General features: G+C 70.2%; 42 protein-coding genes and 3 pseudogenes (1 of these 45 running past the window's edge). 27 read left to right on the top strand and 18 right to left on the bottom strand.

The window, feature by feature from the left end; translation table 11 throughout:
- On the bottom strand, positions 1-566 hold the 5' end (the start) of the coding sequence (gene casA / locus ACW14Y_RS40980) for a type I-E CRISPR-associated protein Cse1/CasA (protein WP_456988522.1). The gene continues 1,138 nt to the left of window position 1, outside the view; 566 of the gene's 1,704 nt are visible here — the first part of the coding sequence; it begins with the start codon at positions 564-566; its stop codon lies beyond the left edge, outside the window.
- Positions 563-877 (bottom strand): hypothetical protein, encoded by a 315-nt coding sequence (locus ACW14Y_RS40975; RefSeq protein ID WP_380308467.1) that lies wholly within the window; start codon positions 875-877, stop codon positions 563-565. Before ACW14Y_RS40975 ends, casA begins: the two co-directional genes overlap by 4 nt.
- Positions 878-999: 122 nt before the next feature.
- On the opposite strand from ACW14Y_RS40975, the pseudogene ACW14Y_RS40970 reads away from it, so the two are divergent.
- Positions 1,000-1,701 (top strand): annotated as a pseudogene (locus ACW14Y_RS40970) (transposase); the annotation flags it as partial.
- A gap of 307 nt (positions 1,702-2,008) precedes the next feature.
- Here the strand turns inward: ACW14Y_RS40970 and ACW14Y_RS40965 are convergent.
- The 4 genes from ACW14Y_RS40965 to ACW14Y_RS40950 form a co-directional block, all read right to left on the bottom strand.
- Entirely contained in the window at positions 2,009-2,437 is a 429-nt protein-coding gene (locus tag ACW14Y_RS40965) for a DUF4240 domain-containing protein (protein ID WP_380308465.1), read from the bottom strand.
- A gap of 303 nt (positions 2,438-2,740) precedes the next feature.
- Positions 2,741-2,884 carry a hypothetical protein gene (locus ACW14Y_RS40960; protein ID WP_380308463.1) on the bottom strand — a complete coding sequence of 48 codons (144 nt, stop codon included), beginning with the start codon at positions 2,882-2,884 and terminating at the stop codon, positions 2,741-2,743.
- 262 nt (positions 2,885-3,146) lie between these two features.
- Positions 3,147-3,539: a hypothetical protein gene (locus tag ACW14Y_RS40955; protein WP_380308461.1), complete on the bottom strand. Its 393-nt coding sequence runs from the start codon at positions 3,537-3,539 to the stop codon at positions 3,147-3,149.
- A gap of 330 nt (positions 3,540-3,869) precedes the next feature.
- On the bottom strand, positions 3,870-4,571 hold the full coding sequence (locus ACW14Y_RS40950; protein ID WP_456988519.1) for a hypothetical protein: 702 nt from the start codon (positions 4,569-4,571) through the stop codon (positions 3,870-3,872).
- Positions 4,572-4,868: 297 nt separating this feature from the next.
- Here ACW14Y_RS40950 and ACW14Y_RS40945 point away from each other — a divergent pair, with 297 nt between their 5' ends.
- The 7 genes from ACW14Y_RS40945 to ACW14Y_RS40915 all read left to right on the top strand — a co-directional run bounded on the left by ACW14Y_RS40945 (position 4,869) and on the right by ACW14Y_RS40915 (position 8,722).
- On the top strand, positions 4,869-5,036 hold the full coding sequence (locus tag ACW14Y_RS40945; protein WP_380308457.1) for a hypothetical protein: 168 nt from the start codon (positions 4,869-4,871) through the stop codon (positions 5,034-5,036).
- Between the two features lie 93 nt (positions 5,037-5,129).
- Positions 5,130-6,004 (top strand): IS5 family transposase gene (locus ACW14Y_RS40940; RefSeq protein ID WP_456988517.1). Its coding sequence is split into 2 segments (ribosomal slippage): positions 5,130-5,474 and positions 5,477-6,004, totalling 873 coding nucleotides; the frame shifts between segments, so codons are not numbered across the junction.
- A 26-nt stretch (positions 6,005-6,030) separates the two neighbouring features.
- Positions 6,031-6,312 (top strand): hypothetical protein, encoded by a 282-nt coding sequence (locus tag ACW14Y_RS40935; RefSeq protein WP_456988515.1) that lies wholly within the window; start codon positions 6,031-6,033, stop codon positions 6,310-6,312.
- A 126-nt stretch (positions 6,313-6,438) separates the two neighbouring features.
- The gene (locus tag ACW14Y_RS40930) at positions 6,439-7,362 is read left to right on the top strand and encodes a hypothetical protein (RefSeq protein WP_380308452.1); all 924 of its coding nucleotides are present in this window, start codon (positions 6,439-6,441) and stop codon (positions 7,360-7,362) included.
- 101 nt (positions 7,363-7,463) lie between these two features.
- The gene (locus tag ACW14Y_RS40925; protein ID WP_380308450.1) at positions 7,464-7,805 is read left to right on the top strand and encodes a hypothetical protein; all 342 of its coding nucleotides are present in this window, start codon (positions 7,464-7,466) and stop codon (positions 7,803-7,805) included.
- Between the two features lie 68 nt (positions 7,806-7,873).
- The gene (locus ACW14Y_RS40920) at positions 7,874-8,107 is read left to right on the top strand and encodes an SOS response-associated peptidase family protein (RefSeq protein ID WP_380308448.1); all 234 of its coding nucleotides are present in this window, start codon (positions 7,874-7,876) and stop codon (positions 8,105-8,107) included.
- A 183-nt stretch (positions 8,108-8,290) separates the two neighbouring features.
- Entirely contained in the window at positions 8,291-8,722 is a 432-nt protein-coding gene (locus tag ACW14Y_RS40915; RefSeq protein WP_380308446.1) for a hypothetical protein, read from the top strand.
- 21 nt (positions 8,723-8,743) lie between these two features.
- On the opposite strand, the pseudogene ACW14Y_RS40910 reads toward ACW14Y_RS40915, so the two are convergent.
- A pseudogene (locus tag ACW14Y_RS40910) lies at positions 8,744-9,052 on the bottom strand (IS630 family transposase); the annotation flags it as partial.
- 539 nt (positions 9,053-9,591) lie between these two features.
- Here ACW14Y_RS40910 and ACW14Y_RS40905 point away from each other — a divergent pair.
- From ACW14Y_RS40905 to ACW14Y_RS40890, 4 genes are all read left to right on the top strand, one after another.
- Positions 9,592-10,122 carry a hypothetical protein gene (locus tag ACW14Y_RS40905; protein WP_456988512.1) on the top strand — a complete coding sequence of 177 codons (531 nt, stop codon included), beginning with the start codon at positions 9,592-9,594 and terminating at the stop codon, positions 10,120-10,122.
- Between the two features lie 332 nt (positions 10,123-10,454).
- Positions 10,455-11,000 (top strand): hypothetical protein, encoded by a 546-nt coding sequence (locus tag ACW14Y_RS40900; RefSeq protein WP_380308442.1) that lies wholly within the window; start codon positions 10,455-10,457, stop codon positions 10,998-11,000.
- 698 nt (positions 11,001-11,698) lie between these two features.
- Positions 11,699-12,088, top strand: a complete 390-nt coding sequence (locus tag ACW14Y_RS40895; protein WP_456988510.1) for a hypothetical protein — start codon at positions 11,699-11,701, stop codon at positions 12,086-12,088.
- Positions 12,089-13,035: 947 nt separating this feature from the next.
- Positions 13,036-13,758: a prephenate dehydrogenase gene (locus ACW14Y_RS40890; RefSeq protein WP_456988508.1), complete on the top strand. Its 723-nt coding sequence runs from the start codon at positions 13,036-13,038 to the stop codon at positions 13,756-13,758.
- 660 nt (positions 13,759-14,418) lie between these two features.
- On the opposite strand, the gene ACW14Y_RS40885 is transcribed toward ACW14Y_RS40890, so the two are convergent.
- On the bottom strand, positions 14,419-14,859 hold the full coding sequence (locus tag ACW14Y_RS40885) for a hypothetical protein (protein WP_456988506.1): 441 nt from the start codon (positions 14,857-14,859) through the stop codon (positions 14,419-14,421).
- 450 nt (positions 14,860-15,309) lie between these two features.
- On the opposite strand from ACW14Y_RS40885, the gene ACW14Y_RS40880 reads away from it, so the two are divergent.
- Entirely contained in the window at positions 15,310-17,640 is a 2,331-nt protein-coding gene (locus tag ACW14Y_RS40880; RefSeq protein WP_456988784.1) for a hypothetical protein, read from the top strand.
- A 153-nt stretch (positions 17,641-17,793) separates the two neighbouring features.
- Here the strand turns inward: ACW14Y_RS40880 and ACW14Y_RS40875 are convergent.
- From ACW14Y_RS40875 to ACW14Y_RS40830, 10 genes and pseudogenes are all read right to left on the bottom strand, one after another.
- Positions 17,794-18,454 (bottom strand): annotated as a pseudogene (locus tag ACW14Y_RS40875) (bifunctional DNA primase/polymerase); the annotation flags it as partial.
- The gene (locus tag ACW14Y_RS40870; RefSeq protein ID WP_456988504.1) at positions 18,451-19,731 is read right to left on the bottom strand and encodes a MarR family transcriptional regulator; all 1,281 of its coding nucleotides are present in this window, start codon (positions 19,729-19,731) and stop codon (positions 18,451-18,453) included. The pseudogene ACW14Y_RS40875 and the gene ACW14Y_RS40870, both read right to left, overlap by 4 nt.
- Before the next feature lie 101 nt (positions 19,732-19,832).
- The gene (locus ACW14Y_RS40865; RefSeq protein WP_456988502.1) at positions 19,833-22,247 is read right to left on the bottom strand and encodes a hypothetical protein; all 2,415 of its coding nucleotides are present in this window, start codon (positions 22,245-22,247) and stop codon (positions 19,833-19,835) included.
- Between the two features lie 405 nt (positions 22,248-22,652).
- On the bottom strand, positions 22,653-23,126 hold the full coding sequence (locus ACW14Y_RS40860; protein WP_380304650.1) for a hypothetical protein: 474 nt from the start codon (positions 23,124-23,126) through the stop codon (positions 22,653-22,655).
- Positions 23,127-23,843: 717 nt separating this feature from the next.
- Positions 23,844-25,241 (bottom strand): hypothetical protein, encoded by a 1,398-nt coding sequence (locus tag ACW14Y_RS40855; RefSeq protein ID WP_456988500.1) that lies wholly within the window; start codon positions 25,239-25,241, stop codon positions 23,844-23,846.
- Between the two features lie 58 nt (positions 25,242-25,299).
- Entirely contained in the window at positions 25,300-26,247 is a 948-nt protein-coding gene (locus ACW14Y_RS40850) for a ParA family protein (RefSeq protein ID WP_380304646.1), read from the bottom strand.
- A gap of 2,674 nt (positions 26,248-28,921) precedes the next feature.
- A complete protein-coding gene (locus ACW14Y_RS40845; protein ID WP_456988497.1) occupies positions 28,922-32,548 on the bottom strand; it encodes a hypothetical protein in 3,627 nt (1,208 codons plus the stop codon).
- A 263-nt stretch (positions 32,549-32,811) separates the two neighbouring features.
- The gene (locus ACW14Y_RS40840) at positions 32,812-33,681 is read right to left on the bottom strand and encodes an IS5 family transposase (RefSeq protein WP_456988495.1); all 870 of its coding nucleotides are present in this window, start codon (positions 33,679-33,681) and stop codon (positions 32,812-32,814) included.
- 782 nt (positions 33,682-34,463) lie between these two features.
- Positions 34,464-35,669, bottom strand: a complete 1,206-nt coding sequence (locus ACW14Y_RS40835) for a hypothetical protein (RefSeq protein WP_456988493.1) — start codon at positions 35,667-35,669, stop codon at positions 34,464-34,466.
- Between the two features lie 20 nt (positions 35,670-35,689).
- Positions 35,690-38,482: a protein kinase domain-containing protein gene (locus ACW14Y_RS40830; RefSeq protein WP_456988491.1), complete on the bottom strand. Its 2,793-nt coding sequence runs from the start codon at positions 38,480-38,482 to the stop codon at positions 35,690-35,692.
- Positions 38,483-38,862: 380 nt separating this feature from the next.
- Here ACW14Y_RS40830 and ACW14Y_RS40825 point away from each other — a divergent pair, with 380 nt between their 5' ends.
- The 14 genes from ACW14Y_RS40825 to ACW14Y_RS40760 form a co-directional block, all read left to right on the top strand.
- The gene (locus tag ACW14Y_RS40825) at positions 38,863-39,609 is read left to right on the top strand and encodes a hypothetical protein (protein ID WP_456988489.1); all 747 of its coding nucleotides are present in this window, start codon (positions 38,863-38,865) and stop codon (positions 39,607-39,609) included.
- A 1,817-nt stretch (positions 39,610-41,426) separates the two neighbouring features.
- Positions 41,427-41,963, top strand: a complete 537-nt coding sequence (locus ACW14Y_RS40820) for an RICIN domain-containing protein (RefSeq protein WP_456988487.1) — start codon at positions 41,427-41,429, stop codon at positions 41,961-41,963.
- Entirely contained in the window at positions 41,881-42,540 is a 660-nt protein-coding gene (locus ACW14Y_RS40815; protein ID WP_456988485.1) for a cupin domain-containing protein, read from the top strand. The genes ACW14Y_RS40820 and ACW14Y_RS40815 overlap by 83 nt, the downstream gene beginning before the upstream one ends.
- A 1,398-nt stretch (positions 42,541-43,938) precedes the next feature.
- Entirely contained in the window at positions 43,939-45,144 is a 1,206-nt protein-coding gene (locus tag ACW14Y_RS40810; protein ID WP_456988483.1) for a hypothetical protein, read from the top strand.
- A gap of 47 nt (positions 45,145-45,191) precedes the next feature.
- A complete protein-coding gene (locus ACW14Y_RS40805; RefSeq protein WP_456988480.1) occupies positions 45,192-45,386 on the top strand; it encodes a hypothetical protein in 195 nt (64 codons plus the stop codon).
- A 941-nt stretch (positions 45,387-46,327) separates the two neighbouring features.
- Positions 46,328-47,023, top strand: coding sequence for a hypothetical protein (locus tag ACW14Y_RS40800; RefSeq protein WP_456988478.1), 696 nt, complete (start codon positions 46,328-46,330; stop codon positions 47,021-47,023).
- Positions 47,024-47,137: 114 nt separating this feature from the next.
- Positions 47,138-48,559 (top strand): hypothetical protein, encoded by a 1,422-nt coding sequence (locus ACW14Y_RS40795; protein WP_456988476.1) that lies wholly within the window; start codon positions 47,138-47,140, stop codon positions 48,557-48,559.
- Positions 48,556-49,575: a PD-(D/E)XK nuclease family protein gene (locus ACW14Y_RS40790; protein WP_456988474.1), complete on the top strand. Its 1,020-nt coding sequence runs from the start codon at positions 48,556-48,558 to the stop codon at positions 49,573-49,575. The genes ACW14Y_RS40795 and ACW14Y_RS40790 overlap by 4 nt, the downstream gene beginning before the upstream one ends.
- 623 nt (positions 49,576-50,198) lie before the next feature.
- The gene (locus tag ACW14Y_RS40785; protein WP_456988472.1) at positions 50,199-51,299 is read left to right on the top strand and encodes a hypothetical protein; all 1,101 of its coding nucleotides are present in this window, start codon (positions 50,199-50,201) and stop codon (positions 51,297-51,299) included.
- A 392-nt stretch (positions 51,300-51,691) separates the two neighbouring features.
- The gene (locus tag ACW14Y_RS40780; RefSeq protein WP_456988470.1) at positions 51,692-52,492 is read left to right on the top strand and encodes a hypothetical protein; all 801 of its coding nucleotides are present in this window, start codon (positions 51,692-51,694) and stop codon (positions 52,490-52,492) included.
- A gap of 1,588 nt (positions 52,493-54,080) precedes the next feature.
- Positions 54,081-54,776, top strand: coding sequence for a hypothetical protein (locus tag ACW14Y_RS40775; protein WP_456988468.1), 696 nt, complete (start codon positions 54,081-54,083; stop codon positions 54,774-54,776).
- A 189-nt stretch (positions 54,777-54,965) separates the two neighbouring features.
- Complete coding sequence (locus ACW14Y_RS40770) at positions 54,966-55,475, top strand: GGDEF domain-containing protein (protein WP_456988466.1); 510 nt, start codon at positions 54,966-54,968, stop codon at positions 55,473-55,475.
- Between the two features lie 242 nt (positions 55,476-55,717).
- Positions 55,718-56,089: a hypothetical protein gene (locus tag ACW14Y_RS40765; protein WP_456988464.1), complete on the top strand. Its 372-nt coding sequence runs from the start codon at positions 55,718-55,720 to the stop codon at positions 56,087-56,089.
- A 544-nt stretch (positions 56,090-56,633) separates the two neighbouring features.
- Positions 56,634-57,671: hypothetical protein (locus tag ACW14Y_RS40760; RefSeq protein WP_456988462.1), on the top strand; the 1,038-nt coding region annotated here is incomplete at its 3' end.

Below are 57,671 nucleotides of genomic sequence, written 5' to 3'. Positions count from 1 at the left end.
AGCGGACCCCGCTGGGCCCCGTAGACCTTGCCGCCCCGGACGTCGGGATCACCGGGGACGGCCGCCTTGATGCCCGCGGTGTCGAAGCCCTGCCGCAGCAGCAGGGCCCGGGCGGCGGCCCCCGGCCGCCACGCCGGATGCTCCTCCTCCCCCCGGGCCAGACGCGGTTCGAAGAACGCGCCGCCGCCCGTCGTGAGGCTGACGATGTTGAGCGCACCGGCCCCGCGGGGGGTGGAGACCAGCGCGGCGCACTGCAGGAACGGGTGCGTCGGGCTGTACAGGTCGAACCGGTCCCGCCACCGGTCCAGGTAGGCGGCGATGCGGTCGGCGTCGAGCCGGGGCGCGGCCCAGGCGGCATCCCACTCGGCGTCGCTCACCGGCCCGGCCGCAGCCCCGTAGACCGCGACCAGCAGCCGCAGGACGGCCACGTCCTCGGGAACGGCCGCCGGGAAGAAGAGTTCGTGGGCCCGCTCCAGCGCCTCCCGGATCCCGACCTCGGCGTACTCGCCGTCCGGGCCCCACGTGCCGATCCACGGCTCCGTCAACAGGTCGTAGGAGTGCGTCACCGGTCGTCGCCGTCATCGTCGAGGCCGGCGGCGACCTCCGCCACCGTCTCCTTCAGCTCGGCCAGCAGGTCCTCCAGGAGATCGCGGTCCGTCTCGTCCAGGTCCTCCCGGCCCACCCTCCCGCTCTCGTCCTCGTCACTCATGCCGAGGAACTCCAGCACGTCGGCCCGGCTGATGATCAGGTGCCCCGGCCGGACATAGGCCCCGGGCCCCACCTCCAGCCGCCGGCTCTCCGGATCGAGGCCGAGCACCGGGAAGTCGGCACCGCTGTCCAACAGCCGGTACAGATCGCCGAGGGTCACGTCGGGCAAGTCGCGGACCATGTCTGCCTCCGGAAATATAAATTGACAGTGCGTCAGGTTATGACTCCACGGTAGCGCTAATGTAACTAATTCGGCAACCTTATTGAGAATTAGTCTCATTCACGTATCCCGGTCCGCGCCCCTCCAGGACGGCGCGCAAGCGGGGGACTGTCCTGGCCCTGCTGGAGCGGTTCGGCTCACCGGCACAGATACGCAAGGCGGGCCGCCGGCGGCTGGTCACGCTGCTGCGGCCGAAGGCGCCGAAGATGGCCGAGCGGCTGGTCGAGGAGATCCTCGCCGCGCTGGACGAGCAGACCGTGACCGTTCCGGGGACCGAGGCGGCCGCGCCGATCCTCCCGAGCCTGGCCGGATCCCCTGGCTGCCGTCCTCGACCAGCGCAAGCTGCCGGCCGGGCGGATCGAGGAACTCCTGGAGGACCGACCTCTTTCGAAGGTCCTGACCTCGATGCCGGGAGTCGGCATCAGGACCGGAGCCCGGATCCTGATCAAGTTCGGCGACGGCAGCACGTTCCCGACCGCCGTCCACCTCGCCGCCTACGCCGGCCTCGCCCCGGCGACCCGGAGCTCGGAGTCCTCCATCCGCGGCGAACAGCCCTCCAGGAGAGGAACAAGCAGCTCACACGAGCCTTCTTCCTCTCCACGTTCGCGGCCCTGGGCGACCCGGCATCGCGGACCTACTACGACAAGAAGATCGCCCAGGGCAAGCACCACACCCAGGCCCTGCTCTGTCTCGCCGGACGCCGGGCCGATGGCCTCTTCGCCATGCTCCGCGACGGAACCCTCTACGAACCCCCGCCCGCCGCAGCCGGCTGACCCTCAGCGGCCTCGCCGCACACGGGGCAGTCCCGCTCGTCGACCGAGTCCATCGCGACCGGATGACCGCAGAAGTCGCACGGCCGCACGCTCTCGCCCGCCGACTCTCGAACTGGCACGTCATCACTCATGACAGCCACACTGCCACGCGACCACCTTGACCAAAGACATAGAGGCACCCCCGCACACACTGAACAGCCCGAACCTTGGGGCCAGAGCAGCAGCCAGACATGGCCAACGACGGCGAATCGCGGCAATCTCACCCCGACCGGTGAAAATCTGGGGAGCATTCATCTCTGGTCGGGGCTCAGCCTGCCCAGCCCTCGGCATTCGAGTACGACTCGAAGGCGTGGCGCGTATCGCGGCCAGGCTCCTCGCCGGTGGTGCGTTCGTATGCACGGTCCGGCGCGTAGAGCAGACTCTCTGCCCAGGTGCCGTCGATGACGAATGGGCGAAGACGGAGGCATCCTGCAGGACCCTGCCGAATACCGGTCGGCCTGCGGCGACGACCGCGGCGTGCGTGTAGAGGAAGGCGTCCCCCTGACAGGCCTTGTCCGTACTCCTTCCGGTCCAGTTGGTAGAGCGCCCAGGACAGTTGCTCTGCGAAGCCCGTGACCAGCGCCAACGAGGACCGGGCGAGGCGCTCGGTGATGTCGGCGGCGAGCAGTTCGGCCTCAGGGTCAGGTCCTGCGGGCCTGCAGTCTTCGATGAGCTGCCAGAAGGTGTCTTCGTTCACGCTGCGAGCATGACGCGGACGACAGACACTCCGACGACCGAGCTGCCTGGTGCCGCCGTGGGACTGATGAAGATCACCGACAGAGTCAAGCCAAGCGGGGTCGGCCTCCGGATGGTGCTCGCCCTCCAGGGGCGGAGAGACACGGGACGGTGTCGGTCGGTCCGCGGGCCGAATCCAACCTTGCCCACGCTGCCCTGCGACGGCGCCGTCCGGGAGTGGTCCGGACGAAGGTGTTTGTCGGGCGGGCCCAGTGTGGCACGACCAACCGGCACTTCCGGTCCCACCGGGCCGGCCATCTCCCGATCAGGGATGGCCGGCCCCGACGGGGAGAGTGTTCCAACCGGTGTCACGGGCCAACAGGCCCCAGGAGGAGTCGATCAGGCCCCAGATCGTGTCCTCGGGCGCCACGCCCCAAACCGAGTCACGGCGGGCGGATCGATCGGTCATGGCGGTCTCCTCGGACAGGTGATCGGGGCGGCCACTGTAACGGCGTCGACCTGCATTGTCACCGGCCAGGGCCGAAGACGCCCGCCCGGGTGCTGGCCCCAGTGACCGTCGTACCTCCAGCATAGGTCCGACCGGGCACCGTCGAACCTCTTTCCGGTCGCAGTGCGCCACCGATGAGGAGCAATCCGGTGGCCGTCCACTGACCCATTCCGCCCCGTCGGAATCGGGGCGGAAGGGGCTGGTGGACGGCCGCTGGTGCCCTTCAGCGCGACGTGGCAGGCGCCGTGTCGCCGATGGGCCACCGGGGTCCGTCGGCATCCGGGGTGTTCAGCCACACCCACTGGCGGTCGGGGGTGACGGTGCCGCCGTAGTCGTACGGCTCGGGCCGGTCGAGTTCCTCCCACACGGTCCAGGCGAGCGTCAGCTCGTCGCCGATGCGCCTCTCGCTACCCTGGTGCAGCACGGTCGTGCCGTCCCCGACCGCGGAGAACGTCGCCCACGACGTCCGGCCGTCGTGGATCCAGGCGTTGATGCCGTCGTCGTCGCGACCGGTGGTGACCATCGCGTCCGGCACCGCGACCCGCAGGGCGAACCGCAGGTCCCAGTCTCCTTCGAGCGGCGCGAGGTCGCGGTCGATCCGCCGCTCCCCGCCCATCCGGCCGCCGGGGAGACCGGACCTGTGCGGTCGGCCATGAACTGCGCCAGCCCCTGGATCCAGCCGGACGCCGAGTTCCCGTCGTCGGTACAACGGGCCGGTGCGCGGGGCGTAGCGGCCTGACCGGGGTCGGGTGGTGCGCGCGGGGCCGCTCGCCATGCACCACCCAGCCGCACGGGAAGGCATCGTCGCCCCGCCGGGCCGGCCCGGAGGCCCCGGTCCGGGGCGGCACACTGAACCCGGGGGGTGCCGGACCTCCTGGTGGTCTGTTCACCAAGGCGGCTAAGTAGTCGCTCGACGGTCCCACTGGCGACCCGGAGGAGCCATGCCTCAGCTGTGCAGGAGGTTGAGTTGCTCGGTGACCCGCTTCCACCCCAAAGCGTCCGCTTGGGCGCGAACTCGCAGATCAGCCGCCAAACGAGGCAGCTCGGTACTCCCTGCGGCCTGGACCAGCGCAAGGTCCTCTCGTTGGCGCTGCATCTCAACGCCCGGTCCGGGCAATCGAGGATCGTGCTGACTTGCGGCGATCGCAGTGATCTGCAGGCAGCGAAGAGCGCCGTCCCACGATCCCCCAGTGCATGCCGCAACGGCTTCAGACACTGCCGTCATCGCGTCGCGATGCATCATCACGGCGCCTTCGGGCTCGGCCTCCTCCAGAAACTCATCGAGGTCCGGGGCTCCATCGCCAGGATCCTCATCGTCTTCGACGTCGTCCTCCTCGGCGAGTGGCTCGTACGAGTGGAACATCTCGGTTAGCGAGAGAGTCAGGTAGTCCCCAGAATAGTTGGCCAGCTGGCTGGCCAACTCCCGGATCCGAGCCGATGACGTTCCTTCACCTGCCAAGGCGGTGGCCCAGCATTCTCCGAGCAGATCGCTGACGACTTCCACTCCCGATCTGCCATGGCGGCCGAAGCGCTCATCACCGAGGCAGCCGGAGATTCGCTCGGCTGAAGCAAGGCCCACCAGGGCTGCCGCCCGAGAGTCGAGGGCTCCGAGCGATGCCCGCCACTGCTGAAAATCCCAGTTGTCCATACCCGTCCCCGACTCGACCCGTCCGCGACATCCTGCCAGCAGTGGTCCGTCCGCAAGGTCCGGGGTCCAGCCCGGAGGTGAGGACAGCCCCGCGCAGCGGGCAGTCGGCGAGGTCGAAGTCGGTCAGCAGCACAACGGGCCCCCGGCCGCGCCTCGCACGCCGCATGGGCCGAGCCCCTTCTGGAGCCGGGCAACCACATCCCTTACTGCGGCCGAGGCTGACAACCGCCCCGAGCAAAGGCGGAGGCCAGCCGTCGCTCGGTGAAAGGTGGGTGCGACGCTGAGGGCCTCGGGCTCGTGTTCGGGCGATGTTCCGGTCCGCTCGCCACGACGGCACCCATCGGCCCCGACGAGCACCTGCGCAAGGCCTACACCGCACCCGGGGTCGTGGCGGGTTTCATGGTCTCCGACCACGTCCTTGTCGTCGTCCTCCAAGTCTTCGACGAGCTCCGGTACCTGATGTGACTGGAACCGACGGGTGGCGGTTGGAAGCGATAGGTGGCGGCCCAACTAGGGTCTGTTGCGAAAGTGGATCAAGGTCGTAGATGATCACAGTCTGTGGGACGTGGTGACCTGACGAACGGCCAGTGGGAGCGCCTGGAGCCGTTGCTGCCGGCGGGCAAGAAGCCGGGCCGCCCGCGGACGTGGACTCGTCGGCAGTTGATCGATGGCATACGGTGGCGGACTCGGACCGGGGCGCCCTGGCGTGACCTGCCTGAGCGGTACGGGCCATGGGACCGGGCCTACGACCTGTTCCGGCGGTGGCAGCGCGACGGTACCTGGAAGCGCATCTTGGAACAGTTGCAGGCCGAGGCCGACGCAAAAGGCCTGATCACGTGGGACGTGAGCGTGGACTCCACTATCGCGCGCGCCCACCAACATGCCGCTGGAACGCGTAAAAAAGGGATCTACAGAAGGAGCCTCCCGGCGGCGTCGACACTGAGCCCGACGAGCACGGACTCGGGCGCTCGCGCGGCGGGCTGACCACCAAGCTGCACCTGGCGGTTGAGCAGGGACAGAAGCCACTGTCCCTGCTCGTCACCGCCGGCCAGCGGCACGACAGTCCCCAGTTCCAGCCAGTCTTGAACGCCATCCGAGTACCCAGGACCGGCCCCGGCCGGCCCCGCACGAAGCCGGACAGGGTCCGCGCCGACAGGGCGTACGGCTCCCGCGCGAGCCGCTCCTACCTGCGCCGACGCGGCGTGAAGTGCACCATCCCGGAGAAGGCGGACCAGATCCGCAACCGCCAGAAGCTCGGCTCCCGAGGTGGCCGTCCGCCCCAGTTCGACAAGGTCGACTACAAACAGCGGCACGCGGTCGAATGCGGGATCAACGGGCTCAAGCGTCACCGCGCGGTCGCCACGAGGTACGACAAGCTCGCCGTCCGCTATCACGCGACGGTGCTGGTCGCCGCCATAAACGAATGGTTGTGAGGCGCCCTGGGTGCGACCATGCGGCAGTGAACGCAAATCTCCCCGACGGATGGACGATCGAGCGGGTCCGTTCCGTCTCCGGCGACGCCGAAGCGGATCCGCTCTCGCTTGAACGACGCGTCGTTGTCGAACAACCCGGCTCCGCGGACTACGACGTCCTCCAGCCTGACGTCATCCTGTCGTTCCATGACCTGTGCCTCGCCCGAGCTGACGACGAGTGGTTCATGGGCCAGCTCGCCGCCGACGGCTCAATCATCTGCTGGGCGTCCTACGGCCCTGACCTGGCCGAAGCCATTCGTGGTCTGTGAGCCACGCGGGCCACCTTGATCCACTTTCGCAACAGACCCTAGCCCATTACGGTGAGCAGTGGATGGCGCGACGCCTCCGTGTCCCGGTGGGCGGCTGACGTAGGGGTACGGTCTATCGTCCGTAAGGTGTATGAGATTCACGAACATCTCTTCAACTCTGCCCGACGTTGGGCGGAGACGTCGCTCAACTCTTACTCCGAATCTGCTGGCCCGGACGACTCCGACTTCGCCAACCACCACATGGCAGTCGCCATTGAGCATCTCTGTAAGTCGTACCTGGCCTCCATCGACATAGCGCTCCTCGTGGAGAAGGAGCGCCTCAGCGATGCCAAGCGACTTGAACTCGGCGACGCCAAGACCCGCCACAAGCCGCACACCATCAACGGCAAAACGGCCATGGAGCGCGCAGAGACCCGTCTCGGCAAGCCGTTCCAGAGGGGCGATGATCTGGACGTCCTTCGGTCCGTCCGCAACGGGCTCACGCATATGGGTTCGGCCACTCCCAGCGACTGCCGGCAGTTGCTGACCGCCGGGATCCTGTGCGTCGAACAGCTCCTTCCCGCGATATCCCGGACCTCCGAAGCCTTTTGGGGACCGCACCACGCCCTGAGCAGGCAGATCGTGGAGACGTCCGTTGGAGAACTGCAGCTCCGCTACGAGATGAAGATCCGGAAAGCCCGGAAGGCGGCGAGCGACTTGACTCACCGTCTCAGAGCCACGCCCGACCCCGAAGCCCTCAAGGCAGCCCTCGCGGCGGAGGAAGTCTGGGGGCTGAGTCAGCCCGCGACCTGCCCCGCCTGCTGCAGCGAGGGCAACGTCCGCGGCCGGGAGTGGACATCTGGTGACCAGTTCGACGGGGAGTGGTTCCTTCCCCGCCGGTTCATCTGCTTGGTCTGTGGGCTTGACCTGTCACGGGACGAACTCCCGCTGGCTGGCATGACCATGCAGCGCTTCGACGACCATGAAGACGAGCCCCCTGACTGGGAACCCGACGAGGACTTCCTCAACGGCTACAGGAAAGACCTGTCTGCCGACCAGGTGCCAGATTGAAGCAGGCGGGCCCTCGCCCAGGAGGGTGGTCGTTACGGGGATGAGGATCTCTTTCGAGGATCCTGCCCCCGCGCGCGCCGCTGGGGTGCTGTCGTTTGGGCATGAGTACGCGGACCGCTCTCAAGATCCGCTCGGATGTGTGCGATCTCGCCGAGCTGATCACTGAGTTCACCAGCGGTGAGGATCGCCGCCGCAGGCTGGTGCTCGCTGAGGACTGGCCGCGGCGGTGGTCCACGGCCTGGCAGTTCAACGGCAGTCAGGTCGTCTGGCCGGTTCGGGACCCGGGGTCAGTGCCGGCCAAGCTGCTGTCCGGCCACCCGGGCGGCACCCGCGGCATCTCCCACGAGCTGCTGCACGGCCAGTTGACAGCCCGCAAGCGCACCAGGATGGGACCGGTTCCAGACCGGCGAGTTCCCGGTGTTCCTGCTGTCTCGCTGCTGTGACCAGCCGGGACGCCGACACGGCGGTGCCGTCCCGTGGCAGTCGGCCGTTGCGGTGCAACGCATTGTCTATGTGTGGAAGGTTTGTCTCCACCACCGGGCCGATCGACCCGGCTCGCCTCCTCGACGTCTCGACGGCGGTGTCCGACACCGACTTCACCCCGAGTTGGAACGTCGGGACGACCCGCGACGCCCTGACAGTTCTGATGCGTCCGAGCATGACCGGTGTGACCACGGAATCACCCTCCGGCACCACGGTCCTGCCCCATCCGAACGCCGCCGGCCTTCCGGCCGACCAGCGCTGAGGCCAGGCAGAGGTCGGCTGACGACGAGGGTGCGGCGGCCCGCCCTTGCCGGGGACCGACCGCCGCGCGGTGGCCCGGGCCGGCTAATGCTCTGGCCGCATACGTTCACCGGGTGTGGCTGATCTGGGCTGTGGGCTACGGTGATCGCCGAGGTCAACGGTGGTGTTCGGGCGGGAGGTAGGCATGGCGGTGATCGAGGTTCCGGGGCCTGAACCGGAGTGGGAGACAGCTCCGTCGTACCAGGGTGGGAAGCGCAATCCTGCGTTCCAGCAGAGTATGTGGGAGTTCGCCGCCAGCTCCTTCCAGCTGGTGGCGGGGTTGAAGCCGCCGCTGGAGGCACTTGCGGCGCGGTTGCGTCTGACCCCCGAACGCGGCTGGGAAGACCTCGGGTACGTCGACGTTGCCATGTTCCGCATCGAGCGGGTCGACTTTGCCCTGAGCAGGCTTGAGGGGGCGGTCGTCCCCGACACGTTCATCTGGGTGAGCCGCTCGGCGGACGACGTGGAAGGGGCGTTGGACATCCTTCTCAACGCCCTCGGTCTCGACCGCCGGGCGCTGGCGTTCCGTGGCACCGTGGAGACGGGCTTCGAGGTGTTCGACGGCTCCACTGGGTGAGCGAGCCCGCCGCGGCGGCCGTCACGCCGCATCGGTCAGCGGTCTTCCTCCCCAGCGAATGCCCTTCTCCCCGCGGACGCTTACCGGTTCCCGGCGTTGGGCGGCGAGGACGTCGGGGTGGTAGGCGTTGGCGTTGCGCCAGCGCAGGTAGCGGTGAAGCGTGCGGGTCTGGACGGTGTGGTTGGGGTGGTTCGAGTTGGTGAGCGTGAACTGTCACAGCGGTCCGAAGTGTGCCTCGATCGGATTCGCCCAGGAGGTGTTCCTCGGGGTGAAGCACAGGTGGACGTTGTGGTCGGCGGCCCAGCGGCGGATCTTCGTCCCGTTGTGCGCGGGCGGTGTGCCAGAACAACGGGACGTCGTAAGGGCCGTGCTCGGGGCAGTCGTCCTGCACGGGGGCTCCTCCGCACGGTGCGCTGCCGCAGGTGCAGTGCGGCCGGAGCACTGGCCAGATCCCGGACCTGCAGCGACCCTCGCCCTTCTGCGGGACCCGCACGTGAAGCCCGCCTTGTGGACCTGCTCCTCCTCGCTCCCGGGCGATGCTGGTCTTCCGTAACGACCGCGTCACCCATCGCGGTCGCCCCTGCCGCGACGGCGCCCGGCCCCGCCGGCTCAGCCGTTCCATGTGCAGCACCGTTCCGGCCGCCAGTTCCAGGAGGACTGGTAGCCGCGACCGCCGCCGGTGTCCGGGTATGTGGAGGCGTCCTCGTGCCCGCCCCGGCAGGCCGCCAACTGCGCCGAGCCGCCCTTCTGGCTGCTCCCCCGCGATCGGGTACGGGGGTCGCGGGCCGGGGGACGGACGCGGCAGGGTGGCTACGCCCCCACGGACCCGTCGGAGCGCCGTGGGCACGGGTCGGGTCGGTCATGCCAGCATGAGCAGACCGTGCCACGGCACGTGCCGGCTCATGGGTCGGCAGTGGGTGCTCAGGGCGAGGGCGGACCCGGAGCTGTGGCCCGACGGCCCGCAGGACGAGGACCGCGCCCGGCTGCTGGGCTGCCTGCTCGCCAAGACCGAGCTCGAGCTCGCTACCACGACCCGGACGAGCGCGGGCGAGGACGAGCTCGCAGTCCTCGGCGACGCGTACTTGGGATGGATGGACGTGGTCGGGCCGGACTGGGAGGTCGCTCTCACCGTGCTGCTCTCCCGGCTGGAGCGAACGGCGGTCCAGCTCCTCGACCCCGACGACCCGGATGCGGTGAACGCGCCGCTGGCGCAGTTCACGGCGGTAGCGGCGGTGGTGACCGCCGCTACCGCGCTGGGCACCCATATGCACGCCCGGCACGGCGACGTGAACGAGGTCCGCCGTGCTCTGGGCAGGGTGGAGTCGTGTGTCATCCAGCTGCTGCAAGGAATCCACGATCTCCGCGTGTTCATCGGCGATGCGGACGGGGACGAGGACTGACCGGGGAGGTACTCGCACGGGCGCTTTCCCTGCCCGGGGATGGTCTCCCGTCACAGGCTCGGCCGCCGTCCTCGCGCCCTGCCGTCAGGCGGTGCTCGCTGATCCGTCAACCTGCCCTGACCGCTGGCCCGCAGCTGCGCACGTGGCCACTACCCTGGGCCCGTGCCTCCGTCGAAAGCCTGGGCTTCCAGCGCGCCGAACCGCAGCGCCACGGCATCCGCCGTACACGCTCTCCTGGCCGGCCGATCCCGGGTGCGGAACACCGTCCTTACCAGTCCGCGCCTCGTCGGCACGGGGGGCCACCGCACCGGACCCGTGCCGACCGGGATGCCTTGTACCGCCGGCCCCAGCGCCACTGCCGGGTCGGCCGTCCGCACGCCGGGCCGGTGCTGGTGATGGCCGCCGACTGGACGGAGGTCGACGAGGTCACCCGTCATCTCCTCGCCGAGATCTTCCCATCCCGGCCGGCGTCACCGGTGGACGCGCTGGTCGACGCCTTCGCGCTGCTCGCCGAGTTCAGTCGGCCAGCGGTGGCCGGCGGCCACGAGGACAACATCGCGGAGCTCCAGGAGCGGCGCGCCCGGCTGGCCGTCGCCGCGCTCGACTTCACCGCTGGTGTTCCGGAGCGTGTGGCTCGGGCGCTCGCCGGGGCCGCGGCAGCCGCCGTCCGCGACTGGCTCGCCGCGCTGGACCGAGTGGAGCGCGCACGGGCCGGCCTGGCGCCGCTGCGCGAGGAGGCTCCCACCCACTGCCTGGCCTTCGAGCCCCCGCTGAACCACATGTCGGACCGCCCCGGACGCTGGCGGCTCACCGCGGCGGGCGGCGAACCGGTGGGCGAGCTGTTCGCCCACCGGACCTGGGACTTGAACCGCTGCTGAACTGGGCGGCAACTGTGCTGCCCGGCCGCTGCGTCGAGCAGGTCCACGAACGGCACCCGACCTTCAGGCACACACCGGACAGCGATGGTGACCGGATCCTGCACGTCTACACGCGCTCCCGCCCCGAGCCTCCGTTCTGAGCAGCGTCCGGCCCCCCTTGCATCGCCCTCGCGACGCTTCGGCTTCTCCTCCCGAGCGGCGGGCATGTCAGTACGTGCTGGCACCCTGCCCTCGTGCTCATTCCCCTCGCCACCGCCCGAGCGACAGCCGCCTCCGGAGCGGGCGCCTGGAGCCCGTGCGCGCAGCGGCGGGCTGGAGGCGGACACAGTGCGCAGGCCTTGCCGTCGGGGCCTGTCGGTGTCGGTGCCGGCCGATAGGTTGCCGGACATGACCTTCACGGACACCAGGACCAACCAGGCGCGCACGATCCGGCCAGCCGCCACCGCGGGACGTACTGCCGAGACGCGCACCTGCCGCGATGCCTCTTCTGTTCGGGTTGTTCCCCTGTGGCAGGCGCCCTGCGCGCTCACTTCCCAGGGGCCGTCGCAGCGCTGAGGCACACGGCCGGCACTGGAAGTCGCCGCTCCGGAAGGCTGCGGGGCCGGACCGGTCCGGTGGCATGATCGCCGCCCCGGGGTGGCGCGCGCTGGATACTGGGTGTCCGACCGCGCGTTGAGCAACGCATTCTGGAGTGCCCGTTGACCAGTCCCAGCCCCTTGCCCGATGTCTTCACCGTGACGGATCCGCCGGACACCGCCGATCTGCACGCCTGGCTCAAGCAGTACAGATGGCGCGTCAACGGGACGACGGCCAAGGCCTGGCCGGACCAGGTGTACGTCGAGCCCGACCTCGGACCGGAACCGGAACCGGTCCCCATCGGCGGCTTCTACCTGCGGGCGGGTCAGAGCATCGGGTGGGACGGCCGCGAGGTGGTGCGACGCTCGGAGCCCGTGCCAGCCTCGGTCCGGCCGCTGGTCGAATGGGTGTCAGGCCTGTGGGACGCCGACCGGGCACTTCCGACGCTCACCGAAGCCGACCTCGACCGGCTGCGCGACGGCGGGGACGGCGACGGGAACGCACGCGGGTGAGCCCCGGCCCCGGTGTGCCGGGCCGGGATCATCGCGCGGCCCGACGCGGCGGTGCGACGGTCCGCCTGGAGCCGGCGGACGATCCGCAGTACCCGCCGGCGGCGTGAGCGCCGCAGTCGATGGCCGACCGGGTCCGGACCGCACGGCCCGGCGGTGGGCGTGGGCGCACCGCCGGGCTCGGGGAAGTGCGCGAGGTGGCAGGCCCTGTCCAAATAAAGTTTCGTGGTGAGCTGCTTGCCGCACCCTCCGAGCAGGACTCCGCACCAGAAGGTGTCCCCGCGGTGGGCCCGCCGGAAAGCGTCGACCTCAATGGCTTCCAACGGCAGGACGACGGGATCGTCGCTGTGCTCGTCGCCGATCACGGCGGTCTGGATGCGCCGCCGGTCCCAACCCTGCTCCGCCAACATGCGTCCGTTCGGTCGCAGAACATGCTGCCACCCGGCGGAGGCTGCGTCAGGCGATTCCCGTCGGCGTGGTGCGCGAGGGCTGCGATCCGGCTGTGGCGGCGGCCGGGCGGGTTCGGTCCTGCCCCGCCGGGCCCGATGAGCGGCGCAGGCCGTACGGGAACCGGGGTGCGGGCTCCGTTCGGGGCCGGCGCGGACGACAACGGCGAACGGGGCTACATCTGCCTCGTTCACGGGCGCATGCGGATCCCGGCGGAACGCACGGGCCCTGACACCCAGCGCGATGCTCGTCGGCCAGCACATTCTCGGGGCGGTCCCGTTCACCATGGACGCCGTCGGTTCGCGGGTGTGCGGTAAAGCCGTGGTCGTCGCCCACGACGCCGACGGGTGTGACTCGACCCCTGGAGCAGCGACGGCCCGTGAACCGGTGCCAGCCGCTCCGATGAGGGATTCCCCGGGTGTAAAGCGGCAGTTGCGTCGTAAAGTCGTGAAGGCAATCATCCGTGCGGCGGTCGCCGTTCCCACATTGAGTGAGGTCACCCCTTGGCAACTTCCGTCGAAACGAACTCCGGCGTCGCAACCGCCATCACGCTGGTCGAGATCCAGCTCGTCGGGCTCTTGAAGCAACAGGCTGCGCTGGAGGGCGAGTTGGAGCGGGTCACTGGGTACGTGACGTCGCTGAGTGTCGCCCTCGACGGCCTGCGTGCCGCTGACGCGGCCCTGCAGCCCGCCGTCGGCGTGACGGTCGAGCCTTCCGCTCCGGTGCTGGTGCCGGCCGAGGAAGCTCCGGCAGCGGAAGAGCCGGAACCGGTCGAGGCCGCTGCGGGGCCGCGCCCCGCAGCCGACGAGCCGGCACAGAAGAAGGCAACCCGACGGCGGGTGCCCGCCCCGGCGGCCGCCGCCACCGAGGCAGCGCCCGCCAAGCGCGCCGGTCGCAAGCCCCGGACGACCGCCGCTGCGACCGAGGCCGCCGCACCGGCCGAGAGCAGGCCGAAGACCCGGACCGCGAAGAAGACCGCCGCAAAGAAGTCGGCTTCGCCTGCTGCGGGAGCCCCAGCGACGGCGAAGCGGTCCCGGGGGACTGCCGACGATGTACTGAGCGCCCTGGCCACGGCCGGTAGGCCGTTGCGGGCGGGCGAGGTGTCCGCGGCACTCGGCGCTGGCGCCACCGACGACAACGTTCGCGCGACGCTGGAGCGGCTCGTCAAGGCGGGCCGGGCGCAGCGCGCGGGCCGCGGCCTGTTCGAAGCGCTGCCGAGCAGCTGACGTCGCGGGCCCGCTGGTCGGGCTCTTGACCCGCCCGGCCGTGGCCGGAAAGGGAGTACGCCGGGCCGAGGCCTCGCTTCCGCCGCGTTCACGCGACTGCGCCCGGGCCTCGGGGCCCGGGCGCAGTCACCGCGTGGGCGGTCTCACAGCGAAGAAACAGCGCGCCTGTTCCACGAGGCGGCTGCGGCTCCCCGACGAACCACTCTGCCACGTAGGCGAATCGTCTTGAAGGGGGTTGCACGTGTTCGCGTGCGCCGCGCTCCGGTGGGGCCCGCCCCAGGGCGGGAGGCGACAGCGGCGGCGGCGCTCCGAGGGTGACGCAGGGCAGCCGTAGGCGCCGTGGACTCGCGATGGCCGGGGACGGCACCGATGCGGGGCCGTCGCTCCGACCGGGGCCCTGATGCGGCGGGGCCACCTTCGGCACGCCCGCACGCCCTGACTCCCTCCGGCGCCGAATCGCAGGTGCAGTGCGACCACTGGTGAGCTTCCGTCGCTGCGCGTGGCCGGCCGGTCGCCACAGCCGCGGCCCGGGTCCGGTCGGGTCCGGTCGGGTCCGGTACCGGTGGCTCGAGCGCCGCCCCGCCGTGTGGGCCAGCGAGTGGCCGGTGCGGGTCAGCTCCCCGCCGGCGGCTCCGGCAGAGTCCAGCAGCCCCGGGCCGTTTACGAGGACCTGCGGTCCGCAGGTCGCCAGGGTCGGTGTTCGGCGACCAGGCGGAGGATCTGCAGTCCGAGGAGACCTGTGAGCGCTCCACTGGGTGGCCCCACCCACTGGACCACTGGGTTTACCAGGTTGGCGACGTGGGCGTGCAGATAGACGAAGAAGACGCCGGCCGTCCCGGCCGCGAAGAGCCCGCGGACACCCCACGTGGCGAAGGCGTTCGAGCCGGCGCGTGCGGCTGCGGCCAGGTTGCCCGCGACCAGGACCACGGGCAACAGCCACCAGAAGAAGTTCCCGCCGTCGTACCGCTGGGCCGCGTACCAGGAGGTCACCACGGTGTAGTAGAGGTAGAGGGCGGAGACGAGCCCACCGACAAGCGCGAGGAGCGCCCAGGTTGCCGGACCTTCGCTACCTGGTGAACCGGCACCGCTGCTTTTCGTCATAGCGGACAGGATGGCAGCATCCGGCGTACGGGGCGGCACTTCGAGGCAGAACCGGCCCCGGCGAAGGCGAGGACCTCTTCGTCGCGGTCCTCACCATCCCCGACGCGCCGCCGTCGCCGCCCTGTTGGAGCTCGCCCACCGGTGCGACGTGGTCCGTCCCGGAGCGGTTCCGGCACCCGGGATCGTGGGTTCCGGACGACGCCCTCCTGGCTCCCGGCCGGCGGGACGACCCGCTGGCGCTGCGACAGGAGCGGCTCGAGACGATCGCGCAGCGGACCCGGGACCGGGCAGCCGAAGCTCCGGCCGGGCTGCCTTCCCGGGTGGTCTCGCAGGACGGACGGTGGCATCCGTCCGCCGGCGAGCCATTCGGACCGCGCCACCGGCCGGTTGACGGCTTCCGAGCGCGCTTCGGGAGGATACGCGGCGCCGAGCCGGATGACAGGATCACCCGTGGCTGCGGCAGGCACGGTGTATCGTCAGCGGTGGCAGGGACTGCTGCCACCGTCTGCGCACCGCGGCCCGGACACGCTGCGCTCAGGCGACGGAAAGAGGCGAACGCCTCGTCAGTGCGATGACCATCACGCCCCTCTGCGCGGCATGCTGGTCCGGGGCGTCGTGCCGCAGTCGGGATCTTCCGTGTCGAAGGACAGCAACGCGCTCCTGCGTACCAAGTACACAGGCGAGTCGTACACCCAGGCCCATCACTGGCTCCGGCGCAGCGGGCTCTTCCATGGCCTCGTTCCGGACGCCGACGACCCCCAGCAGATCCGGCTGGAGGCAGCCGCTCTCCTTACCCTGGCGCGGCCCACCGCCAGTGGCCTGCCCCCGGTCGACGCGGCGGGGACCTTCTTCGGCCTCGGGGGTACGAGTCCGGGCGCGGACGAACTGGTCCTCCTGCCCGCCAGCGGGCTCCACGGGAGCGTCCTCGCCCGGCTGCTGCCGAGCCTGACCTCGGACGGCGCGGTCGTCGGGATTCCGGGCCTGCGTGTCTTCGTCGACCGGGCCAGCCCGTACCTGTGGCTGCGGCGGCTCGGAGAGCACGCCGCCCTTGATGTGCTCCCCAGCCGGCGAACCAGTGCGACGGCCGCCCGCGAGCACGTCAGCGCCGCGACGCTGGCCGTCCAGCAGAACGGCCTCACCCCCTTGTGGGATCTCGACCACCAGCACGAACGTGAGATCGCCGCGTGGCGCGCACTGCGGGCGGAAATCGGCGACGACGGGCCGCGGTGGAGCCGTGCGCTGCGCCGGGGCGGTCTGTTCGTGGGTGGCGCGCCCGGGTGGCGGTCGCTCGCGCCGACGGACGAGGAGGTCCGCGGCCCCAAGCCCGACCACTTGGTGCCGCGGCCGGTGGCACCGGAGGCCGCGGAACAGGTCAGGGGTGTGGTGGCCGTTGCCTCGGCGGACGGGCGCGGCGGACGGGGCTGCACCACGCTGGTGCTGGCGCTGGCCGGCGCGCTGGCGCGTTCCGGTGTTCGCGTGGTGGTCCTGGCCGGCGACGACGCGGTCGGCGTGTTCGCGGCCTTCCGTGTGGGGCCCCCGCAGCCGGGGGTGTGGGCGCCTCTGCCCGGTGGTGTCCTGCGGCAGCCGATCATGCTCGGCTCCCTCACCCGGGAGATCGCAGAGCGGCAGGTCGCGGCCGCGCGTGCCGAGTTCGATGTCGTCCTCATCGACGCGGGCACCGACTACCAGCACCGCGAGCTGGCCTCGTCCGCCGACATCGCCGTCCTCCTCGCCAAGCACCACCCGAGGGACTGGGGGTACGTGGAGAGGGTGGACCACCGGCCCGAGGAGGTCCGCTTCTTCGAGTGGCTGAGCCAGCGGGCGGACGAGTACGTCCACCGGGCTCCCGCGGCAGGCACCGACCGCCGGCGCCTGCTCAACCTGCTGACCGAGGAGCTGCAGTGGTTCCGGCCCCCTGCCCCTGCGGGCGGCGACGAGCACCAGGAGCTCTTGGACCCTCTGTGGTCCCGGGACGCCGCGGCCGCTGATGTCGGACCGGACGGCGAAAACGACCTGCCCTACGATCCGTCGGACCCCGAGGATGTCGAGGACTGGTGGAACGAGACCTGGTCGGACAGCGCGACCGTCACACTCGACACGCCCTTCCCGGCCGAGCTCCCCGCCCCCGGTGACCCGCGAACCCGTGAACGACAGCGCGCGCTGGTCGAGTTCCTCACCCCGGAGGGACAGCGACGCCACGGCGCCCAGTGGGCGGCGGCGACCACCGAGTGGCTCACGCGCCCGCTCGAGGAGATCGTCCAGGAACTCACGTCCCGAGCGGAGCACACCGTCGACGGGCTGCTCGACGAGGTCCAAGAGGCGGCCGTCGAGCGCTGGGGACCGCGGTTGTGGCACGAGAAGCGGGGTGTCTGGGCAGCGGCACAGGAGGCCGGTGACGATCTGGTCAGCGGGTGGGCGGACATGATCGAGCAGCGGCACCGCGACGTGCCGGCCGAGCAGACCGCGCAGGCGCTGGCCCTGGCCGTACGGCAGCGGCCGGAGACCACCGGCGTCCTCGCGCTCATGGGACGTGAGAGGCAGTTTCCGCACCACCGGCTCGCCGCGGTCCGAAAGGCCCTCCCGGAGGGCCTCGCGGAGGTACTGCTGTGGCCCGAACAGACGGACCTCGCCCGCCAGTTCCTCACGCCCGAACTGCTGAGCCACCGCTCCGGTCCGGCTTCGGTGGCAGCCAACCGGGTCGCACAGACCGTCGTCCGGCAGTTGCGGCTGGCGACCGTCGGCACGCCTGCCGCGAGCGGTGGAAACAGCCGCCTGGAGTAGTGGCGGCAATGCCCGCCTGCGGCCGGTCGCGAAGGCATTTCGCGGCCGGCCGGGTGGCCGGGCCCGCGGGAGAAGGACGCGCGGTGGCGGCTGGGCCGCGGGGTCCCGGCGCAGGCCGACCCTGGCCAGCTCCAGCGTGAGCCAGCGCGGCAGCAGCGCCGGGGCGGTACCGGGAGGAACGACCTCGTGGCGGCCCGACGCGGTGACGGTGCCGGGCGCAGCCGCTGTCGACCAGCCGGCCCGCACGTCGACCTGCCATCCGAGGCGGCTCGCCCGCGCGGTGAAACGCTGCCCCGCCGGCACCCGGTACCAGAGGTGGATCCCGCCCGACGGGGTACGCCGTGAGGGTGGCGGGCGTGTGCAACAGGCTCTCGGCCCGCCGGACCCGGCACAACAACTGAAGCACGTCCACCCCGGAGGGCACCCGCTCCGCCTCCGGGACGTCCCCCAGGTCGATCCCGGGCAGCAGCAACTCCCGCTCGGGCAGCGGGTGTCCGTGGTCGTCCAGGTCGAGCACCACCAGCCCGGACGGCCCGGCGGCCACACCGACCGCGAGATCCCGCCCGCGCCACCACCGCTCGATCAGCTCGCGGCTCGTGGTCGCGGCCGCCACCCCGTGGCACCAGCGGCCCGCCACCAGGCATCCGCACGCACCTACCCCGGCGCCCGCGAACCCGCACCCCGGCCGCTCCCCCGGCTCCGACACGCGGCACCGACCGCAGTTGCGCACCGGGACCTTCGCTCCCGGCACCAACGGATGCACCCACCACCCCACCTGCGCGCACCGCAACGCCAACTCCAGGCCCCGGTTCACGCGCTCACCGCCCGCACGCCCCGCTCCGGCGCACCGACCCACACCGGCCGGCCCGGATCACGCACGTCCCACCCGGCCCACGCGTCGTCCAGCAGCTCACCGGACACCGGGTCGACCACGCCCTCGGGCACCAGCCGAAGCGGCGGCCGCGCCGGCGCCCTGCGTTCCTCCCGCCGCCGCGCGCGCAGGTCCAGCAGGATCCGGTACGCCTCCCGCTGCCGGGCGTGCGCCTCACGGCGCTGCTCACCGCGGCCGGCGGTCCCCCTCTCCTGCGCGGCCCGGTCCAGCAGTTCCTCGTCCGCCTGGACACCGAGGTGGCCGGTGAGCGCGGCGGGCAGGTAGACCAGGCCGTCGGCCTCCACGACCAGGCCGTCCGCGGCCAGCCGGTCCAGGCGCCGGCGCACGGTGGTGCGGTGCACGCCCAGGGCGGCCGCCAGGTCCTGCGGGCTGCGGCCCTCGACTGGGTCCAGGCATGACAGCAGCCTCGCGCCCGTGCCGGCGTGAGCGTGGTGGTGGAAGGCGTCGTGGGCCTGGATCCTCGCCAGTGACAGGGTGTCGCGCCCGGCCGGCACCGCGGTGTGCATTCCCGGGTCACCTCCCGCCCCCCTCCCTCCCTGGGCTGGGGGGTGTCCCGGCGCTGCACGAGCGTCGTCACCGGCAGCGGCGGGGATCCGCAGCGTCCACGCCCCGCTCGCGTGCGGGCCGCCCTGCGAGGACCGCCGTACCAGCCAGCCCGCCTTCTCCAGACGCTCGTTGCTGGCCTCCGCCGTCGAGCGGGCGCACCCGATCAGCTCGGCCAACTGCCGGACCGACACATGGTGCTCCAGCCCGCCGGCCCGTTGGGCCAGCTCCAGACGGGCCGCCAGGTGCCGCTCGTCCACGCCACCCGAGGTCCCCCGCCAGATCGTCCGTTCGACCGCCTCGCGCACCCGCGCGATCTCCACCAGCGCATCCGCACGGCACGTCACGGCACCCGACCGGCCAACGAACCGCCGCGCCCGCACCAGCATCTCGCCCAGCTTCGCCTCGGCGTACCGATCGCCCTTCGACGTCCGCAGCGACCGCGCCCACGCCCCACCCGCGGTCGGGCGCAGGACCAGCGCCTCCCACCACTGCGCCGGCGTCCACTCCCGGCCGGGCTGGCTGACCGCGACCGCGATCGCCATCGTCAGCCGGTAACCGCTGTCACCACCGCTGCGCCCGTGGTAGCGGCCCTCGACATCGCCCTCCAGCAGCAGCCGGCGCGCCCGCACCGAGAGCCCCGGAAGCCCTTCCACCCACGCCGTGAGCCGCCAACTCGCACGCCGCCGACCCGGTCCTGCCGAGCCATCAGAACGCCCCTCGGAGTGCGAGCGCCGCCGTCCTGCCGTCCGCCCGCTCACGCCGCCCGCACCTCCTCCGACAACGGCCGAACCGCCCACCCTGCCAGCCGAGCCCCCCAGTCCACCCGCTCACGCGCGACCGCCCGCTGCCCCCGCGCATCTGAGATCCGCTGCTCCAGGAGGGCCTGCGCAGCCCGGACGCGAGAGGCCTCCCCGGCCTCCGCTGCCTGCGCGCGCACCCAGCCCGTATCGCCCGTCCCGGCCAGCCGCCGGCACTCCGCGGCGACCACGGCCCGCACCTCCGCCTCGACCTCGACGCAGCCACCGAGCCGCTCGAGGACCTCACGGCGCCGGTCCTCTAGGAGGTCCCGGGCGGCGCTCCAGCGAGCGAACGCCACCTCACCCTCGTCCGCACCCACGGCCAGCGTCTCAGCCGCCCGCTGCTCGAGACCGGCACGCAACCGACGCTCCACCGCCGACCGCTCACCCCCGCCGCCGGCCACCACCAGGTCGACAACCTCCGTCAGCAGCTCAACGACCTCGGCCCGCCACCCGCACACCGCACACCGCCCGGCCACCCCGGGCAACCCGCACCCAGCGCACGGCACAGCCAACCGCTGCTCCTCACGCAGCCGCGCCTCGTCCCGCCGCAGCTGAAGGGCCGCCGCCGCCTGAGCCTGGACCCGGAGCTTGCCCTCCCGGCGCACGGCCGCGGTCGCCGCCTGGACCTGGACGGCATGGTGGACCGCCGCGTCCAGCTCACCGCGCTCCACGCGTCGCCCGCTGGCGGTCAGGTCCCGCAGTACCGCGCCCCGCACTGCCCGGGAATCCCCGTGATCGGACTCACAACTCGCGCACGGTGCCGCCGAGTCGATGCGCACGCCCTCGTCGCACAGCTCCGACCAGCAGTCGACACGCTGCCGAAGCCCGCGGCTCAGCATCCAGCGGACCGGATCAGCCACCGGAGCCGAGCCCTGCTGACCCATCCGACGAACGAACCGCGCCCGCAGCGCCCTGCCGGCACGCTCCCTGCCGACCAGACCCGACAGACGCTCAAGCTCCCCCACCACCAGCGAAGTCAAGAACTCGCGGCGGCCCTGCCGCGGCAGGTGGGACCACAGCCACACCACCGGCTCCACCACCCAGGCCAACTCCCTAGGCACCGACTCCGACGACGCGAAAACCGGCTGTTCCCCGCGCAGCGGGCCCGGCCGGTCCTCGCGCTCACGCGCACGAACCCGCCGCGGCGGCTCACCCCCACCGGCATCGCCGGAACAACCACCAACCAAACCAGCACCAACACCACCATCAGTAACCACCACCGCGTGGGGAGCGTGGAGCCCCGCACCACCGGCGCGCACCGCAACACCGGGCTCCAACGCCTCATCACCCGCAGCAGACCCGGGCGCCGCAAGGGGATCAGACGCAACACCGGCTCCATGATCGCCAACCGCACCAGCGGCGCGCTCGTCGACCTCCTCCTCCGAGCCGCCACCAGCCGCCAGACCGTCCCGCGGCGCAGCGGTGTCCGGCGCCTCACCCTCCGGCCGGCCGTCGTCAGCGACGCCGCCCAGGACGCGACCAACGGGCTTCCGCGGACGGGGAACCGCCAGCGCCACGCCGTGCGCGGAAGCCACCGCGGGAACCAGCAACCGGCTCTTGCCCAGAAGCCCCGAACCGAGCTCCTCCCGGCACACCACGACGACGCCGGCCCGCACCAGACGGCCAAGAACCTTCGCGCCACCACCCACCTTGCACCCCAGCAGCTTCGCGACGGTCGCCGCGCACCGTCCACGACCGCGCGCGACCGACCCACCGATCAGCGAGGCCCGGCCGTTCTTCTGGGTCTGCAGGACAAGCAACAGGAGGGCGAGACGATCCGTAGCAGCGCCAGGGCCCTGACGGCCGGCCAGCAGGCCCGGCTCGGTGACCGGCCCGTCCTTCGGCGCCCAACCAGGACCGAGCACCCTTTCGCACAACCGAAGGAGCGTGGCGAGGTCCCGGCGCAGCAGGCGCAGCGGATGGTCACCGCCGGCCGCACGGGCAGCCCGAAGCGCCGTCAGCTCGCACACCAACCCGGTGACCTGACCCAAGTCGTCCGTGGTGACCCGGGACTCGACCACGCCCGCCCGGCGCAGCACAGGCAGGACGTTGTGCTCGATGTGGGACGTTCCGACCCCGAGCCAACGCCCGAGCTCCGCCTGGCGGATCTTGACACCACAACGGATCACGGGAGACTTCGCCAGGAGAACGAGCGCAGCTAGACGGGCCGCATCGGACAGACCGGTCAGCTCCGGACTGTCCAGCAGAAAGCGAACAGCGCGCCGAAGACGGTCACGCATGACCTTGGTCAGCAGCAGAGGACTCTTGGGTGCGCTGCGCCGCGATGCGGTGGGATCGGCAGGGAAAGAGGCTGGCAACGGTGCGAAGTAGTCAGGGGATGCCGACGCAGATGAACTGAATTCAGGCATGACTGAGCCAGCCCTCGAGTGGGTAGCTATGATGTGCTCCGGTCGAGAGAAATAGGCAAACACCCATCACCGCCCGGCAGGTGGTCTGATATTCAGCCGGGAAGGTGTGTTCAGTTAGGGAGCTGGCTCACCTCTCTCGATTGCTTTGGCGGGGGACGTGATCCTGCGAGAGGCCCCGTTGTGCGCGGCGATGGGCTGTGAGGCGACGATGTGGCGGGCACATTGGTGCGTGAAGGGGGGCTGTAGGGTGCCGGAGCTCCTGCCCATGGCTCCAAGAGGCTCCTCGTCGACCAGATGCGTCGAAGAGGAAGAGGGCTCTGTAGCTGATGCCTTGTAACGAAAGCGTCTGCTTAGTCGCGGCTCTTGAGTGATGAGGACGCGAAGGCGTGGCGATGGGGCCCCGGTCTAGAGAAGTAGTTCCTGCACATGCGCTGGATCGGTGACGATTCGTGAGGGAAGGCTGAAGCCATCCGGAAGCTCAGCAACCCAGACCCCGATCGGAATGTGGAAAGAGCACTGGGTGGACCATGAAGCATCGCTCAGGAGCACAAGAGCCTCGGCCATTGTGTGGGTGACCTTGACGCCGTCCTTTGTGACCCACAAGAGGCTCGTGCTGTTGAACTGAGCATCATTGAGAGCATCGCGAGCAGTGCTCACCACGACCGAGTGCCAGATCGCCATGTTCCTGGCTTCGCTGCGTGAACGACGATCTCCGGGCCAGACGATTTGGTCGGCGACTGCGAAGACTCGAAGAACGATGACGTCGTCACCGTCCAAGTGCTCCGGGTTCATTAGGCCGAGTTCGATGGCCTTGCTTGCCCAGACCCGATTGACGTCTGCGGCTCGTGCGAGTGAAGCGGGGGTAATGCGCCGGCTCAACGAACGTCACCTTCCCTGGTGTGGATATAGCAATCCCAGCTCAGAGCAGACTAGCGCATCTGCAGGTGGGAATGTCACGTCGCATCACCTGGGCGTGGCGGATTGGCGTTGGATGCCCGATTCGTCGGCTCGCTAGATGCTGAGCCGTGTCACGTCGTGTCACTACCTATCGAAATCCCCACGCTTGAGCTGGCCTGCTACATCTCGCCCCAGAGTTGCGTGGTGTTTTGACCGGGGCCAGCTGGCACCAGGGAAAGTCAGAGCAGTATCCGAGTCGGCACTGTCCTGGAGGCCGTCGGATGAGCCTAGGGTGCGGCGGAGTGAGTGCGAGCCTCAATTGCCGTTAGGTCGTGCCTGCATACTGACATGCCTACAGAGAAGGATGGGTGGATAGCTACAGAGCTACAAAGATAACTACAACGGCGAAGGGGTTCGAGTGATTGGAGACAGGCGGAGGCAGAGGCACCTGTGGCCGTGTGTTGCGCTGGGACGGGAGGATGCGGCGCGAAGTCGGGCAGTGGTGAACGATCCTGCAATGCAGGAAAGCGCCCGGGATGCGGGCATTGTCTGAGTGCACCATCGGTGCGTGATGTTCGAATGTCGGTACAGGTAACAGCAGTACCCCTGACGGGCCACGGTTTGGTGGGCAGTCAGGGGTACTGCTGTTGCACTAAGAGCGGTGCTCCTGAGGCGATCGGGCAGAGTCACCGAGGCGACTCACGGCAGGGGTTCTGCCTCGTTGATGTCGGACATGAACAGATCGAGCGCGGCGGAGTAGACGTGGACTGCCATTCGCGCCCTGCCGGCCTTGCGAAGATCATTTGGGAGCTTCGCAGCCACGGAGTGAACCTGGGGGCTTACGCGGTGGCTGGCCTGCTTGCCAGCAGGGACGTCTCCCTTGCGGCGCATGAAGAAGGCCTCTGCGATGGCCAACTGACCATCAAGATCAGCGGGAAGGTGTTGGCGCATTGCCGCGTCGATGTACTGCGCGACTGTGTAGGACCTCCCGTGAAGGTCTCGATCGGTGGCGACCCGCTCGTTGAGAGCCCTCACTAGGTCAGGCGAGAAGCGGAAAGGGATGGTTTCCCAGGAGTTCTTCTGCAACTTCAGATCCATGTTGCTTTCAGCCCAGGACTCATCGATCACCGCTCGGAGCGTTGGGGCCGGGGTCTGGACGACCGGGGCCTGCACCGCCGGCGTCTGGACAGCCGGGGTCTCGACGACCGGGGTCTCGACGACCGGGGTCTCGACGACCGGGGTCTCGACGACCGGGGTCTGGACAGCCGGGGTCTGGACCGCCGGGGTCTCGACGACCGGGGCCTGCACCGCCGGCGTCTGGACAGCCGGGGTCTGGACAGCCGGGGTCTCGACGACCGGGGCCTGCACCGCCGGCGTCTGGACAGCCGGGGTCTGGACCGCCGGGGTCTCGACGACCGGGGTCTGGACAGCCGGGGTCTGGACCGCCAGCGTCTCGACAGCCGGGGTCTCGACGACCGGGGTCTCGACGACCGGGGTCTCGACGACCGGGGTCTGGACAGCCGGGGTCTCGACGACCGGGGCCTGCACCGCCGGGGTCTGGACAGCCGGGGTCTGGACCGCCGGGGTCTGGACAGCCGGGGTCTGGACGACCGGGGTCTGCACCGCCGGGGTCTGGACAGCCGGGGCCTGCACCGCCGGGGTCTGGACAGCCGGGGTCTCGACGACCGGGGTCTGGACAGCCGGGGCCTGCACCGCCGGGGTCTGGACAGCCGGGGTCTCGACGACCGGGGCCTGCACCGCCGGCGTCTGCACCGCCAGCGTCTCGACAGCCGGGGTCTCGACGACCGGGGTCTGGACGACCGGGGCCTGCACCGCCGGCGTCTCGACGACCGGGGCCTGGACGACCGGGGCCTGCACCGCCGGGGCCTGGACAGCCGGGCTCTGAGGCTTAGCCGCAGTAGAAACCTGACTCGGAAGAGACAGGTTCGGCTCGTGGCCATGGAGATGTACCACGTTGGGAGGCAGCTCAGGGTCGGGTTCTACGGAGGCGGCCGCAGCACCCTGACCGACGTATGACCTGTTGACGACTTCGTCGACATTTGCCTCGCTGAACACGTCCGCACCGCGCTGGGTCACGGTCCGTCGGCGTGATGCAGGGCTGACACTCAAGCCTGCAGCCTTCTTAGCGCGCCGCTCAGACACTCTCCACCTCCCGTGGTTCCGCAGCATCTGCGATGGCCCATTCGTCCTGCGGGTGGTCGATCCGATGCAGGATCTCCTCGACCAACTGGGTGTAGCGCTTTCCGGGCGCGTGGTTCGGGAACTGAACCACCACAGGGCCAGCAGGGCCGAAGCAGTCCGAGATGCGAACGTCGGTGCGGATGTCGGTGACGAACGGCATCAGGCCTGCCTTGACCATACCGTTTATGACGAACACGTCCTGCGTTGTCCACTTGGACTCAGGATTGGAGTCGTTGAGGAGGACACCGAGGAACTCGGGGGCGCACTCACCCTGCGTGAGCTCACGGACCTTCTCCACGGTCGGCTTGATAACGAGAGCGCCCTTGACGGTCTGGCGTTGGGGATTGAGCACCGTGATCACGAAGTCGGCAGCAGCGTACGCGATCGCGTTCAGTGACGACATGGAGGGCGGCGTGTCGATGAGTACGAAGTCAACCAGTCCGCGGAGGTCGGAGAGGATCATCCTGCGGAGAATGGGCGTCGTGCTGTAAGGCTGCGTGATGAGTGCGTTCTGAGCCTGAGTCATCGTGCTCTCCTCTGAGGCGAGGAGGTACAGACGGCCTGCTTCTTCAAACTCCTGCAACAGGTGACTCTGGTCGAACCAGATGTCCGTGAGGGCCTTGACAGGCAGGTTCTGCAGCTTGTGCTGAAAGGTCAGACCGAGGGACCGGAAGATCCGCTCGCCCTTGAGCTCGATGCCGATGGCCTCGCCGGCCTGGGCCTGGGGATCCAGGTCGATGATGGCAACGTCGAAGCCGGCCATCGCGAGCCGGGTCGCGATGTTGACGGTGGAGACGGTCTTGCCGATGCCGCCCTTCTGGCTTGCGATGGCGAAGACGGTGATCGGACGGTCTGCCGATCTGGTGTCCTCGTCCGGCAGGGCATCCGATTGAGTGTCCATCTGCACCTTCGTGACCTCTTGTTTGGTTGCGTCAGGCTGCGTCGCAACAAGTTCCGCGCCTGCAAGGGGGGCATCGTCGTACCCAATTTGGGACAAGCAGGCACAAGAGGAACTGGCCTGAGGTGAACTCAAGCCCGTGCACCGCGCCCGGATGCTACGACGCAACACGACCCTAGCAGTTTCGCTTGGGCTGGTGGACTGGGATGTGTCGGCGTGTTGACCTGGGAGGTGAGCGGTTGTCGGTTATGTCCACTAGTGCCCGGTTGTTGCAGTCGGCCCAGCGGGTCGGACGAACCAGCTCCCCCTGCCCTGCGGCCACTGAGGCCAGCCTGTTATGGGTGAGCTGGAGGCGACCTGTGACCAGAGCAGGCAACGGGGCGTGAGGTATGAGCGCGTGTGGTCATGGCGTGATTGTTCGGGCTAGAGAACAAGCCGTGAGGTTGCTCTAACACTGACCGCAATGGATGTACTGGCAGGCCATTAGGCCTCGTGCACAGCAGCTAGGTGAGTGGCAGTGAGGTTTGGAGTAACAATGCGCGCGCTGAATAACTGATTCATGAGCTATTGCAGTTGAGGGTCAAAGAGTCGTTGAGTTCATCAATACAAGCGAAGCGGCTCTAATAGCTCGTTGTCACTAAGGGTAGGTGAGGTGGCAAGTCGTAAAAGGCGAAGTCACGCAGGTAGTACGAGGAGCAGATGTGCAAGTAGAGATGTGGGCGCAACATACAGAGACGACGAGCGCGGGTGACTGAGCGGGCATACATGTAAAAAGTAAGGCTGCTGGGTCGGTAAATGGACGGTAAGGCGCAGTCGAAATATGGGATGCATGTGAGAGTGGAGTAAGTCTGTAAGGCACACATGCGCAACGAAGGGACATGAGGAACAAAGGGAGGTTGAAGTGGAAAAGCAGGGGGCATTAAGCACTAGAGCATGACGGGAGGACAGTAGATACTGCCGACCGTGAGCCGACCGGAAGGGACGACGCCGTGAGCGTCAGCACGGGTGCGCCTACACAGATGGATAGATGCATCCCTACCTAGATCCCTACCTAGATCCCTACAGACCTACCGCCGTGCCTACAGAAGTACCTACAAGACTGCCTACAACGACAGAGTCGAGTAAGGGGGTGGGTTTAGTGGTGAGGGTTCCTGGCAAGTGATGTGTGATATTCAAAGTGCCTGTCGTGAGGTTATGGGATAGGCATGAATATGCGCGGGTGTGACGCAGTGGGAGAAAGTCCGTATCGGCTGAGGTGTTGAAGTTCCTTGGGATGTTGAGGAACGGTGTAGTTCAGATTAGCCTGGAAGCACATGGAGTTGATGGGCTGCCAAGCTGCGACAGTGCGTGTGAGGATACTTTGCATAAAGTAGACGCAGACATTGGCGGGTTGCGTTGTGTGAGTAGTGAGCAACCGGACTCCATGCTTTCCCTGGCGGCATTGTTGTTAGGTCGGCGAATGGGCGCAAATATCCGCCTAGTCATCGCAATATGAAAGGTGGCTTGCGAAGGCGCCATGTAGAGAATATGGCCTCTAGGGAGCAAATTGGAGCGGCATATCAGATGCCGCGCTGTGTAGGTTGTTGGTTACAATGAAAAGTCCGCACTGAACTATTTCCATTTGCGCGACAGTCTATCTAGAAATAGTCGTCAACGTGACGACGGCACCGTGAGGCATGGTTCGTACGAAGGGGAAGAGGCTATTCTGGAAGTAAATACAAGTATGCAAACGGAGGGCTGTAAATGGAGGGGTGATTTGCATTGCAGTCTCTGATCTAACTAGACAGCTGGCAAGTTGTTGCAATCTTTTGGCTGGATGGTGCAGACCTTTTGTGACAGTCATCAGTGGACATCTTTTGAATGTCAGTTCAAGGCGCGATTCTGGGTTGTGCTATGCGATGGGTCATTAGGTTGCTGAAAAGGCGACGCAGGGCATGGTGTACGTGACCGTGAAGCGAGTTCAGCGGCAGGTCTGATGCTGGAGAAGGCAGTTGACGCCGCAATTGGGACGGCCAGAACATGGCAGAGGGTGGGTTTGGTCAGCTGGCTTAGGCCTACGGAACCGAGCAGCAACCATGCCGGTGGAGGTGGTGCGGCGGCCGTTGCGTGAGCTGGTCCTTCTCAGGGGTGGTCAGTTGCAACCGTTCCACGACAGGTTCGCGTAGATCCATGAATCCACGAGCGGCGTAGCTTCTGCGGGTAGGCAGCGCTCTGATGGCGGCACGCCCGGAATCCGATCTGCGGCTCACGATGCCTGACCGTACGTCGTACCCCGCTATGCTGGCGCGACGGTTCGGCTAGCGGAGCCGAGATTCGCGTGCGGCTGGCCGGGGCCATCCTTGACGCTGAGCTCGGACCACGTTTGGTCGAGTTCCTCACACTCAGCGGCCAACAAGACAGTGCAGTTCCGCAGTCATCCCCGCATCTGGCCTGAGGTTTCTCCAAGCCGACCTTTGTGGAGCTACCGTGGTTCGGTCATGGTGGTCCCGAGTACCCCAGGCGATCCGGTCCGGAGTGGCCGGCCCACCGTCGAGGCCGGTCCGCCCGTCGGCTGGCTCTCGCCACCACGTGGCCATCGGCGACCTGTACTGATGTAGCGGCGGTCTGACGCTTCCGGCAGCTGGGGCTGCTGGGACGGGTCCGCGCTGTCGAGGCGCAATGACGATAGGACCCCTGGTCACGCGCTTTCGGCGGCCTCCAGGAAACCAGCGTGCTGTACCAGAGCATCGCCAAGTTCCGTGCGCCGTACGCCGCCCGGCACCCCGCTCCTCCACAACGCAATGCCAGCCGTGGCAATCGCCTGGCGCCGGTAGGGCGGGAGGTCGTTCGCGACCGTGTCGTCGCACAGCGGCAGCAGGCGGGTCACGACGGCGCGAGCGGTGGGGGAATCGGGGTGGCGGGCGGCGCGCCGGGCGACAGCGTCGGCGCCCGACAAAGCAGCGGTCCGTTCGACGGTGGTCAGGGTGAGCTCCAGCCAGATGGTGTCGTCCAGTGCCTCGGTGAAGGCGAACTGGCCGGCTCCCACGAGCGAGGCCGGATCGCACGGGTCGAGGGCGAGCACGGCGCGCCAGATCGCGATCCCGCGCTCGAACAGCGGGCCGTTGGTGCGGCTTGCCTTGCGCGGCAGTGACCACGCCACGTCGTGGAGCAGCCGGGACAACGCCCTCGGAGCGCCGTCGCCGACCGCGACCAGACCCAGGAACGCGTCGTGGCCGCCGAGCTCTTCGGGCAGGGCGATCAGGAGGACCGCGCAGATCCGTACGACCTGGGCGGCCGGGTCGTCACCGCGCAGGTAGGCGGCGAGGCCGGCCCGGTCGAGCTGGCGGACGACGGTCAGCACGGTGGCGGTGTCCGCGTTCTGGTGGGTGAGCCATGTCAGGACGGGCCGGGACGGATGGTCGAGGCCGAACAGGAGGGCGTGGTGGTCGGCGGTCCACTGGGGTGCCCGCTGGAGGAGGTCGGGCAGGTGGGTGCCGATGACGGCCAGGGCGCGGTCGTCGGCTTCGGCGTCGAGGAGGGCGGTGAGCAGGGTCGCGAGCTGCTCGGGCAGCTCGCTGTCCGGGCCGGTGTGGGCCAGGCCCCAGTGGATCAGTGCGTCCAGGTGCCCGGCCACGGCCGGCGGCCGGTCCTCCTGGGCGCGGGCAGGGGCTGTCCACGTGGCCGCGGCGCCGAGCAACCACGCCACCACGACGTCCTCCAGAGCGTCGAGGTCGTGGCCGCCGGTCCACGCGCCGCGGACGAGAAGGCACAGCGTCAGCTCCAGCCCGGCGCGGTCGTCGGGGTGGGAGCGGGTGACCTCGGGCAGCAGGTCCCAGGCGGCTCGCGCGGCCTGGGCGATCACGGTGCCGCAGTCGGGGAGGGGGCACGGTTCGGCTTGGCACTGCGCCTGCACCGCGGCGAGGTAGGCGCAGGCCAGACCGGCGTCGTCGAGGCCCTCCACGGCGTCCGGGATGCACGACGCCCACAGGGCGGGGTCGGCCGCGACGACGCGGCCAAGAACGCTGCGTGCGTAGCCGTCGGAGAGGTCCTTCTGGCGGCGGGCCGCGAGGGCGCGGGCGGCGGCGCCCACCCCCTGGGCGGTGGCGAGGGCGCCGATCTCCCGGGCGGCGGTGGCGAGCCGGTCCAGGAATCCGTCGTCCACCCGGAAGAGGGGCCCGGGCCGGCGGTCGGGCGGGCCGGCGATGCCGTTGAGCGCGTCGACGACCGGATGCCACGGCTCGAGGACGGGGGCCGGCAGTACCGGGGACAACGCCCGCACGACCCACCACACGGGTGCGAGCCGGCCGAACTGTCCGGCGGCGGTGGCCTCGAGCGCCGCGGCGAGGTCGGCGGGCTCGGGCGGCGAGCCGAAGGCGCCGGCCAGGACCGTTTCCAGGTGGTCCCGGGAGTCGTGCGGGCAGTGCTCCACGACGTTGGCGACGAAGTCCACGACGTCGTCGCTCACCCGCACCACCGCGCCGAGACCGGCGGCAACGCCGAACGCCCGCTCCCACCACGCCTCCTCGGCTTCAGGTGTCGGCGGGACCTCCAGGAGGTGCACGGCGGTGAGCCGGTCGGCCGACCGCCCGGCGGCCGTCCTCTCCCACTGCGCGGTGCGTTCTCCGAGGGCCGTGCCGTGGTGCGACTCGGTGCGGGCGTAGTCGAGTACGGCGCGGGCGGCGAGCCGCGTCGCGGACGGGCCGAAGTCGTCGGCGACGACGAGCGCCCGCAGATCGCCGACCAGGTCCAGCTCGCCCCACGGCAGCTCCTGGTCCTCCGCCGCCAGCGCCGCTCCGAGCGCCTTGGCCAGCACCGCGCGGACCGCCACCCGCAGGACCGGGTTCTGCTCGACCAACGGCGGGAACACCGCGGCCTGGAGCTGGAGGAGGCCCTGCTGGATCTCCCACAGGTGGCCACCGGGCCGCACCAACAGGCGCAGCAGCACGTTCTTCGTGACGTCCACCCACGCCTGGTCGCGCTCGGGCGCGGGGATGTCGTGGAGCCAGCCCACGAGGTGCTGCAGCAGGGCGTCGAGGTGGTCGTCCTGCTCGGAGACGGCGCGCACCAGATCGGACGACGGAGCGCCGATGGTGCGCGCCACGCGTACCAGTCCGGCCAGCGCCCCGGCGCCGGCGCCGGTGAAGGCGGGAAGGTTCGCCGTCAGCCAGGACAGCGCCTTCTGCGGATCCGCACCCGCGATGCGGCGCAGGTACGGTTCGGCCGGCCACCGGCCCGGCTCGGGCAGCAGCCGCTCCACGGTCAGCGCGTCCAGCCACAGCGGGCACTCGGCGTGCTCGAAGAAGTACCGGACCTGACGCGGCTGGTGCCAGCGCCGCACCGCCTCCACGTCCGACGCCGACGGAGCCCGGAGCCGCACCAGGCGCAGCAGTTCGGGCGCCAGCGCGGGCAGGCCGAGGACGAGCTGCTCGACGTGCAGCACGATCTCCTCCAGCAGCCGGCGTGCGGCGTCGGCACCGCTGTCGTTCTCGGCGCCGTCGACTTGCCCGCCGTGCAGGACGCCCGAGGCGTCCGCGTAGAACCGGCCCCACAGGCGGACCGCCTCGGCCTCACCCGGTCCGGGCGCCTCCCGGGTCAGCTTCTGGACCAGGTGCTCGATCTGGCGCCGCCGGTAGCCGCCCTTGTCCTCACGCTCGCGGGTCCAGTACGCGAAGGCCTCCCGGAGGGCCGCCAGGTCATCGCCGCCGTCGGCCTGTGCTGGCTCGGTACGCCGTGCCGTGCTCTGCCCGTGCGCCGCCCGGACCGCGGCGAGGGCGGCCAGCAGCGGCTCCTGCTCCTCGGCGTCGGCCGGCAGCGCGGTCATCGGCGCCATGAGGGCCAGCAGCACGGTGACGGCCTCGAACCCGGCCTTCGGATCGGGGCGGTACTGCGCCGGCACCGCCAGCAGCTTCCTCACCGCGGCGCCAAGACCTGATCGAGGGTCGAGGAACGTCGGCATCTCCTGCACGGAATCAACGGCGGCCAGCAGCGCGTCCAGCGGTCCGGCCGGCCGGACCGGCTTCCCGGCGGCGCGACCCAGGAAGACCTGCAGCTCCCGATACGCGCGCTCCTGAGCGTCGAACACCCCCTCGAAGTCACGGCCCGCCTCCTTGAAGAGGCTGTCGATCGCCGCCCGGCACGACGCCATCACCCCCTCGTACGGCTGCTCCCAGCGGGCGGCCTCGGACAGCATCATCCGGGCGTCCCGCAGATGCCCCAAGGCCCGAACTCCGTTGACGCCCAGGTCGGTCAGAGCCTTGGCGATCGGGGACCCGGGCGTCAGCCGGGCGGGGTCGACATCACTGGGGGATACGCCATCGAGGGTCACCGGACCACGATATCGGCCGGACTGCATCCGTCTCACTGGTGCGGATGCACCGCCGGGTGTCGTGCCCCGGTTCTGATGCGGCCGTACTGCGCCCAGCCCGGTACACCGGTGGCCCAGCCACCCCGCCGGGGGTGCGCACCTGGACGCTACGCCTTCGCACGGGTGCTTCAGGGACTCGATGTTCGCGGCACCGCTGCTCGATCGCGGCCAGCTCGACCCGGCCCGGGTTTCGCCGCCCTTAGAGGTCGTTTTCGTCCGATGTTTCATCCTGGAATCAGCTGTTTGGTCTGCGGTGTCGGGTCACGCCAGGAGATGGTGTTCTCGCTGGTGAGGCGGCGCGCCATGAGGTCGGTCATGGCGAGGTGGATCATGGCTTCGGAGCGGGTAGGGAGGGCTTCGTAGTCGCGGGCGAGGCGGCGATGGAGCATGAGCCAGCCATAGGTCCGCTCGACCGTCCACCGCCTCGGTATCGGGGTGAATCCCCTGGTGCCGGGCTTGCGGGCGGTGATTTCCATGTCGATGCCCAGAGTGGCGGCGTGCTCGACGAGGTGCTGGCGGTAGCCGCCGTCGACCCACGCCTTGCGGATGCCGGGGTGTTCGACAGCGACCTTGTCGAGGAGTCGGGTTCCGGCGACGGAGTCCTGCACGCTCGCTGCCGTGACCAGCACCGCGAGGAGGAGACCGAGTGTGTCGGTGACGATGCTCCGTTTCCTGCCCACGATTCTCTTTCCCGCGTCGATGCCCTGGCCGGCGGCGGGGACGCCGGTGGAGGTCTTGATGCTCCGGGCGTCGATCACGCAGGCCGACGGCTCGACGTCCCGCCCCTCCTTCTGTCGAAGCAGTTGTCCGAGCAGGCCGTTGAGCTGGGTGAACACGCCGTCCTGCTGCCACTTGGCGAAGTAGCCGTAGACCGTGTTCCAGTTCGGGAAGTCGTGCGGGAGGTAGCGCCACTGGACTCCGGTGCGGTCCACGTACAGGATCGCGTCCATGATGTCGCGCAGGTCGTGCTCGGGCGGCCGGCCGAAGTCCAGGGCTCTGCCGCGGCGCTCGAAGCGCCAGGCCGACAGAACTGGCTCGATCAACTCCCAGCGGGCATCGGACAGATCACTCGGACAAGGGCGTCGCGTCGGCATACTTCCGAAGTACCGCAGCAGACCGAGTGCGCCCAGGCGCACGACACCGGCGCCGGGAAGCAGACACCGCGAAGAGCGGACATCCTGGAATGAGACAGGTGCAAACCGCACCCCGTCCCACCTGCACCACCGTCCGACCCATAGGCCTCAGCCGTGTCCACAGTCGCTTCCGCACCATGCCCGGACACTTCGAGAATCACCCTGCACCCGGGCCAAGTAGATGACAACGACCTCTAAGCTTGTTCTGCAGTTCACCCGGGTCGGTGACCTTCTTCTTCTTGGGGTGGTTGGGGCTATGAACTCGCGTCGCTGGTGGCGGGGAGTGCACACTTCTCGGCTAGCTGCTGGTTCTTGAAATCGGTTGAGCGCGAGACGCACAGGATGAGAGACTCGTGAGTGCGGGTGCGTAGCTCAGAGGACAGAGCACCGTTAGGCAGGCTGGAACCGGTGGAGACTGGGGATCAGCTGGCGCCGGTCGGAGGTCGGGGGTTCGAGTCCCGCCGCATTCGTCTCATCTCTGCCTTCCATTGTTACCTCTCGGTGCTTTCGCCTAGGCATCAGCCTCGAACAAGCGGACCTGTGGATCACTCGTTCGGGTGTCTCTGGGACAATGGCACGGCCTTCACGAGATCCTGAGCTCGATCAAGAGGCGCAGGACTTGACGCGAAGGCCGCACTGCCGCCGTGGTGTCGATCGAGCCGGTTCGTCCAGCGCGGCTGGGAACAGGCCGTTGCTGACTGCAGAAGACCCAGGTTGAAGAACTCTCCGAGGCGCGATGTGGACTACTGGGTGCGGTGCGTGTTCCACAGCGCGTCGACTGTGGCGGCCCGTTCGGACCAGGTGCTTCGTACGGCGGCGGCGATGCCGGCGGCGTTGTGCTCGAGGAACCCGGTGCCGTGTGGTTGCGGTGTTAGGTCGATGTACCGGTGCCACGCCCAGTGGCCGCCCCAGCCCTTCGCCAGGTACCGCAGTTGCAGGGTCGCACGGACTGCGGGGTCGGCGCAGTAGATTCCGTGGAACGGCCGCCGCCGGTCGGTGTCGGGATCGGCGCCGAGGTGTTGCCCGGTTGCCCGCCGGATCCCGAGGCCGAACCCGAGTACCGGAGTTCCGTTGGCAAGCCACTGCGGACGGCTGATGACGACGGCGGTCTCGGGGTACTCTCCCAGGCTGCCCTGAGCCCAGTAGTCGAAGGACTTCACGGTGACCTCGTCGCCGAGGTCCGCGGCCAGGTTGGCCAGCGCGTTTGCTGTATGAGCGGGGAGTTGGGTGAGGAGTCTTCTTGTGGCTTCCTGGGCTGCGAGGAGCGTCGTGCCGTGCGTGACCCAGAAACGGGCGTCGTCATCGTCGTCGGCGCTGATGCCCACGGTGGCCTCCAGGTCGGTCAGGTAGTCCTCTGCATGGCGGCGTCCGACGGCGGCGGGCCCGGGCGCCGGTTCGGCGAGCAGGACGGCGAGCCGGCCTGCGAGGTCGCGCAGGGCGACGGGGCGAAACCGTGCGTCGCCTGCCTGCCGTCCGTCCGGGGTGAGGTAGACGAAGACGGGGTCGGGCAGGTCCGTGAAGTCGTCGCCTTGGCGGGTTGTCTGCTGGGCGGCTTCGGGTGCGTCGACCTTCAGCTCGATGACGACCGATCCGACGGCGCTGGTGACGATCAGGTCGGGTCGGCTCGTGGTGCCGCGGACCTGCTGGTGCACGCGCGCCGCCGCCAGGCGGGGATCGGCGCCCAGCGCGGGCAGGCCCGACAGGTCCAGGAGAGCGTTGAGCAGTCCCGTGCCCAGGCCGTGGACCTCGGCGGGGTCGAGCAGGAACTTCAGGTAGTGCTCGTGGCTCGACTCCCGGCGCTGCCGGTTCAGGATCTGCAGCGCGCTCGGCCCCCGGCCGGCGCGTCGTGTGCGGGGCAGGGCCAGCACCGCAGCCTCGGCAGGGGACCAGCGTGCGCTGCCCGCGGTGTCGGCGGCGCGCGGGCCCGCTTCCCCGGCGCCCGTTGCCACCGGCGGTGGCGGTGGGACGGTCACCGCTGGGCCCGGGCGACGTGGTGGATAGCGCTGCGGATGGCCAGGTCCACGCCCATCTCGCCGGTCAGGTCCTGGTACCGGCGGGCCGAGTACGGGAAGCGGCGCAGCACGGCGGCGACTTCGGTGGCGGCGGGTCCGTGCAGGGTGCGCAGCCACCGCAGGGTGGCACTTTGGGGTGTCCACTGGTCGACGCTCTCGTCCCACGCGCACAGTGCGGTGGTCGCCTCCGCGAGGACGTGCAGGTCGCCGTGTTCGCCAGCGGTGCGGGCGGCCTCGAGGAGCCACAGCATGACCCGGTCGATAGTGGCGAAGGGGGGCCAGGGGTTGGTGTGCCGGTGGGCGCCCATCGCCTGCAGGACGGCGGCGGCCCGGTCGGGGTTGCGCAGCAGGGCGGGGCCGGGATGTGCGAGTTCGGACAGCACCTCCAGGTAGAGGTGGGTGTCGGCGGGGTCGGCTGCGGCCAGGTCCAGGAGCTCGTCGGCAGCACCCGGGCCGCTGCTGTCCGTGTTGGCCGTCTCCAGCAGGCGCGAGGCCCGCACGCTCGGCAGTTCCCGCGACGCGGCCGTCTCGCGTTCGACGAGGGCGGTGAACGCGGCTATGTCCTGCGGACGGTGGGCCGGGTCGAGCAAGGTGGCCTGCTGGACGATGTGCCGCCACGGTCCCGACGGGGGGAGCAGCGGGATATTGGGGGCGGGCTCCTCGCCGGTGAGGGCCCAGCCGATGACCTGTCCGAGGCTGTAGATGTCGCTGGCCGGGCCAGCGTCGTGGGCACCGGTGGCCCGGCTGAACTCGGGGGCGGCGAAGCCCGGGCTGCCGAGGCCGGTGCGGGTGCGGTCGGCGTTGGTGGTCTGACCGCGCGGGCGGCGCACCAGGCCCCAGTCCGCGAGGCGCCAACGCCCGTCGAGGAGGAGGATGTTGGACGGCTTGACGTCTCTGTGGACCCAGCCGTGCTCGTGGGCCGCTGCCAGTCCGGAGGCGACGGCGTCGACCAGTACCCGCAGCCGGGCCGGATCCCGCAGCTCGGTCCAGCGTTCCTCTGCGGTTGCCTCGGCGAGTGGCATGACGAACCACGCTGCGTCGGGTGCGGCGTCCAGGACCGGCATGACGTGGGGGTGGGCGCCCAGGCGCTGGCCGATCTCGATCTCCCGGACCATCCGCGCCACTGGGCCGGGCAGGTTGGAGGTGCGCCGCTTGAACGCGACCTCCATGCCGGTGGGTTTGTGGGTGGCGCGGGCGACCTCGCCCTGGCCGCCGAAGCCGATCCGCTCGGCGGGGCGCCGGTAGTGGCGCTTGTTCCCGGCCGCGAGCTCGGCGACCTCCCGGTAGGGCTCCCGGACCTGCCGCGGTCCGGCATCCGCATCGCTGGCACGGGCATCGGGTCCGGCCGTGCCGTGGGGGAGGCCGGACAGGTGCAGCAGGACCGGCGCCTGTTCGCCCGGAACGCCGGGAAGCATGCCCAGCAGCATGGCCTCCCCGGGCCCGAGGGCGGCGAGGCCCGCGGCGGACCCGAGCGGCACGACGGCGACCGGCTGCGGGGTGCCGTTCATGGCGGCGGTGTCCACATGGTGCAGGACGAGCGCGGTTCCGGTCCCGTCGCCGGACGCGGTCACGGCACCGTCAGGGTGCGCGGGCAGAGTGTGGCCAGGGTAGGGTGCGTACGCGCGGATCCAGGCGGCGCGGGGGCCCGCATCGGTACTGAGCGCGAGGTCGACCACCGCGTGATGACCGCCCGCCGCCAGGAGGAAGCGGCGCCGGCCCAGGCACACCGCCGAGCGCACCGCAGCGTCGAACGCGATCGGGTAGCGGGCCTGACGGCCCGCCTCACCGCCGATCCAGGTCAGCGCCAGGGTGCCCTCGCCGGAGCCGAGGGTGACACCCGAGCCGGACAGCACCCACACCTCACCGCAGTCCCCGGCGACCAGGCGCGCCCCCGCAGGGAACCCACCCGTCACCGCGGTCAGCGCGCCCTCGTGCCAGCGCAGCACCGCGCCGCCGCGCATCATCAGGATGGAACCGTCGTCCCGGGGCAGGACCGGGCCCTCGCAGCCGGGAAGCGCCACGTGCCAGCGGGTGGCACCCGTGCGGGCGTCGAGATCGACGATCCCGCCGTCGACGGTGACCAGCACCCGGCCGCCCCGCGCCAGGGCCAGGCCGGTGGGAGCACACTCCTCGAGGCCGCCGGCCAGCAGCGGGCGGACCTCCACCGACCCGGTTCGCCCGGCGCTGGTGAACGCGGCCAGCAGGTGCTGCCGGCGTCCGGCGGGGTCCATCGGCGCCGGGACCTGCGCCACCGCGCGGGGCAGGACCAGGTCGGCCAGTGACGGGTGGACGGCCCCGCCGCGGCGGAACGCGGCGTGCACGAGGTCCGCCAGTGCCGCCACCCCGCACACCGCCGCCTCCAGGTGGCTGCGGTCCAGGACGACCACACGCCCCGTGAGGTCGCCCAGCAGCTGCGCGGCCCGGGGGGCTTCGTTGGTGGGTCTGCGCTGGGTGCACAGCAGGACGTGGCGCACCTCGGGCGAGGCGGTGGCGATCTCGGCGAAGCGCGACGTCACCTCGTCGATCGTCTGCCGACCGGCGCCCGTCAGCAGCAGTACGTAGTCGCGTCCCTCGTGTTCGAACGCGGCCCGCGGCGAGATGAAGGGACCCTTGTCGACGTCGCACTCCGGGTCCGACATCTCCACCAGGCGGCGCACCAACCCGATCAGCCCGGCCGCCGGTGCGGTATCCGTGCGCCAGCTCTCGTAGGCAGCGGGAAGGCTCTGCCGAGCGTCCGTCTCCGTACCCATGTACCGTCCGCCCTTGGTCGACTCCTCGCCCGCCCCGGGCCGGCGCTTCCACATTCTGGCCCATGCGGCGGCGGCCCGTGACGGGGCCGCGCAACCCGGCAGCGGGCGGTGCCGCCCGGACCTGGACCCGGGCGGTCGGCGGACCGGGCGCGCACGGTGCGGTGGCCACGACGGACCTCTCGGCGGCCCTCCAGCGTGCGAGCCTCTCGAACCGCGCCCCACTCGCCCGAATACCGGTACGCGACCGTACCCTCTACCAGCCGAGTGTCTTCGGCCGCAACCGCCGCAGCACGGACGGGTAGCGATGAGCGGATAGGCCCGTGTCGGCCCGATGCACGTGCCAGGATCGCCTCGGACCCTTCCGGACAATGGAGTTGACCATGCACAGCACGGCCCTCGACACACTTGCCGAGTGCATCCGCACGCTGCGTGACGCGCACGTCCTCGAGGCCGCCCGCAAGGCGCTGGCCGCCACCTCCCTCTGGGCCGACCAGGTCAACGGGCGTGACCACAAGCGGGCGGCGAACAAGGTTCGCAAGGCAGTGGACCAGGCGTGCAACGGACTCAGCTTCCTGGCCGACCGGCTGTCGCTTACCTACGGACTCGCCGCCACCGCCGAGGAAACCCGGACTCCGGGCTTCACGGTGGCCAACCGGCTCAGCGAGAACCTTCAGGAAATCGGAGACCTTGTACGCCCCCTCGTCGAGGCCCTGACGGACTGCCCCCTCCCCCGCAGCGAGGACGCCCAACAACACAACCTGCTCTACATTCCCGCGATCACCGGAGCAGGACGCGCTGGCCTGGACATGGCCGACCGGCTGGGCACGGCCTTCGTCGAGGCATACGGGGAGGACGAAGCTGTCACGACGGCCGCGCAGTTCAGCGATCTGCGCCGGGCCCTCGACCGGCTGGAGACCCTGACCATCCCGCCGGTGGCCATCACCGTCCAGCTACCCCCGCAACGCCTCAGGGTCCTGGAAGACCTCGGAGCCGCCAGCGGCGCCGACATCCTCGTACGTCTGGCCGAGGCCGCCCTCGACCCCGACCTGGGCCCAGGGCTGGTCGCCTTCCTCAAGCACACCGGCCAGAACGACGAGCCTGCCCCGGCCGTCGGCACGCCAGCCTGAGCGCCGGATCGGCAATCACGGGCACACCCCTTCGGTCGCTTCCGCGGGAATGTCCTCGCACCCTGGACGCAAGGGCACGCGGGACCCGCGATCCAGCTGCTGAGGGAGCCGCGCTGCGCCGTGTCCGCCAAGTGCCACAGCCGGCAGTTCGCAGCCCAGGCGCCCGGCGGGGCTCGGACGGTCGGGACCGGTACAGCGGCTCCCAGCGGCCAGCGCGCGTGCTTGCGGCCGCCCCACAGCCGACGGCCACGGCGAAAGAGCGATCGGCTCGCGCATTTGGACGAACCACACGATCACCTCCGTCCACCCGGACTGACCCGGGACGGCCAACGCCGCACCACCCCGTGCGCGACTGAGGTCCTGGCGGGCAACACCACCCCGCAGCTCCAGCACGCGGATGTCCGACTCCCTCTACGCGGAGCGGTGCGAGAGACTGGAGCACTGCCCCGAACCGGGACACAGGTGGTCCTGTGCCCGCTGGTGGGGAGGTCATGAGGCCGGGAGCAGCGCACGTACTGCCCGCGTAGGACGCACTGCCCGGAGGCGTTGTCGTCCAGCCTTCCATCAAGGTCGACGGAATCCGAGCCGTCGCACACATCCTGGACGGCCAAGAGGTACACCTGTAACCCCGACGCGGCAACAACCTCACCGCCCGGTTCCCGCGGTTCGTTCCGCCGCCGTCAGTGCTGCCCGTCGGCCTGGTCCTCGACGGCGAGATCGTCGCTGCCACCCCCGACGGCAGACTGGACTTCACCGCGCCAATGCGCACTGGGGTGGCTCGAGCTGCGGCCGTTGTGCAGGTGCTGTGCGCGATCGGAGCACGCACGGGTTCCTGAGCAGTGAGGTCCGAGAGGAACCCGGCAAGGCAGCAGGTCAACGGGCCATGGGCGTGGAAGCACTCGGGATGAAGGCTGGCGCACGCGCTACCGGCCGACTGGCCGGATCGGGACCTGGCCGAAGGTCCGGCACGCCGAGACCGTGGACGCCCGCGTCCTGGCGGCAGGCGGCGCCCGCCGCCTGCCGCAGGCCCTCCTTGTCCGGCTGCCCGACGGGAGTGTCACGCTCACCTCCCCCCGCCTGACGCCCAGCCAGGCCGCGCGGGTCTCGCAAGCGCCCGCCGCCCACCGGGAACCCGTCGTCCGTCCGAACAGCCGGACGGCCGAGGCCACGTGGACAGTCACTGGTGAGCGTGTTGCCGAGGCTTCCCGAACGGGCCGGCACGGCCCGGTGAGGTCCGTCCGGGTGCGCCCGGAGGAGAAGGCGCACCGGTCGCGTCTGGGCATCGCGGCGGCGGGCTTCCCCGTGCGCAGCGCGGGCATCCCTCAGCTGCTCGGTCCGTGGACGCCCGCTGGCGAGGCCCGGGCCACCGGTCGGCGAATCCCATCGGGCGGGAACCTGGCCGTTGATTTCCCGCGGTGCGGATTTCACTGTGCCCCTGCGGCGTCATTGGATGCAGATCAGTGCCGTCTTTCCTAGCTTTCTCTGAGTGACGGGACGGAGCGACCGCTCGGACCGTTCGCGTCCTGGGAGGAACGACCAGGCAGGTCGTCCCTATTGGACTGTTGGGGAGAAGGCCGACGAAAACGATGAACTACGGGTCGGCATGGCAACGGGCGGACGCGGGCCGGAACGCGACCCCACGAGACCGCCCGGAAGCGGTCGTTGTGGCCCTTCGCTACAGGTCCGGACCTTCCACTGCCCAGTTCAGGTCGGCTGGAAGGCGGGGTTCGTGATTCCGGAAGCGATTCCAGTACTACGCGAATTGAACTCAATCTTCTTGTTGCTCTGTCGGAATCTGTGAGGAAATCGGAGGATCAATGCGGAAACCCATAGTGCATTCCGCAGCCATCGCTGCTGCGATGGTCGGCGTGAGTGTCCTGTCGATCGGTCCGGCGCATGCCGGGAACGATTACGGACCTCCCGGCTTCGTGTTCGTGAACCGCCTCGCCGGTCGTTGCCTCGAAGTGGCCGACTGGTCGTCATCTCCCGGCGCAGCCGTGCGCCTGTGGGACTGCCACGGAGGTCGGAACCAGCGCTGGTACCGGAAGACGACAGGGGAGTACGTCAACGTCAACTCCGGTTACTGCCTCGATGTTCCAGGCTGGAGCACGGTGGCGACGCGGCTGATCCAGTGGCCGTGCACCGGGGGAGCCAACCAGCGGTGGGGTACGACCCAGGCCGGCTGGCTTCCGGGCACCGGGGACCAGCTGCTCAAGGTCCGCAACGACCACAGCTGGCTCGCGCTGCAGGTGACAGAGGGCACATGGAACGGTGTGCCGGTCGTCCAGGACGAGATGGCCACCAGCGGAGGCGTCGGGGCCGGCTCCTGGCAGCAGTGGTACCAGCGCTACTGACGGCCGGATCCCCGAGCTGTTCCCCGACGATGGGCGACGCGCCGTGGGTGAGCAGTCAGGCACCGCGCGCCGCTTGGGAGCAGGGCCAGACCGGTACGGCCGACCCACGATTCCGCGGACCGAGGACCGTCTGGCGGCCGGCAGCACCGCAATCCCGCAGGACCCTTGCTGCTCCTTCCCGCACGGCGAGCGCTGGGCCTTCACCCCGTGGCGGCTGCCGCCGGCGCCCGCTTCGAACGCGAGACGAGGAACCTTGAGATTCGACATTGTCCACTGTGACGACGTGCCCAGCTTCGACATCGCGCCGGGGATCAGGGCCGTCCGCTTCCCTGACGGCCCTGACGGCGTGACCGTCCTGCAGGTGACGTTCAGTCCCGGAGCCGAGTGGCCCGGGGTCGACCGCCATCCCAGGACGGAGATCGTTCTCGTCCAGGAGGGTGAGCTCCTGGACGGGACCACCGCGTACCCGGCCGGGACCTACATCTACGGCCATCCCGGTTCGGAGCACCGGCCCGCGAGCGACAAGGGGTGCACGGTCCTGGCGATCTACCCGGACGGTCTGCCCGCCCCGGTCTGACCACGCACCCCGTGGGGAAGCGGTGATTCCCACAGCCGCAGCAACGACCGGGGCGCCGGGGACGGACTGCACGGTTCGGACGTGGCGGTCCCACCCCAGGCCTCATCGGGTACGCGGGGAGCCCTCGGACGGCAGTGTGCCGTTCCGCGGCTCCGGGGCCGGGCGGAGAAGGCTCCCTTCCCGCGTGAACGACGGTCACGGGACCGGCGCAGCCGACCGGACGGGTCGACGCCGCCGGTGGGTCCCGGAGCCCTGCTGGCGGGCGACCGCGGCGACGGTGTTGCGGTCGGCCGTTGCGATCGGGCGACTCACGCGTTCCGGCGGTCCACGGTGCTCGACGCCTGCTCCGGTCTACACCGAGGAGTCATCTGTTATGGACTGGATCACCTTTGAGATGGCCACGTTCACTTTGAAGGAACGCATCGATGAAGCGGAGGGTGCACGACTGTCGGCGGAGGCCCGAAGGGGACGTGGTCGAGCGCGGAAGCGGCCCCGCCCCTGGTTCAGCCGGCGTGCTCGAGCGCAGAGCGACGCACGTACCGTCTAGCGCACAGTGCGTCGGTGCCGAACCGCCGGCCGACTGTCCCCGAAGACCGGCATGATCGAGGGCCCGGACACATCCGGCGCCGGAGACACCGATGGCCGACGCCCAGTCGTGGGCGGATGCCGAACCCGGGCAGGTGATCGGCCAGCGGTGCTCGACCGCCACGTGGATCGGTACGGGCAGCCACTCCGCTCGTCGCGGCCGCGATCACGCCCGCAGTAACCATGATCGCCCTCGCGATCCTCGACCGGTTGCCGGGTTGCGAGCTCGCGCACCCACGCTGCCGCCCGCTCGCCGGCGGCTGCGGCGGTCTGCAGCGCAGCAGGTTCGCCGTCGGTCGGCCCGGCCGTGGGCAGGTGCCCGGCGGCTGTGCCGACGAGCGGGATCTGAACCGGGGCAGGTGGCCGGGGCAGCGGAGGGGGCGTCATACCGGCGCAACCGGTCCGGGGCCCGGCCGGTCACGGGCAGCAGCAGGAGCAGCCACGGTGCAGCAGCCGCGCTGCCCACAGGACGCGGCGCCCGGCGATTCGGACCGGTCCGCAATCCCGTCTCCTTGGCGTCCGCTCGGGCGCCGGCGATTTGCGGACCGGGCCGCAATGGGTTGAGCCCGGGGCGAACGCCAGGGTTAGTATCCGGACATGAAAAACGGATCGGTCCGAAATTCCGGCGCCTCTGACGTACTGTTCGAGGTGGCGTCGGGCGACACGTGCCTGCGGTCGGGGTGCGGCACGTCGGTGCCGGCGCCGGAGCCCGGCAGGCGCGGGCGCCGGTCGAAGTACTGCTCGACGGCGTGCAAGTCCAAGGCGGCCCGGGACAAGGCCAGGGCCGACGCCGTACACGCCGGCTCAGAAGGCATGGCTGGCCTGGACGGCACCCGGGCGGACATCGTGCGGTACGCGCAGGCGGCCGTGGAAGCCGCCCGGGCGTTCCTGGGCGCGGTGGACGCCGACCCGGTGGGCGCCTACGACGCGTTCCAGCGGACACTCGCCTCGCTCGGCGTCCGGGCGCAGGAGGCCGCCGAGGACGTCCGGGACGAGGTCCGCTGGCCGGACGTGACCGGAACTGCACTGGAGCTGCGCCGGGCCGAGGAGACGTTGACGCGCCCGGATGACCTGGCCCGCGTCGACGCCAAGGTCCTGGCCCGGCGGCCCGCTCGACCGGCAGATTCGGATCGGCCCGTAAATCCCGGCCCGGCCGGGCAGGCGGCCACGCCGCCCGTTTCGGACCGGCCCGAAAAGGAGCCTGCCCCGGCAGGGACCGCGGCAGAGGCTCTTTCGGACCGGCCCGAAACCCGGGCACCCGCACGGACGCCGGCAGCCGTCGAACCGGTCACCCGCCCCGTCGCCTACCCGGTCGCCCTGGCGGAGGACTTCGAGGCGCTGCGCCGCGCAGCGTGCACCGACCCGGTGGACCGCTTCGGCGAGCCGGACCGCCTCGACGACCTGGACCTGACATTCGGCGAGGGCTGGAGCCGGACCTCCTGGGACGACCCGCGCGCCGAGGACGTCCACCAGCTCCTGCACCAGGGGCAGCCGGTCGGCTGGACCGCGCCGCTGCCTGACGGACCCTGGGGACGGACCGGGCACATCGCCGCCGGGCACCAGGGCGGGCAGGCCGACACGATCCTGACCGACAGGACCAGCGGGGCCCGCACCCACCGCACCGTCGGCGACGCCCTGGACCTGCTCCAGCGCGCCCACAGCGAGCAGCGGGCCCGCGCCAAGAGCACGACGGCGAACCCGCCGCAGCTGACGCTCAAGCGCCCGACCGGCTGGAGCACACCCTCCGCCCGCGCACTCGGCACCCCCCACCGCGCCGCACTCGGCGGCGGCCTGACCCGGCTCACCTGGCCCGCCCACCCGGGCGTCCAGGAACTTCAGCGCGACGGCCGCCCGGCCGGCTGGATCGAGCTCTACGACATCGATCGCGCGATCTGGATCGCCCTGATCGACAGCAGCATCGTCTCCAGCGCCACCACCGGCGAACCCCTGCGCTGCGCCACCGCACACGAGGCGCTCGCCCTGCTCTGCCTGGCGCTGGAGCGCCATCCGGCACGGTGACGCGAGTTCGTGTCCGTACACAGCCGACCCATCACGGACCGGAGCCGGTGGCCGACTGGATCACCGACGTGTGCGGCTGGCAGGACCAGATCCGCACGCTTCGCGGGACGCTGCCCTCGCAACTGGGTCTGGTGCGCGACGGCGGCTGGCAGATCGGGATCGGGGCCCACCCACGGTACCGACGTGTCCAGCTGTGCCCCGGCCGGATCACGGACGGCACCGTCGACGCCACCGGCCGCTAAGTGCTGGCGGAGGCACTCCGGGAACGGCGTGGGCGCCTGGAGGACCCGCGGCTGCCGAACGCCTGGGCTGCCGGCTACTACGGCTTCCCCCGGCCCGGACCCGCGATCCCGACCGAACTGCAGCCTCGTACGCCACGGACCGCCCGGCCCCCCGGCGACCTGCCCCTGGTACCCGCTCGGCCACTCCAAGACAGGAGCCGCGCCGAGACGGCGCCGCCACAAGGTAGGTGGTTCGGGCAGACCTCACTCGTGCGAACCGTCCGGGGCGCGACCTCGTGAGCGGCATCGAAGTCACCGACCCGCCCGTCCGGTTCACCCACCCTGCACCCCGACGCACCGCAGCCGCGATTCGCTGCTGCGCGTCCCCAAGCACGTGATCCGATTCCGGAGCCACTCCACTCGCCGAGACGTGTCAAGTTGCCCTCGAGGCATTGCGCACCGGCCTCCGGCGCGGTACCGCAGCAGTCCTTCATGAGGTGCGGCTGGGTCCCCTGGCTGAATCGATCGATGGCCCGGGGGTTGAGAACGACGCCCGGCCCCGACGGAGCCGGCCCTCCGGTGAGCAACCGCAGCCGATCGGACGGGGCCGCGGTGAAGGGCCGACCGTTCCACGGCATCGGCCGTGAACCGTGAGGCCGCCACGCCGCCGGCCCGGGCTGGTGCTGCGGGGACCTGTGGCAGCTGCGACTCAGGCGCCGACGGTGTGAGGCCGGCGGCTCCGGAATCTCGTCTTGGATCGACCATGCGCGCCCAGGTACTCCCACCTGCGGGTTCCGATGCCAGGGCTCAGTCCGTGCACAGAGTTCAGACAACGCGGAAGCCCCTTGACCCGCTGTTTGCCCGGACTAGATTCCCCTCGCGCCGCACTCCGAACACCCGACTCGGACAGCCCGCGACGCCTCCGCAAGAGCCCCGACGGGGCCACCACAAGATGAGGAACCATGAACATCACGAGCCAGCAGACCGACACCTACCTGGACGGCGTCGACGGCGTCCTGACCTCCAGGGGACTGCGCCCCGCGAGGTTGACGGTGGCCGACACCGACGAGCTCGCCGACGGCGGCGTCACCGCGCTCCCCGGCGCGGTCCTCGCCTGGCCGGCCGGCCACTCCGAGCTCGACCCGGAGCGCTTTCCCCACGGTGCCGTCGCCACCTGGACCGCCGCACAGGGGTGGCAGGCCGCAGCCCTGCGGTCCGACGGCACCAGCGATGCCCCCATCCGTCTCCCGCTTACCGTCCTGGGCGAGCCGAACCGGGTAGTCGACGTCCTCGCCCTCGTCCTGCTCGGCCGGACCGTGCCCGACAGCGCGGTGCAGAAGGCCACCGGAAGCCCGGAGTTCCACCAGGTGCGGAGTGGTGCCGGTCCTGCGGACGATCCGGCGCTGGCAGCGCTGCGCGCCGAGATCTGGGGACACTTCCACAGCCACCCCCAGGGCCGAAGCCCGCACGGCCGCTTCGCCTCCTGGCTCTCCTTCCCCCTGGTACAGGGAGGGCGGGGCTGGAGCGAGCGGGGGGTGCAGGTCCGATACGGCGACGACCGTACCGTCATCACCGACCTCGACGGGTACCTCGACATCCTCGAGCTCATCGCCGGCCACTACCCGGCGATCGAAGGCCCGCTGGTCCTCACCCTGTGACCCGGCGTCGCTCCTCGACGACCGACACATCGAGCCCCCGCAGAGGCCTCTGTACGTCGAGCAGCCCCGTGAAGGAGCGACGCAAACCGGCGTTGCCCACCGAGGAAGGGGGACTTGACCCCCGTTCCGTCCGGAGATCCTGCCGACCCCCAGAGCCCGGTCCGCGCGACATCGCACAAGAAAGACATTGTCATGAATGCAACAATATCTTCGCCGTTTCCCGCCCTCTCCGACGTCGCCGACCTCTTCGACGACGACCCGCAGTTCGCACGCTACGTCCGCAGGGCCGAAATGCTCTCCCACGCCCGAGGACTGCCGCGCTGGCTCAAGGGCAACCCCGTCGACCTCGTGCTAGTCCTACTGGCCGGCCAGGACCTCGGACTCACCACCTGGGAGGCCATCAACAGCTTCTACCCGGACGACAGCGAGGAGAGCGGACTCGCTCTCTACGCCTCCGCACAGCGCGCTCTTTTGCACCGTGCAGGCTGGACCTGGCGCATCGTCGAAGCCACCCGCGAACGCTGCACCGTCGCCGTCACCGACCCCGACCGGCCCCACCAGGGTGAAATCCTCACCACATACACCATGCAGGACGCCCTGGTGGCGGAGCTGACCACCGGCCCGAGGGCCGACTTCTGGCGCCGCCACCCCGAGCGGATGCTCTACGCCCGCATCACCACCCGGATCGTCAACGCCCACGCCTCACACGTCGTACGAGGAGCACCCCGCGGCTGGGGCACCCTCCTCGCCGCCGACCCCGCGCCACTGCCCGTCGCGGCCCCCGAGACCGCCCCGCCGCCCGCCCCGGACAGCACCCCCGCCACGGTCCGCCCCCTCCAGGATCCACTCCCCACGCCCGACCTCGGCAACGAAGCCCGCATGATGCACAGCGACACCACCACGGAGTCCGCACCCACTCGCTCGACACCACCCGCCCACCCGACCCGCACACCCCACCCGGCCACCACCCCCGCACCCACCAAGGAGCCGACGCCACCGGACCCCGACGACCGGACCAAAGCCGACCCGCCCGCCACCGACCGGACCGACGACCGCACCGCTGTCCCGGACCGCACCTCCCCGGTGCTCCCCGAACCGCCGCCGGCCACCCCACAGCCCGGGGAGGACCTCGTCCGGTCCCACCCCGAACACCCGAACGCGGGCGCAACCGATGCCCCGGATCCCCGGCAGGCAGCCTGGGACGTCCTGCGGCACATGGCGGACGTGCTCAAGCCGAACGGCGTCAACCAGATCCTCCTCGGAAACCCGCAGAGGATCGCGAAGTTGAAGGCGAGCGGCACGCTCACCGACAGGGACGAACAGCTCATCCGGCAGGCGCACCGGACCCTCGGGACCTCCGTCAACGCGATCTACCGGCAGCTTCGCAATCCGGACGCCCCCTCGTCGGCCGAGCCCGACCGGAACCCTCCGACCCCGCTCCGGCTCGCTCCGCGAGCGCAAATGCCCGACCTCTGCCGCTGCGAGGACACCCAGGACGGTGACCACCGCGACGACTGCCCGGACGCCGCACAGTGAACCGAGCCGAACTCGAAGCACACCGCCACCGCATCGACGACGCGCTGGCGGCGGTGTTCCGCACCGCCACCGCCGCCAACCGCCACGACCCCGGCACCCTGTCCATCTCCGGCCTCGGCGGATGCACCCGATGCGCCGCCTACCAACTCGCCCGCTACCACCCCACCGACAACCACTCCCACCAGGAGCAGCGCTCCTCCCACCTGGGACAGGCCGTCCACGACTGGGTGCTGCCCCGCCTCGCCGCCCAACTGGGCCACGAACTCACCCTCGTCGAGCACGACGTCATCCTCCCCGTGCGCGGCCTGCAGATCCCGGGCAGGCTCGACCTGTTCACCCCTGTCATCGGCGGCGGACTGCTCGTCGACCTCAAGACCCACGGCTACGACCCGAGCGACGACGGCGCCGACCCTTCGCGCACCCGCCTCCTGCAGCTCTACGGCTACGCCCTGGCGCTTCGCATGATGGGATACGCGATCGAGGAGGTGGCGGTGGTGCCGATGTCGCGCATTCACGGTGGCACCTCCGGGGTCTGGATCGGCGAGTTCGGGCCCAAGCAGGAGGCCCTGGTCGATGCCAGGGCGCGGGACCTGTTGCGGCATGCCAAGGCGCCCGCCTTCGCGCCGCGCGACGCCCATCGAGGCCCCGGTCTGGACTTCGTCTGTGACTCCTGCCCGTTCATGTCGATGTGCTGGCCGGGGGCCGAGCCGGCCCAGGCGGCCGAAGTGCGTACCGACCGGGACGTCGTCGCCCACGCCCTCGGCTACGCGGAAGCCGCCGCTCAGGAGAAGGCCTGGAGGGACGAGAAGGCATACCACCAGGCGGCACTCGGCCGGACCCGCCCGACACGGTACGAGGCGGACGGCTACGAAGTGGAGATCAAGACCGTCGCGGGCGGCAGGCGTCTCGACCAGTCCAGTGCGAAGGAGCTCCTGAGGGCCAACAACCTTCCCATTCCCACCACGACAGACAAGGACTCGCGACGCGCACTCGTCCACCGCCGCCCGCCCGCCTGAGCCCCGCCCACCCGCAGGACAGGTGCCGGGTGCCTCCCACAGCCACGGCGCCACCTTCCCTCGAGAGCCGTCCGGTGGCGCTGCGGTACACCCTCCCCGTTGCGTCCGAAGGCGAACCGGTGGTGAACGCGTGTGCCGGGCTCCGTGCCCGACCCGTCTCTCCGCCGACGCCAGCGGCGGACACGGGCAGGGCCGAGCCGTTCCCGGAGTGGGGGCTCGACCAAACCCCGCGCGGGACTTGACCGCCGTGCTGGGCGCCCTAATTTCATCGCCGGACGACGGACCGCGATGAAGGGAAATCACCTTGGAGGCGCAGTACCAGCACGTCGTGCAATTCAGTGGAGGAATCGGCTCTTTTGCCTCGGCCGTGCTCGTGCGCGACCGGGGCGCAGGAAGTCGCATCCCGCCGTCGACGGGGTTGCCCGGCCTGCTGAAGCCGCTAGCGTGCCGACTGCGCCGACGGGCCTCCTGCCCCGCCACCACAGCCCGCGCTGTCCGGGTCGAGTGGCAGTCGCATCACAACCGGCCACCCCGGAGCATTCCACTCGCATCAGCCGCCACCTCCGCTCCGGCGGAGCGGAGGTGGCGGCGACCAACACACCTTCCTCAAGTCTGGAGATGCCATGCTCGAGCCAGATCGCCTGGTGACGCTTCGCGGCTGTCTGCCCGAAGACGCCCACAACCCCGACGTCCGATCGGTCCTCGGGGCGCTTGCCGAAGCCAGGGTGCCCTGCGCCGATCTCGCCGCCGACCACGCCCAACAGGTGGGAGGCAGTCGCGTCACAGTCGGAGCTGTCGCCAAGCCCAGCGGCCACTCGTCGGGTGCCTTCGTGCAGTGGTACGAGGCCGGCTCCACGGACGAAGGCGGCCTGCCTGCCCGCCGGGTCCGGGCCGTCCGCGGAATGCGGAACCGCGTACTCGACGAATGCACCGCACTCCTGCGGGGCCTCGGCTTCGCGGTGACCACCCTGGAGTCGTCGCGGACCCGCACACGGAGGGTTCAGTCCCTGTTCGTCTCCGGCGAGCCGGACGACCTGGCACAGTCCGTGGCGCACACCCTTGCCCAGGCGGACCTGGTCCGGGTTGGCGTGCTACCGCCCTATTGGCCGACCCCCGACCACTACCGGCTCACGCCCGTCGCGGCAGCCTGCCTGCTGACGTTCTCCCACGCGACACCAGTGGAGCGAGTCCGCGACGCCGTCGCCGCCCTGCGCGCCCAGGGACTGGATGCCAACGAGGACACGCCCAACCAGTACGGCATTGGGTACGGCGTACTGGTGTCTGCGGGAGGGCTGTCCACCAGGGAACGCGATGGACTGCGCCCGGAGACCCCGCAGTTCCGGGCCGCCCGGGACCTGCTGTGGACTCGCGGGTTCTCCCGTGAGAAGACCGAGAGCGGTACGATCGGACACCGGGTCTATCCGCAGCTGCCTGCCCACCTCCGCGACGGTGCCTTCAATGTCGACAACACCTCGCCCAACGTCCTCGCTGCGCTGCACGACCGGGTGAGCGTCACCGCGCCGGACATCGCCTATGCCGAGGGACGCGGCCAGGAACTGGCCGGCGCGCTCTCGGCCGCGCACGCCGCAGCTTTCGAAGGAGACGGCTGGACCGTGGTCCGAGAGGACCCGATCACGAGCACGGCGCTCCGACCTCCGTGCGGTCACTACGCAGAGCACAGCACCGGTGGCCGCCGAACCGCCATCCTGACGCAACCCTGCTAGGGCCGCCACACCCACCGACGCGAGCAGTACACGTCTCTGGCGGCTCGCCGGTGCAGACACAGCGGCCGGCGTAGGCCGAAGCCGTCAATGGCCATCGGGAGTGAACGTCTCAGCTCGGCGCCCCGGACGTGGTCCGGGGCGCCGAGCTGAGACGTTCACTCCCGCCCAAGTCCGTTGCGAGCCCACCCTTGAACGCGCCAGGTGACGGGCTTGACCGGACGCCCCGGGTGGCTACGTTCCGGGTTGAGGGGATCGCCCCGAAGACTCTCCCGGCGAGCGAAGTGCGACCGGCGGAATCCGGCGACGGCCACCCCGACCTGGCTCGCACCCCCCCGGCCACCGTGGCCAGCCCACGAGCCCCATCCCATCGCCATCGCGAACGGAGCATCACCATGTCCCGGAGCACACTCCTGCTGGACAGCCTGCACCACAGCACCCAGCCGTCCACGCCGGACCAACGCAGCACCTTCACCAGGGTGACGGCCAGTGGCCGTCTCGCAGCCACCGTGGACGCCACCTCCACCATCCTTCGTCTGCGCGCGAAGAGCACGGACCCGCAAAACTTTTCTGGCGGTCAGCGCGTCACCGTCGTGACCCGCAGCCTCGCCCCGGTCTTCTCGCAACCGCAGATCCACGCGTGGCAGGGTCGGATCGTCCAGAACCAGAACCTGACGGGACTCCTGCCCAAGGGCGCCCGTTCCCGCGGCTACGACATTGCCCGCCTCGGCGACCTGCTGGACATCGTCCCCGAGTCGGATCCCAAGGCTCTTGACGAGGCCCGGAATCGGGTCGAAGCCATCGCCACTCTCTTCGCCGACGCCAAGGACCTCACCCCGGACAGCTTCGCGGCCCTTCCGATCGCCACGGACGACACCGCCGAAGCCCCGTGCACCATGGCGATTCTGACGACCCTTTCCAGCCCCGACCGGTCACGGGTCGGCGGCGCACTGTGGCTGCTCAGGGACCGTATCCCCGGCCCGCAGGACCTCGGCGACGCGCTTCAGGGCGTCCTCATCGTCCCGCCCTCCGCCCTCACCAGCGAGCACGGAAGCCTCTACACCAGCCGACTGCCGCAGACCACCGCCGTTCTTCCGCTCTCCATCCCGATCCCCTGGCCGGACGCGTCCGGCATGACCGACCCGGGTGCCTACCTGACCGCCATCGACCGCCTCGCACCCACCGTCGCCGTCTGACAGACCTATGGCCGCTCCGATGCCCACGCACCGGGGCGGCCACACCGCGTCGTCCTTCATCCCCGGGGCACTCGATCGGCACCGCCGCGGGCCTACGGTCCCGGCCAAGCGACTGAGCCCCGTCCCACCGACCCGGAGGCCGATGACCCACACCGGCCGAAGCGGGCATCAGCGCCGACAGCCTCCTCGGCGTAGCCCACTGCCTCTACTGCTCGTGCTTCGAGAACCTGTCCGAAACGGCGACGCACAGCCTCACCCACCACCGCAGGGGCGAAAGCCTGCCAGTATGCGGCCCCTGCGCCCAGGACCCCCAGGTTGACGAGGCACTTGAAGCCATCACTACGGCCACGCCAAGACATCTGACCCCGACTCGCTGACCCCGCCCGCCATCGAGGGACTCCAACGTCGTGTCGTCGAGCGCTGCCCCGACAGGTAACACGCCGACACCCTGTCGAAGCAGCGCCTCCGCAGGCGACCACGACGAAGAAATGACCGGACGGGCCAGTCGCACAACAGACGAGGAGGATCCAGAACCCAATGCACGCCGCCTGCAGCAACCGACCCCACCGAGGGCCGTTCGCCAGCCTACGCAGGCCTGTCGAGCGGCCCTCACCCATGCCGGCACACCAGCCCGTGGACCCGCCGACCACCACCCTCACGGTGCACACCGCGTGCTGCTCTCAGAGCACCCGGCCAACACCGCGCTTCGCCCAGGCCCGGCCCGGCACTTTGAGCAATCCCTCGCGATGAGGCCCGGGGGGCGATGTACGCCCGGGTCGCGTTGCGGGCCGGTGTACGGAGACTGCGGCCTGCACCGCCACCGGGTTGGGCCCTTGGTCAGCCCGTACCAGGCCGTCTGCGGCGCACCGGATGCGTGTGGCAGGCCGGCTCGGCCGCGGCGACGTCCGTCCCGACGCAGGCGAACTCCCGAAGGCCGGGCGGCGACGCGCGGCAACTCGTCCGGCGGCAGTCGAGCGGAGATGCAAGAGCTGTCACAGACCCGGCCCTCCATCGCACACTGCCGTCGGAGCTCCGTCGGCAGCCAACGCCTCGCCCGCTACCGATCGCAGAGCTGGCAGCCAGGCGCATCCTTGTGGAGACGGGCAGCGGACCTGGGCTTCAGGCGTCTGCGAAGCAGACACCGAGCGGTCAGACGCCCCGCGCCCTGTGGTGCAGGCGCTCTGCCCCGCGCTGCAGCACTTCGGCATCCGGAATGCGTGAAGGCGCAGGAGCTGTCCCCGATCTGGCCCGTCGGCCTTGCGCCGGTGCCGGGACTCCGACGGTCACCAACTCACAAGCCCGGCTGATCGTGTGGGGCAACCCGTACCTCCCGGCACGTTCCGGGGTTGACCGGGAGGGTGCTGCGGCTAGCGTGGTTGATGTTCGGCGCCCGACCTTCGTCGTGTTCCGTACAGAGCCGATGTCTGTGCGCGAAACCCGCCAGCCGTTGGCCGCCTTCGACGCCCACATGCGTCAGGGCCGCACGGTGCGGACGACCTGCCTCCGCAGTTCAGCCGTCTCAGGCTGTCGTTGCTACAACAGTGCGGCCCACCTCGCCGAGGACCAACCACCACGAGGACATCCGCTGATGACCACCATTCCCCCCGACGAATGGGCCGTAAAGACCCTCGCCGTAGCACTCACGCACGACGGCATTGCCGCCGAGGACCGGTACACCGAAGCCGACGGACACCACGTCAGTGTCCCGCTCACCCGGGACAGCCGTTATGCCGTGTTGGAACTGCACTGCCTCAGAGGTTTCGGAACTGTCGAGTGGTTCATGCTCGACGGTCGCGACAAGCCGATCGGGTGGGGCGAGTGGCGCCTTGTCGCCTCCGACGACCCGGCTCCGGTAGTTGCTCTCGTCCGCTCTCTGCTTGCCAGGCTGCGGGCTACTCCTGGCCCTCCCGCGCTCCCCTCCGTCCGCGATCTTGTGCACGTTGAGTCCGAGTCGTGGAACACACCGGAGGTCGTGTGTTTCCGTACGTTGGTCGGCGCGCTTGTCAGCGGTCGCGCTACCCCGGTGAGTACGGACCAGGACCTGGTCGACCTGTACCCCGACCTGGACTGCTACTGGCGTGAGGCGAGAGACGCGATCGAGGCCATCGCCCACGGGTGGGTCAGCGCGGAGGATTCGAACTGCCGCTTTCCCGAAGGACAGGTTCAGATAAGTCTGGGTCCCGAGCTGATGCTCACCTACGGCCCGGCGGCTCTGGCGGCCCTGCGCGTCGGTACCGACGGAGACCTTGTCAAGGCCGCCCGGCTCCTTCACTCCGAGCAGTAGCGGTCGTGGCCGTGTGGGGGCTCGGCCCCGCGCGGCCACGTCGGCGCCAGCTCCGCACCTGTGTCCCGCGTTCGCGAGCGACGGACCCTTGGGCTCCCGGAGTGGTGCTGCTCGGCTCGCTGCCGTTCGAGTCCGGCCGCCCTGACGCATGTGTAGCGATTGCTGCCAGTCCACTCCGCCTCATGCTGCTTGGTCGGCCAGCGGCGGCCGGTCAGTGGCCTGCCCGTGCGTGGGGGATTCACCCGCCACGCGGGCGAGCTGCTCCGCACAACCGGGCCCGGATACTGCGTTGTCCTGCTGGACCTGGACGACTTCAAGCCGGTGAACGACAAGTTCGGGCATGCCGCCGGTGATGCCGTCCTCGCGGCGGTCGGAGAGCGGATCACCCATTGGCTGGGTTCGGACGAGACGGCCGCACGATTCGGCGGGGACGAGTTCGTCGTCCTGGCCGCGCACGACGCCAGCCTGCCGGATCGCCTGAAGGCGCTGCGGGAGGAAATCGTCGCGCCCGTCGCCCATGAAGGCCTGGCCCTGTCGGTCGGGGTCTCGGTGGGATCGGCCGAGGTGGCAGACGGCCTGGGGCAGGCGCTTCGGGAAGCCGACCGAGCGATGTACAAGGCCAAGGGCTCCGGCCGCCGGGGACGTTCCGCCGCAGGCCCAAGCGCGTCCCGGTCCCAATCTGCCCGGCACCCCGCATAGGGTGCCGGGCACCGTTGCATCCCGTGTGGGACAACGGGCGGGCCTTGACCAGGTGCCCACTGGACCTTCGGTCCGATCCGTCGGCAGAACCACAGGTGCGCAACCGGTCGTGCAGCCCCGCCCGACGCACCGATAGGTGGAACTGAACGCCGCCGACCGTAACTCTTCGTCAACGAATGGAACCCGCCACGAGTACCGCGGGCACCGCATTCTCCTGGACATCGTGAGGCCCTTCGCCGCCGGTGCTCTACGCCTGGCTGCACCTGCCGACAGGCGCTGTGGGCGCGTCGGACATCTGGGCCGTTCCCGGGGGTGCGCCGACCGCCGGCTACGGCGAGCGGATCCTCCAGGCGGACACCCCCGTTCCACACCTCCGTGCCGATCCCTGGTCATGGCGCACCACCGGCGACGCGGACCGAGTCCTGGCCGAGCACGGCTGGAGGGCGGTGCTGCCCTGGCAGGCACGTCAGGTTCTGGCGGTCAGGTTCGGCTGGCGCCAGGACGGGATCCTTCAGACGGTCCGGGACGAGGAGAGCCTCTGGCAGTTCACCGACTTCGCCGCGGTCGCCTTCGCCGTGCGCGCCGAACGGGCCCAGTCGGAAGGCCATGCGTGATCCACTCGACCTGCGCCGGTGCGACACAGCTGCGACTCCGCCTGCCCAGGCTGCAACAGAGCGGTGAGGCCCGCGACGCCGATACCGCCCACGAGGCCGTCGTGCCGTAGGACCCGGTCCCATTCGTTCCCGCGCAAGACACTCCTGGCACGATCAGAACGCGCCCATGGCGGGCCGCCACGCCCGCACTGCCGTCGCGCGGCGGAGCAGCGACCCACTACTGGCCCCGGCTGCTTCGCGTCAAGCAGCCCCTGCGCCTGGCCGGGCATCGGGCCGGGCCACGTCGGGGTTGACCGGGCGCTTGTGGGTCCTACGCTGTGTCGTGTTCCCGCCCGCACGGCCGTGACAGCACCGGTCGCGCGGGCTTCTCCCGGTACCTCCGGCTCCTCACCCGCCCAACGCGGGCCGAGGGGCCTGCTCCCCGTCCGGGACCCCGCCGGGTACGGGGCGGCCTCGCTCCCCGGGGCCCGTCGCCCGCGTTGGCACGGCCAGGGACAGTCCCTGGTCCGGAGTCCCGTTCTCGTATCCCCTCCTTGGAGACGACATGCCCACATCCGACTACGACCCCTACTCCATCACTCCAGGCCCCGCCGAGGTCGCGAGTTTCCTCGTGGGCCAGCTCGGCCCCGCCTGGAGCACCCGGTCGGACCGGCCGGCGGTCCTGTGGCACACCGACGGTTTCACTATCACCGTCGAGCCGGCAAGCCAGGTGGGCCTGCCCCTCGACGGACCGGGTACGGACCTGATCCTGACTGCTACCAGCGACACCGGACAGGCGGAACGGACCGTGCACGGCACCACTCTGCTGAGCGTCGGCGAGCGGGCCGTGGCCTCCGTCGCCCGGATGAGGGACCAGCTCGCCCCCCGGGGCCCGGGCCGCATCGACATGCTGCTCGTGCACGACATCGGCGAAGCCCGGCTGACCACCCTCGCCTGGCACAACGGCACCCTGCTGACGGACGTCCTGCCGGTGGTCTCGATCGGTTGTGGGAAGGTGGCCGTCCACCGGGTCAACACCTTCGGCGACAACCTCGCGCACCAATGGTTCGAACGCACGATAGCGCTTCTCCCGGGCACCCCGGCCGCGGTGAGGGCATGGGTGAGGTTCGTTGCCGGGAACCACCACAACAGCGAGGGCTGCGCCTTGTGCCGCGCGGCCAACTACACCGTCACCGCCGGCCGGGCGCAGTCCACGGTGTTGCACCAGGTCCTTCGACAGATCGTGGGCGCCGTCCGCGAGCCGGTCAAGGAAGCGATGCTGCTGTACGCCGAGGCGCTGGCGTACGGGGCGATCGCCCCGACCGAGCGCAGGCCCGCTGCGCTGGCGGCCCTGTTCCCGGACGCGGCCAGCTGTGATGGCGTCACCGAATCCGTCTGGGGCGGGGCCGCCCGGCGACTGCACCTGATCGCCGCAGGCAACGTGGCCGACCATGACGACCTTGACGCCCACCGAGCCCACCAGGCATGGCTGCTCGACACCAGGGCGTTCCCCGACGGGTTCTCGATCGCCGCCCTGCGCGGGGCGTTCGGGGGCGACGTCGTCACTACCGCCACCGCGATCCTCACGGCATTCGACGACGAG

This window comes from Kitasatospora sp. cg17-2, assembly GCF_054031055.1.
The sequence above is the reverse complement of the archived record's forward strand: the minus strand, read 5'-3'. Positions and strand labels throughout refer to the sequence as shown.

What these genes read in the sequence shown, in the direction of transcription:
- ACW14Y_RS40775 (WP_456988468.1), top strand. Translation starts at nt 54,081, where the DNA reads ATGACCACCATTCCCCCCGACGAATGGGCCGTAAAGACCCTCGCCGTA.
- ACW14Y_RS40850 (WP_380304646.1), bottom strand. Translation starts at nt 26,247, where the DNA reads ATGGACACTCAATCGGATGCCCTGCCGGACGAGGACACCAGATCGGCA.
- ACW14Y_RS40955 (WP_380308461.1), bottom strand. Translation starts at nt 3,539, where the DNA reads ATGGGCGGGGAGCGGCGGATCGACCGCGACCTCGCGCCGCTCGAAGGA.
- ACW14Y_RS40780 (WP_456988470.1), top strand. Translation starts at nt 51,692, where the DNA reads ATGTCCCGGAGCACACTCCTGCTGGACAGCCTGCACCACAGCACCCAG.
- ACW14Y_RS40800 (WP_456988478.1), top strand. Translation starts at nt 46,328, where the DNA reads ATGAACATCACGAGCCAGCAGACCGACACCTACCTGGACGGCGTCGAC.
- ACW14Y_RS40960 (WP_380308463.1), bottom strand. Translation starts at nt 2,884, where the DNA reads ATGACCGATCGATCCGCCCGCCGTGACTCGGTTTGGGGCGTGGCGCCC.
- ACW14Y_RS40925 (WP_380308450.1), top strand. Translation starts at nt 7,464, where the DNA reads ATGAGTACGCGGACCGCTCTCAAGATCCGCTCGGATGTGTGCGATCTC.
- ACW14Y_RS40885 (WP_456988506.1), bottom strand. Translation starts at nt 14,859, where the DNA reads ATGACGAAAAGCAGCGGTGCCGGTTCACCAGGTAGCGAAGGTCCGGCA.
- ACW14Y_RS40810 (WP_456988483.1), top strand. Translation starts at nt 43,939, where the DNA reads ATGGCTGGCCTGGACGGCACCCGGGCGGACATCGTGCGGTACGCGCAG.
- ACW14Y_RS40825 (WP_456988489.1), top strand. Translation starts at nt 38,863, where the DNA reads ATGCACAGCACGGCCCTCGACACACTTGCCGAGTGCATCCGCACGCTG.
- ACW14Y_RS40920 (WP_380308448.1), top strand. Translation starts at nt 7,874, where the DNA reads ATGTGTGGAAGGTTTGTCTCCACCACCGGGCCGATCGACCCGGCTCGC.
- ACW14Y_RS40840 (WP_456988495.1), bottom strand. Translation starts at nt 33,681, where the DNA reads ATGCCGACGCGACGCCCTTGTCCGAGTGATCTGTCCGATGCCCGCTGG.
- ACW14Y_RS40820 (WP_456988487.1), top strand. Translation starts at nt 41,427, where the DNA reads ATGCGGAAACCCATAGTGCATTCCGCAGCCATCGCTGCTGCGATGGTC.
- ACW14Y_RS40830 (WP_456988491.1), bottom strand. Translation starts at nt 38,482, where the DNA reads ATGGGTACGGAGACGGACGCTCGGCAGAGCCTTCCCGCTGCCTACGAG.
- ACW14Y_RS40905 (WP_456988512.1), top strand. Translation starts at nt 9,592, where the DNA reads ATGAGCAGACCGTGCCACGGCACGTGCCGGCTCATGGGTCGGCAGTGG.
- ACW14Y_RS40785 (WP_456988472.1), top strand. Translation starts at nt 50,199, where the DNA reads ATGCTCGAGCCAGATCGCCTGGTGACGCTTCGCGGCTGTCTGCCCGAA.
- ACW14Y_RS40865 (WP_456988502.1), bottom strand. Translation starts at nt 22,247, where the DNA reads ATGCCTGAATTCAGTTCATCTGCGTCGGCATCCCCTGACTACTTCGCA.
- ACW14Y_RS40915 (WP_380308446.1), top strand. Translation starts at nt 8,291, where the DNA reads ATGGCGGTGATCGAGGTTCCGGGGCCTGAACCGGAGTGGGAGACAGCT.
- ACW14Y_RS40950 (WP_456988519.1), bottom strand. Translation starts at nt 4,571, where the DNA reads ATGGACAACTGGGATTTTCAGCAGTGGCGGGCATCGCTCGGAGCCCTC.